The sequence below is a fragment of the Massilia sp. YIM B02763 genome, assembly GCF_030412015.1.
GTDB lineage: Bacteria > Pseudomonadota > Gammaproteobacteria > Burkholderiales > Burkholderiaceae_D > Telluria.
In genome coordinates, this window is record NZ_JASNRD010000022.1 from 1 (window position 1) to 57,174 (window position 57,174).

Annotated in this window: 50 protein-coding genes and 1 tRNA gene (1 of these 51 only partly in view); 15 read left to right on the forward strand and 36 right to left on the reverse strand. The window is 66.8% G+C overall.

Annotated elements, in window-relative coordinates; all coding sequences use genetic code 11:
• Positions 1 to 118: 118 nt before the first annotated feature.
• Positions 119 to 2,107 carry a PhoX family phosphatase gene (locus QPK32_RS21945; protein WP_290414923.1) on the reverse strand — a complete coding sequence of 663 codons (1,989 nt, stop codon included), beginning with the start codon at positions 2,105 to 2,107 and terminating at the stop codon, positions 119 to 121.
• Positions 2,108 to 2,363: 256 nt separating this feature from the next.
• Here QPK32_RS21945 and QPK32_RS21950 point away from each other — a divergent pair, with 256 nt between their 5' ends.
• Positions 2,364 to 2,873 (forward strand): hypothetical protein, encoded by a 510-nt coding sequence (locus QPK32_RS21950; RefSeq protein ID WP_290414924.1) that lies wholly within the window; start codon positions 2,364 to 2,366, stop codon positions 2,871 to 2,873.
• Here QPK32_RS21950 and QPK32_RS21955 read toward each other — a convergent pair.
• The 4 genes from QPK32_RS21955 to QPK32_RS21970 form a co-directional block, all read right to left on the reverse strand.
• Positions 2,870 to 3,796 carry an AEC family transporter gene (locus QPK32_RS21955; protein WP_290414925.1) on the reverse strand — a complete coding sequence of 309 codons (927 nt, stop codon included), beginning with the start codon at positions 3,794 to 3,796 and terminating at the stop codon, positions 2,870 to 2,872. The two genes, QPK32_RS21950 and QPK32_RS21955, sit on opposite strands and share 4 nt — an antisense overlap.
• Positions 3,793 to 4,041 carry a hypothetical protein gene (locus QPK32_RS21960; RefSeq protein ID WP_290414926.1) on the reverse strand — a complete coding sequence of 83 codons (249 nt, stop codon included), beginning with the start codon at positions 4,039 to 4,041 and terminating at the stop codon, positions 3,793 to 3,795. Before QPK32_RS21960 ends, QPK32_RS21955 begins: the two co-directional genes overlap by 4 nt.
• 23 nt (positions 4,042 to 4,064) lie before the next feature.
• A complete protein-coding gene (ychF, locus tag QPK32_RS21965) occupies positions 4,065 to 5,156 on the reverse strand; it encodes a redox-regulated ATPase YchF (protein WP_290414927.1) in 1,092 nt (363 codons plus the stop codon).
• A gap of 118 nt (positions 5,157 to 5,274) precedes the next feature.
• Complete coding sequence (locus QPK32_RS21970; RefSeq protein WP_290414928.1) at positions 5,275 to 6,372, reverse strand: patatin-like phospholipase family protein; 1,098 nt, start codon at positions 6,370 to 6,372, stop codon at positions 5,275 to 5,277.
• A gap of 212 nt (positions 6,373 to 6,584) precedes the next feature.
• Between QPK32_RS21970 and QPK32_RS21975 the strand changes: the two genes are divergently transcribed.
• Positions 6,585 to 8,447: a DUF3857 domain-containing transglutaminase family protein gene (locus QPK32_RS21975; RefSeq protein ID WP_290414929.1), complete on the forward strand. Its 1,863-nt coding sequence runs from the start codon at positions 6,585 to 6,587 to the stop codon at positions 8,445 to 8,447.
• Between the two features lie 36 nt (positions 8,448 to 8,483).
• On the opposite strand, the gene QPK32_RS21980 is transcribed toward QPK32_RS21975, so the two are convergent.
• The gene (locus tag QPK32_RS21980) at positions 8,484 to 8,978 is read right to left on the reverse strand and encodes a GNAT family N-acetyltransferase (protein ID WP_290414930.1); all 495 of its coding nucleotides are present in this window, start codon (positions 8,976 to 8,978) and stop codon (positions 8,484 to 8,486) included.
• Between the two features lie 287 nt (positions 8,979 to 9,265).
• Here QPK32_RS21980 and QPK32_RS21985 point away from each other — a divergent pair, with 287 nt between their 5' ends.
• Both QPK32_RS21985 and QPK32_RS21990 read left to right on the forward strand, forming a co-directional pair.
• A complete protein-coding gene (locus QPK32_RS21985; RefSeq protein ID WP_290414931.1) occupies positions 9,266 to 9,475 on the forward strand; it encodes a cold-shock protein in 210 nt (69 codons plus the stop codon).
• A gap of 251 nt (positions 9,476 to 9,726) precedes the next feature.
• Positions 9,727 to 11,157, forward strand: coding sequence for an HD domain-containing phosphohydrolase (locus QPK32_RS21990; RefSeq protein ID WP_290414932.1), 1,431 nt, complete (start codon positions 9,727 to 9,729; stop codon positions 11,155 to 11,157).
• A gap of 6 nt (positions 11,158 to 11,163) precedes the next feature.
• On the opposite strand, the gene pth is transcribed toward QPK32_RS21990, so the two are convergent.
• From pth to QPK32_RS22025, 7 genes are all read right to left on the reverse strand, one after another.
• Positions 11,164 to 11,748 (reverse strand): aminoacyl-tRNA hydrolase, encoded by a 585-nt coding sequence (pth, locus tag QPK32_RS21995; RefSeq protein WP_290414933.1) that lies wholly within the window; start codon positions 11,746 to 11,748, stop codon positions 11,164 to 11,166.
• 217 nt (positions 11,749 to 11,965) lie between these two features.
• Positions 11,966 to 12,553: a 50S ribosomal protein L25/general stress protein Ctc gene (locus QPK32_RS22000; RefSeq protein ID WP_290414934.1), complete on the reverse strand. Its 588-nt coding sequence runs from the start codon at positions 12,551 to 12,553 to the stop codon at positions 11,966 to 11,968.
• A 244-nt stretch (positions 12,554 to 12,797) separates the two neighbouring features.
• On the reverse strand, positions 12,798 to 13,748 hold the full coding sequence (locus QPK32_RS22005; protein ID WP_290414935.1) for a ribose-phosphate pyrophosphokinase: 951 nt from the start codon (positions 13,746 to 13,748) through the stop codon (positions 12,798 to 12,800).
• A gap of 160 nt (positions 13,749 to 13,908) precedes the next feature.
• Positions 13,909 to 13,985 (reverse strand) — tRNA-Gln (locus QPK32_RS22010).
• Positions 13,986 to 14,059: 74 nt separating this feature from the next.
• The gene (ispE, locus tag QPK32_RS22015) at positions 14,060 to 14,965 is read right to left on the reverse strand and encodes a 4-(cytidine 5'-diphospho)-2-C-methyl-D-erythritol kinase (RefSeq protein ID WP_374046776.1); all 906 of its coding nucleotides are present in this window, start codon (positions 14,963 to 14,965) and stop codon (positions 14,060 to 14,062) included.
• Positions 14,962 to 15,579 carry an outer membrane lipoprotein LolB gene (locus QPK32_RS22020; protein ID WP_290414936.1) on the reverse strand — a complete coding sequence of 206 codons (618 nt, stop codon included), beginning with the start codon at positions 15,577 to 15,579 and terminating at the stop codon, positions 14,962 to 14,964. Before QPK32_RS22020 ends, ispE begins: the two co-directional genes overlap by 4 nt.
• 70 nt (positions 15,580 to 15,649) lie before the next feature.
• Positions 15,650 to 17,440, reverse strand: coding sequence for a tetratricopeptide repeat protein (locus QPK32_RS22025; RefSeq protein ID WP_290414937.1), 1,791 nt, complete (start codon positions 17,438 to 17,440; stop codon positions 15,650 to 15,652).
• A gap of 103 nt (positions 17,441 to 17,543) precedes the next feature.
• Between QPK32_RS22025 and mutM the strand changes: the two genes are divergently transcribed.
• From mutM to QPK32_RS22050, 5 genes are all read left to right on the forward strand, one after another.
• Positions 17,544 to 18,377, forward strand: coding sequence for a bifunctional DNA-formamidopyrimidine glycosylase/DNA-(apurinic or apyrimidinic site) lyase (gene mutM, locus QPK32_RS22030; protein WP_290414938.1), 834 nt, complete (start codon positions 17,544 to 17,546; stop codon positions 18,375 to 18,377).
• A gap of 75 nt (positions 18,378 to 18,452) precedes the next feature.
• Complete coding sequence (locus QPK32_RS22035) at positions 18,453 to 20,420, forward strand: dynamin family protein (RefSeq protein ID WP_290414939.1); 1,968 nt, start codon at positions 18,453 to 18,455, stop codon at positions 20,418 to 20,420.
• 7 nt (positions 20,421 to 20,427) lie between these two features.
• Positions 20,428 to 21,558, forward strand: coding sequence for an A/G-specific adenine glycosylase (mutY, locus tag QPK32_RS22040; RefSeq protein WP_290414940.1), 1,131 nt, complete (start codon positions 20,428 to 20,430; stop codon positions 21,556 to 21,558).
• A complete protein-coding gene (locus QPK32_RS22045; protein ID WP_290414941.1) occupies positions 21,555 to 22,244 on the forward strand; it encodes a YafY family protein in 690 nt (229 codons plus the stop codon). The genes mutY and QPK32_RS22045 overlap by 4 nt, the downstream gene beginning before the upstream one ends.
• 85 nt (positions 22,245 to 22,329) lie before the next feature.
• Positions 22,330 to 22,698: a VOC family protein gene (locus tag QPK32_RS22050; RefSeq protein ID WP_290414942.1), complete on the forward strand. Its 369-nt coding sequence runs from the start codon at positions 22,330 to 22,332 to the stop codon at positions 22,696 to 22,698.
• Between the two features lie 107 nt (positions 22,699 to 22,805).
• Here the strand turns inward: QPK32_RS22050 and QPK32_RS22055 are convergent, their stop codons facing one another.
• The 8 genes from QPK32_RS22055 to QPK32_RS22090 all read right to left on the reverse strand — a co-directional run bounded on the left by QPK32_RS22055 (position 22,806) and on the right by QPK32_RS22090 (position 32,814).
• On the reverse strand, positions 22,806 to 23,945 hold the full coding sequence (locus QPK32_RS22055; RefSeq protein WP_290414943.1) for a deoxyguanosinetriphosphate triphosphohydrolase: 1,140 nt from the start codon (positions 23,943 to 23,945) through the stop codon (positions 22,806 to 22,808).
• Positions 23,942 to 25,567: a bifunctional shikimate kinase/3-dehydroquinate synthase AroKB gene (gene aroKB, locus QPK32_RS22060; protein WP_374046777.1), complete on the reverse strand. Its 1,626-nt coding sequence runs from the start codon at positions 25,565 to 25,567 to the stop codon at positions 23,942 to 23,944. Before aroKB ends, QPK32_RS22055 begins: the two co-directional genes overlap by 4 nt.
• Positions 25,568 to 25,695: 128 nt before the next feature.
• A complete protein-coding gene (locus QPK32_RS22065; RefSeq protein ID WP_290414945.1) occupies positions 25,696 to 27,672 on the reverse strand; it encodes an Ig-like domain-containing protein in 1,977 nt (658 codons plus the stop codon).
• Positions 27,673 to 27,739: 67 nt separating this feature from the next.
• A complete protein-coding gene (gene pilQ / locus QPK32_RS22070; protein WP_290414946.1) occupies positions 27,740 to 29,878 on the reverse strand; it encodes a type IV pilus secretin PilQ in 2,139 nt (712 codons plus the stop codon).
• Positions 29,875 to 30,408 carry a pilus assembly protein PilP gene (locus QPK32_RS22075; RefSeq protein ID WP_290414947.1) on the reverse strand — a complete coding sequence of 178 codons (534 nt, stop codon included), beginning with the start codon at positions 30,406 to 30,408 and terminating at the stop codon, positions 29,875 to 29,877. Before QPK32_RS22075 ends, pilQ begins: the two co-directional genes overlap by 4 nt.
• Positions 30,405 to 31,091, reverse strand: a complete 687-nt coding sequence (locus QPK32_RS22080) for a type 4a pilus biogenesis protein PilO (protein ID WP_290414948.1) — start codon at positions 31,089 to 31,091, stop codon at positions 30,405 to 30,407. The genes QPK32_RS22075 and QPK32_RS22080 overlap by 4 nt, the downstream gene beginning before the upstream one ends.
• A complete protein-coding gene (locus tag QPK32_RS22085) occupies positions 31,088 to 31,738 on the reverse strand; it encodes a PilN domain-containing protein (protein ID WP_290414949.1) in 651 nt (216 codons plus the stop codon). Before QPK32_RS22085 ends, QPK32_RS22080 begins: the two co-directional genes overlap by 4 nt.
• Positions 31,738 to 32,814: a pilus assembly protein PilM gene (locus tag QPK32_RS22090; protein ID WP_290414950.1), complete on the reverse strand. Its 1,077-nt coding sequence runs from the start codon at positions 32,812 to 32,814 to the stop codon at positions 31,738 to 31,740. The genes QPK32_RS22085 and QPK32_RS22090 overlap by 1 nt, the downstream gene beginning before the upstream one ends.
• A gap of 301 nt (positions 32,815 to 33,115) precedes the next feature.
• Here QPK32_RS22090 and QPK32_RS22095 point away from each other — a divergent pair, with 301 nt between their 5' ends.
• The gene (locus QPK32_RS22095) at positions 33,116 to 35,455 is read left to right on the forward strand and encodes a penicillin-binding protein 1A (protein WP_290414951.1); all 2,340 of its coding nucleotides are present in this window, start codon (positions 33,116 to 33,118) and stop codon (positions 35,453 to 35,455) included.
• A 214-nt stretch (positions 35,456 to 35,669) separates the two neighbouring features.
• Here QPK32_RS22095 and cyaY read toward each other — a convergent pair whose 3' ends face one another.
• Entirely contained in the window at positions 35,670 to 35,999 is a 330-nt protein-coding gene (cyaY, locus tag QPK32_RS22100) for an iron donor protein CyaY (RefSeq protein ID WP_290414952.1), read from the reverse strand.
• A 40-nt stretch (positions 36,000 to 36,039) separates the two neighbouring features.
• Between cyaY and QPK32_RS22105 the strand changes: the two genes are divergently transcribed.
• Complete coding sequence (locus QPK32_RS22105; RefSeq protein WP_290414953.1) at positions 36,040 to 36,363, forward strand: lipoprotein; 324 nt, start codon at positions 36,040 to 36,042, stop codon at positions 36,361 to 36,363.
• Positions 36,364 to 36,365: 2 nt separating this feature from the next.
• Positions 36,366 to 37,640, forward strand: a complete 1,275-nt coding sequence (gene lysA, locus QPK32_RS22110) for a diaminopimelate decarboxylase (RefSeq protein WP_290414954.1) — start codon at positions 36,366 to 36,368, stop codon at positions 37,638 to 37,640.
• A 136-nt stretch (positions 37,641 to 37,776) separates the two neighbouring features.
• Here lysA and QPK32_RS22115 read toward each other — a convergent pair whose 3' ends face one another.
• From QPK32_RS22115 to QPK32_RS22140, 6 genes are all read right to left on the reverse strand, one after another.
• Complete coding sequence (locus QPK32_RS22115) at positions 37,777 to 37,962, reverse strand: hypothetical protein (protein ID WP_290414955.1); 186 nt, start codon at positions 37,960 to 37,962, stop codon at positions 37,777 to 37,779.
• 1 nt (position 37,963) lies between these two features.
• A complete protein-coding gene (locus tag QPK32_RS22120) occupies positions 37,964 to 38,599 on the reverse strand; it encodes a sulfite oxidase heme-binding subunit YedZ (protein ID WP_290414956.1) in 636 nt (211 codons plus the stop codon).
• 13 nt (positions 38,600 to 38,612) lie between these two features.
• Entirely contained in the window at positions 38,613 to 39,593 is a 981-nt protein-coding gene (msrP, locus tag QPK32_RS22125; RefSeq protein ID WP_290414957.1) for a protein-methionine-sulfoxide reductase catalytic subunit MsrP, read from the reverse strand.
• Between the two features lie 148 nt (positions 39,594 to 39,741).
• Positions 39,742 to 40,932: a c-type cytochrome biogenesis protein CcsB gene (gene ccsB, locus QPK32_RS22130; protein WP_290414958.1), complete on the reverse strand. Its 1,191-nt coding sequence runs from the start codon at positions 40,930 to 40,932 to the stop codon at positions 39,742 to 39,744.
• Between the two features lie 26 nt (positions 40,933 to 40,958).
• A complete protein-coding gene (locus QPK32_RS22135; protein WP_290414959.1) occupies positions 40,959 to 43,052 on the reverse strand; it encodes a cytochrome c biogenesis protein ResB in 2,094 nt (697 codons plus the stop codon).
• Positions 43,053 to 43,156: 104 nt separating this feature from the next.
• On the reverse strand, positions 43,157 to 43,846 hold the full coding sequence (locus tag QPK32_RS22140; protein WP_374046775.1) for a cytochrome c: 690 nt from the start codon (positions 43,844 to 43,846) through the stop codon (positions 43,157 to 43,159).
• 196 nt (positions 43,847 to 44,042) lie between these two features.
• Between QPK32_RS22140 and yihA the strand changes: the two genes are divergently transcribed.
• Both yihA and hemB read left to right on the forward strand, forming a co-directional pair.
• On the forward strand, positions 44,043 to 44,777 hold the full coding sequence (gene yihA, locus QPK32_RS22145; protein ID WP_290414961.1) for a ribosome biogenesis GTP-binding protein YihA/YsxC: 735 nt from the start codon (positions 44,043 to 44,045) through the stop codon (positions 44,775 to 44,777).
• A gap of 9 nt (positions 44,778 to 44,786) precedes the next feature.
• Positions 44,787 to 45,800, forward strand: coding sequence for a porphobilinogen synthase (gene hemB, locus QPK32_RS22150; RefSeq protein WP_290414962.1), 1,014 nt, complete (start codon positions 44,787 to 44,789; stop codon positions 45,798 to 45,800).
• A 76-nt stretch (positions 45,801 to 45,876) separates the two neighbouring features.
• Here the strand turns inward: hemB and QPK32_RS22155 are convergent, their stop codons facing one another.
• From QPK32_RS22155 to QPK32_RS22190, 8 genes are all read right to left on the reverse strand, one after another.
• Positions 45,877 to 46,359, reverse strand: a complete 483-nt coding sequence (locus tag QPK32_RS22155) for an SCO family protein (protein ID WP_290414963.1) — start codon at positions 46,357 to 46,359, stop codon at positions 45,877 to 45,879.
• Between the two features lie 100 nt (positions 46,360 to 46,459).
• Positions 46,460 to 46,924, reverse strand: coding sequence for a hypothetical protein (locus tag QPK32_RS22160; protein ID WP_290414964.1), 465 nt, complete (start codon positions 46,922 to 46,924; stop codon positions 46,460 to 46,462).
• A gap of 21 nt (positions 46,925 to 46,945) precedes the next feature.
• On the reverse strand, positions 46,946 to 48,730 hold the full coding sequence (locus QPK32_RS22165) for a galactose oxidase-like domain-containing protein (RefSeq protein WP_290414965.1): 1,785 nt from the start codon (positions 48,728 to 48,730) through the stop codon (positions 46,946 to 46,948).
• Positions 48,731 to 49,094: 364 nt separating this feature from the next.
• On the reverse strand, positions 49,095 to 49,937 hold the full coding sequence (locus tag QPK32_RS22170; protein ID WP_290414966.1) for a hypothetical protein: 843 nt from the start codon (positions 49,935 to 49,937) through the stop codon (positions 49,095 to 49,097).
• Positions 49,938 to 50,278: 341 nt separating this feature from the next.
• Positions 50,279 to 53,392, reverse strand: coding sequence for an efflux RND transporter permease subunit (locus QPK32_RS22175; RefSeq protein ID WP_290414967.1), 3,114 nt, complete (start codon positions 53,390 to 53,392; stop codon positions 50,279 to 50,281).
• Positions 53,393 to 53,395: 3 nt separating this feature from the next.
• Complete coding sequence (locus QPK32_RS22180; protein ID WP_290414968.1) at positions 53,396 to 54,583, reverse strand: efflux RND transporter periplasmic adaptor subunit; 1,188 nt, start codon at positions 54,581 to 54,583, stop codon at positions 53,396 to 53,398.
• 140 nt (positions 54,584 to 54,723) lie between these two features.
• Positions 54,724 to 56,091, reverse strand: coding sequence for an ATP-binding protein (locus QPK32_RS22185; RefSeq protein WP_290414969.1), 1,368 nt, complete (start codon positions 56,089 to 56,091; stop codon positions 54,724 to 54,726).
• A complete protein-coding gene (locus QPK32_RS22190) occupies positions 56,088 to 56,816 on the reverse strand; it encodes a response regulator (RefSeq protein WP_290414970.1) in 729 nt (242 codons plus the stop codon). The genes QPK32_RS22185 and QPK32_RS22190 overlap by 4 nt, the downstream gene beginning before the upstream one ends.
• 250 nt (positions 56,817 to 57,066) lie before the next feature.
• On the opposite strand from QPK32_RS22190, the gene QPK32_RS22195 reads away from it, so the two are divergent.
• Positions 57,067 to 57,174, forward strand: partial view of a Spy/CpxP family protein refolding chaperone gene (locus tag QPK32_RS22195; protein WP_290414971.1) — the 5' portion only. It continues 447 nt past the right edge of the window; 108 of the gene's 555 nt are visible here — the first part of the coding sequence; its start codon is at positions 57,067 to 57,069; its stop codon lies beyond the right edge, outside the window.

Here is a 57,174-nt window from a genome sequence, read left to right on the forward strand (position 1 = left end):
AGCTGCTCTTCCTTATTTATCCCGGACAGCAGTGCGCGCAGGCGGGGACCCAATTTTGCATGCGCAAACGATACGCAGGCAAATTGGGTCCCTGCCTGCGCAGGGACGACGGTTTGCTTTAGGCCTTCGCCAGCTTGATCTGCGAGACATCCGCAGTCAGGTAGCCGACGGCCGCGCCGAACTTGTCCTTGTAGTTCGTGCGGATCATCGGATCCAGCGTGTCCTTGACCTTGGCGTGGATGCTGCCCCAGTCGCCCGGGTGCTGGAAGTTGCTCATGATGTAGGTCCAGCCGTTGATGTCGTCGACGGCGTGCAGGCCCGTCGATTCGGCGCCGGCCGGGGTCGACAGCACGCGCGACAGCTTCTTGGTGTCGACGTTGTAAGCCCACAGGAAGTTGTTGACGTGGTTGCCGCTGTCCTCGCCGATGAACAGGGTGCGCATCTTTTCCGAGAACTTCAGGTTATCCGGGCTGGCGATCTTGTCCGGGTTGGCGGTGTTGCCGAGTGCGTCCGCGGCGATGTCCTCGCCGGTGATCAGGGCCTTGACGTCGACCGGCATCCACTCGCTGTTGATGGCATTGCCCGCGGTGTCCTTCTGGCCGCCCTTCATGCTCAGCGCCATCACGGCGCCGGCGGTCAACGCCTTCGGGATCGAGATGCCGTTGCCCGGCACGTTCGTGCTGGCGCCGGCCACCATCGAGCCGTTGCAGTTGGCCAGTGCCGAGTAGGCGACCTTGTCCTTCAGGTTGACGGTGGTGCCTTCCATCTTGGTGAAGCCCATCGAACCGCCGACCAGGGCGGCGTAGCGGTGGGTTTCCAGGAACGCGGCGGCCTTCTCCATGCCCGGCTTGACCTTGATCCACTCGACGCGGCCGTTGGCGGCGACCTTGGTGTAGGTGGCGTCGGCCGGATCGGCGGTCTTGACGTCCATGATGTCGGCTGGCTTGAGCGACGCGGCCAGCGAACGGATCTCGGCGCTGGTGGCCGAGCCGAGCTTGATCCAGGTGAGCGGCGCGGCGGTGGCGGCCGGGTCCAGCGAGAAGCCGGCACCGACCTTGGCCACGTACAGGGTGCCCGAGGACAGGTCTTTTTCCTTGTCCGCGACGAAGACGAAGTAGCCGGCGTTGGTGGCGTCGTCGCCCATCAGCACGGTGCGGTTGTCGCCCATGACCTGCACCAGCTCGTGCGAGATGCGGCCCATGCAGTAGTGCTTCTTGATGCTGCCGGTGCCGTCCGGGTTGACGGTGATTTCCGGCAGGTGGCCGTAGTTGTACGGATTGGCGCGGGTTTCGTCGCCGTACAGGCTCTTGCTATAGCCCTTGAACTGGGCATCGGTCGAAGCCAGGTAGGCGTTCGGCTCGTACTCTTCGCTCGACAGGTGGGTGCCCCACGGCGACAGGCTGGCGCCGCAGGTGATCCACAGGCCGTTCACGCTGGAGGTGTCGACGTTGTGGTACTTCACGAGGCTGAGCTTACCGGTGGTCTTGTCCTGGTCCAGGGTCAGCACGGCGATCGGCGACGGCAGCTTGCCGTACATATCGGTCTTGCCGTCCTGCGCCCAGGTGGTGTACTCGAACTGCACCACGGCGAACACCGGGTTGCCCTTGACGCCGTCGACCTTGGCGTTCGGCACGGTCAGCAGCGAGGTGCCGTCCGGCGAATCCGAGAAGAACTGGCGCTCCTTGCCGGCCACGGTGGTGTCGATGATCGGCTTGTTGTTGATGTCGTAGTAGCCGCCGGCCAGGATGGTGCCGCCCTTGCCGTCCGGGACCATGTCGCCGGTGACGAAGAAGGGCTGGTACGACAGCTTGAAGTCGACCTTGCTCGAATCGCTGAAGTTGACCGTCATGTTCGATGCGACATAGGTCTTGGCCATGTTGGCGGCCTCTGCCAGGCTCGGGGCGTTCATCGCGCCGAACGACACGCTCGCCAGCGTCACGGCCGGCGGCGTCGGGTTGGTGCTGACCGGCGGTGCGACCGGATCGTCATCGCCGCCGCCGCACGCGGTGAGCAGTGCGGCAACGCCGCCGGCGCCGAGCGGCAGCATCGGGGTGGCGCCGAACAGGCGAAGCATACGGCGGCGGGACAGGTCGGTATTCGAAGTCATGCGTCATCTCTCCAGATGGTCGGTGGGGGCCGGGCTCGTTCGGCACGGAATCCGCAGGAGGATAGGGGACGCATATTTCACGTTGATGACAGGAATTTAACGGCTGTGTGACATGCATGCGGCGCGGCGGTATCGTCTGGCGCGCCGCCCGGTGGCACCACCCTGCCTGCGAGAAACACTGCGTGCCATGTCGTCAATCCCGCTGCACACTCCGGCCTCATCAATGCTGAAGCACATCAACGAGGAGCGAAGAACCATGCACGACACCATCAAGGCACCGGACAATGGCTGGCGGACGGTGTGCAATATGCCCATGCTGCTGGCGCTTGTCGTCGTCATCCTGGGCAGCGCTCCGCTGTTCGGCCCATGCGACTGCGGCGACATTAGTCCTGGCGACCTGATGTTCATGGTGCCGTGGACCTACGGCATGCTGGGCCTGGCCCTGTGCTACCTGGAAGACGCGACGCTCAAGAAGCCCCTGGGCATCGTCGGCCTCGCATGGTCCGGCTTCACGCTGCTATGGATGTCGATGTCGGGCACGACGGCGATGGATGGCGCGACGCTCGTGTACCCGTTCGGCCGCGGCGGCAACATGGTGTTGCTGGCAGTGTGCCTCGCGGCCGGGATGGCGCTGGTGGCCTACGATCGGCACCGGAAGGCATTGCCGGGGCGCGTCGTCGTCTCCGTCAGGTGGACGGCGCGGCTGTTGCTGGCGGCGTGGTTGTGCATTCCCGTCGTGATCGTTGGGTTGATCGTGGGGCGCTAGAGCAAGCCCGCCAATCCCAGCAACGACAAGGGCATCGCCACCCCCGCCACCAGCGTCTGCACCGCGATGATCCCCGCCATCAAGGGAGCATCGCCCCCGAGCTGGCGCGCCATGATGTAGGAGGACGACGCCGTCGGCAGCGACTGGAACAGCAGCGCGGCCAGCGCTGCCGGGCCGTGCAGGCCGAAGACGTGGCAGGCGGCCAGCGTCGCCAGCGGCATCAGCGCGAACTTCGCCACCGAGGACAGGCCCACGGGACGCATCCAGCTGCGCACCGCGGAAAAGTCCAGCGCGGCGCCCACGCACAAGAGGCCCAGCGGCAGCGATGCCTGGCCCAGCGCCTTGAACACGGGCTCGACGGGCGCCGGCAAGCCGATCCCCGTCGCGTGCAGCAGGATGCCGGCGACACAGGCGACGACCAGCGGATTGGCGGCCAGCTGGCGCAGCACGGCGGGCAGCGAGGGCCTGCCTTTGCTGCCGTAGCGCGAGAACACCAGCACGCACAGCACATTCACGGTCGGGACGATGGCCGCATTGCCGACCGCCGCCAGCGCCACGCCCTGCGCGCCCCAGATGCCGGCGGCAGCGGACACGCCCACATAGTTATTGAAGCGCACGCCGCCCTGGAACACGGAGGTGAAGGCGGCATCGTCGACGGGCAGCCAGCGCCGCGCGGCGACCAGCAGCGCGGCCACCAGCAGCGTCGAACAGACGAGGGTCGCCGCCATCGCCGCGACAGGCAGCCCGTCCAGGTGCGCCGTCGCCAGGCCGTGCAGGAACAGCGAGGGCAGCAGCACGTAGTAGCCCAGTTTTTCCGCGTGGGGCCAGAACGCGTCGTCGATGAAGCGGGTGCGGCGCAGCCAGCTGCCCAGGGCGATCAGGACAGCGATGGGGATGAGGGCGAGCAGGAGCGTGGTCGTCATGCCGTCACGATAACCGATTCAAGCGTGGTGAAGGCCCCATCGGGCTTGCCCGCATTGACGAGCACGCGCAGACGCGGATGCCGTGCGCGCAGCTCGGCGGCCATGCCATCGTACAGGTTGAGGATCTGCTGGGTGCATTCGACGGCGCGGCACTGATGCATACGGAATAAAGAAGTGATTGGACCCGCATGAAAAAACCCCGGCGCCAAGGGCGGCGCCGGGGTTTCGTTGCCGTTAGAATCCACAGGATTCCGAGCTGCTGCGTTGCTTAGACGTTGAACAGGAAGTTCAGCACATCCCCATCCTTGACGATGTATTCCTTGCCTTCCGCGCGCATCTTGCCCGCTTCCTTCGCGCCGCTCTCGCCCTTGTAGGCGATGTAGTCGTCGAAGGAGATGGTCTGGGCGCGGATGAAGCCGCGTTCGAAGTCGGTGTGGATCACGCCGGCCGCCTGCGGGGCGGTGGCGCCGATCGGCACGGTCCAGGCGCGTACTTCCTTCACGCCGGCGGTGAAGTAGGTCTGCAGGCCCAGGAGCTTGAAGGCGGCGCGGATCAGGCGGTCCAGGCCCGGCTCTTCCATGCCCAGGTCGGCCAGGAATTCGAGCTTGTCGGCGTCGTCCAGGTTGGCGATTTCCGATTCGATGGCGGCCGAGATGGCGACGATCGGGGCGTTCTGCTTGTTGGCGAACTCGGTCAGCTGGTCCAGCAGCGGATTGTCGGTGAAGCCGCTTTCCGAGACGTTGGCGACGAACATCGCCGGTTTTGCGGTAATCAGGTGCAGGCCCTTGATCAGTTCCATCTGGTCGGCGTCCAGGCCCAGGGTGCGGATCGGTTGGCCTTCGTTCAGGTGCGGCAGCATCTTTTCCAGGATCGCGACCAGCTTGATCGCGTCCTTGTCGCCGGCGCGCGCCTTCTTCTGCTCGCGGTGCAGGACTTTCTCGGCGGTGCCCATGTCGGCAAGCGCCAGTTCGGTCTGGATGACTTCGATGTCGTCGATCGGGCTGACCTTGCCGGCCACGTGGATCACGTTCGGGTCTTCGAAGCAGCGCACGACGTTGACGATGGCGTCCGTTTCGCGGATGTGCGACAGGAACTGGTTGCCCAGGCCCTCGCCCTTCGACGCGCCGGCCACCAGGCCCGCGATGTCGACGAACTCGACGATGGCTTTCACGACGCGCTCCGGCTTGACGATCTCGGCCAGCTGGTCGATGCGCGGATCCGGCACCTCGACGACGCCGACGTTCGGCTCGATGGTGCAGAACGGGTAGTTTTCAGCCGGGATGCCGGCCTTGGTCAGGGCGTTGAACAGGGTGGACTTGCCGACGTTGGGCAGGCCGACGATGCCGCATTTGAGACTCATGGGAACGCTTTCGGGGAAGAATGTCGAAACCCCGTATTGTACCCGCGCTCGCCGCCGAAGACTGCAATCCGCCCCGAAATGCGGTGATGTTGCCGGATTATCGCCCCGGCAACGTCGCTTAAAGCGGACGGATCAGGCCGACGTCCGGCTTTTCCACGAAGGCGGCGAACGCATCGCGCAGGCGTTCCCCCTCGTCCATGGCCCGGCGCCAGGCCTGGATGCGGGCGTCGTGGTTCAGGCCGTAGAACTGGAAATCGCTGCGGTCGATGATCTTCCCGCGCGGCAGCTTGCCCAGGAATTCCCGGCTCGGCGCCACCACCAGCACATTGTCCAGCCAGCCGCGGTTCGGCCCGCGCGCGGCGCGGCGCCATGGCATGGCTTTGTCCAGCCACCCCGGCACGATGTGTTCGGAAAAATGCGGATACAGCACGATGGCGCCGGGCTCGCGTTCCGCGATGCGCGCGTACGGCAGCGCCAGGTTGTAGTCGATGATGCCGCCATCCCAGTAGTGGCCGGGCGGGGCGCCGGGAATGTCGCGCACGGGCTGCATCAGCATCGGCAGCGTGCCCGAGGCCAGCAGGCTGGCGGCCAGGTTGTCTTGCGTCAGCGGCGCGAAATGCGTGTCGAAACGGTCGAAGGCGTCGCTGAGCCAGGGTGCGTCGGCGCGGCGGTCGCCGATCACCACGCGGTCCATCAGCAGCGCCAGCTTGTCGCGCGAAAACAGGTTGTGCAGGGCGGCCGCCGCAAAGCCGCGCAGCTCGGCATGGCGGTGGCCGGGCGCCGCCAGCGCGCGCTTGCCGCGCACGGCCAGTACCTGCAGGCGGTAGTGCGGGTGGCCGACGATGTCGTCCTCGTGGCCGCGCACGAATTCCTTCAGCAGGCCCTGCACGACCTCGTCGATCTGCTGCTGGCTCGGCTTGGTGCTCGTGTAGCGCTGGCCGCTGTACAGCTCGCCCAGGCGCGTGAATGCGCGCACGGGATCGCGCTGGCAGGCGGCCGCCATGCGCCAGGCGCCGATCGAGGAGCCGATCAGGATGCGCTCGCGCGGCGCGGTGGGAAACCACGTGCCGAACAGCCACCCGTCGAGCGCGCGGAACAGCAGCCCCTTCGGACCGCCGGCCGCGGCCGGGACGACGGCGATGTCGGCGGCGCGCAAGCCGTGCGCGCGGATGCGTTCGAGGGCGCGCGGGCCCGCGTGGAAAGTCAGATCGCTCATCCGGAAATTATCGCAGGATGCCTCGGCTCCTGCCGCGCCACGGACAAGTGCACATGCCGTACCGCCTGGCGTAACGCGTCGCGGGCCACATCGGGCAGTCCAGCACGCTTGCGTTAGCTCAACGGTAGAAGCTTGCGCTTTCGTAAGATGGCTCGGTTGCCCTCGCATCCGGAGCCCACATGCTTGCTCGACATTGTGCCGTCGCATCATGCTTGTTCCTGTTTCTCGTGCTGGCGCTGGCCTGCGGCTGCGTGCTGGCGCGTGGCAGCGGCAGCGATGCGGGAACTGATCCGGCCGTCGTCGTCGAGCACCATGTGCAGCACTATGCCGTCGAGCCGGGCGGCGCCTACCGCCTGAGGGTCGATCATCTGGAAACCATCGTCGAGGCGCGCGCCATCCAGGCCCATGGACAGTACGCCATCAGTTACAACAACACGCTCGATGCGATCGAATCGCTGGAAGCCTGGACGCTCAAGCCGGACGGCCGCCGCGTGCCCGTGCTGCCAGGCCAGGTCAAGGACCAGCAGGAAGCCGCGTCGAGCGACGCCCCGCTCTTCCAGGACACGCGCGTGAAAGTCGTCGTGTTCCCGGAGGTGGCCGTGGGCGACCGCCTGGCCCTGCGCTACGTATTGCGGCGCGCGACGCCGCTGTTTCCCGGCCACTTCGAAGACCTGGCGCCGGCGCCCGCCTACCTCAACCGCAACTTCCTGCTGATCTACGACATGCCCGCCGCGCTGCCCCTGCATGCGGACGCGGTCGGCTTCGTGCCGGTCGCCGGCAGCGTCCCGCCCCCGCCCGGCATTCGGCGCTACCAGTGGCGCTACCAGGACAGCCAGGTCGGTGGCGACGAAGGTCGCATCGAGGCCGATTCGGTCAGCCCGCTGGACTACGGCAAGCGCCTGGCCGTGTCGACGTTTTCCGGCTACCCGGCCTTCGCGGCGGCCTTTCGCAGCAGTGCCGCCGGCCGGGCTGCGCCCTCGCCCGCCATCGCCGCGCTGGCGCGCCAGCTCACGGCCGGGCTGCCGGACACGCGCGCGCGCGTGCTGGCGCTGTCGGACTGGGTGCGCAGGAATGTCCGCTACGTGGGCGTGTACATCGGGGCGGGGGGCGTGGTGCCGCATCCGGCGTCCGTCGTGCTCGACAACCGCTACGGCGACTGCAAGGACCACGCGGTGCTGCTCGAGGCGCTGCTGGCGTCGCTCGGCATCGACAGCGGCGGGGCCCTCGTCAACAGCGGCAACGCCTATCGATTGCCGGATGCGCCCACGCTGGGCGTGTTCAATCACATGATCACCTACGTGCCCGGCCTGGACCTGTTCCTCGACCCGACGGCGGATACGGCGGCGGCCGGCTATTTGCCGGCCAGCGTGCTGGGCAAGCCCGTGCTGCTGCTCAAGACGGGCGGTTTCGCGATGACGCCCATGCTGCAGCCGCAGCGGATCCGGGCCCTGGCCACCGTCGACATCGGGCGCGACGGGCGCGGCAGTTTCCGCGTCGAACGCAGCGTCTCCGGCGCCCTGGCCGAGCCGCTGCGCAAGGCCGTGCGCGATGCGCGTCCGGCCGAGCGGGAACGGTTTGCCGAGCGCATGCTGCAGGGCATGGGGCGCAAGGCGCGCGGCGTGTTCGATGCGGGCACCGTCGATGGCAACGGCGACGACTACAGCATGGCCGTCACCGGCAGCGGCGACCAGTTCGTCGACCTGCCCGGTCCGGGCGCGCTGGCCACGACCTACCCGGCCTGGAGTGTCGTCGACGATGCCGTCGCGGGCATGGTCCGGGAACGGGAGCGGCACCAGGATTTCGTCTGCCCGGCCGTCGATGCGGAGGACGAGATGCGCTTCCGCCTGCCAAAGGGGGTGCGCATCCTGTCGCTGCCGCCGCCGGTGAACGCCATGAACGGCGGCATCTTCTACCGCGCCAGTTATGCGCGCGCGGGCAATGCGGTGACCGTCAAGCGGCGCCTGACCTTCCGCCACGGCAGCGCCACCTGCACGCCGGCCGACCACCGCGCCATGCAGCCGGTGCTGGAGCGCATCGTGCGCGACTTGCGCAGCCAGATCGTGGTGCAGGGCTAGCGGCCGGGGACTGGCGCCAGGTCCTGGCCGCTGGGCTCAGCGTGTGCCGGCGCGCTCGCGGAGAAGCGCCAGCGCCGCATCGCTCAATTCGAAGCGCAAATCGACCCGGTCGCGCCCCGAGCGGTAGCCGCCGGGCCAGCGCGCGATGTCCTCGAAACCGCAGCGGCGGAAGAAGCCGGCCGTGTGCGGGTGCGTATCGACCGTGACCCAGCGCGGACGCAGCTTGCGCTTGGCCATGTGCAGCAAACGGTAGTCGAGCAGGGCGCGGCCGATGCCCGTGCCGTGGCAATCGGCGCGCACCAGGCCGAACACGAGGGTGGCCAGGTCGTAGAATTCGGACAGTTCGTAGCCACCGAAGCCGACCAGTTCGCCATCGCGCACGACGACGAACAACGGACCGTCCGGCTCGTCGAGGCAGGAGCGCAGCCAGGCTTCTTCCGATGCGGGAAAGTGGTCCGGGACGTTGGTGCGGAAGGCGGCCAGCACGGCCTTGCGGTCGGTGTCGCGGTAGCGGCGGATACGGATCGTCATGGCAGCGATGGGGTTGGCATGATCGCACTATAAACCGCCACCGTTGCGTCGTGCGCTCGCGCCCGGACCGGCTTGCCTGCACAACAAGAAAAATAAAACCACGAATTCCTTAGGCGATTCGGCGGAAGGCCTGTATATTGGTCCTCGCACTACATCAAGTCGCTTTCTTGCTGGTCTCTCTCCCGTCTCGCCTTCACGGCATTCCTGTTTGATTCTCATTGCTGGTATCTCTTGATTGCATGTGCATTCCGGGCACATTCGCCCTCACCCACTTCAAAGGTATTTCAATGGCTATCCAAACCGGCACCGTTAAATGGTTCAACGATTCCAAGGGCTTCGGCTTCATCGCTCCCGATGCGGGCGGCGGCGACTTGTTCGCGCACTTCAAGGACATCCAGTCGGACGGCTTCAAGAGCCTGTCCGAGAACCAGCGCGTGTCGTTCGAACGCGCGCCGAGCCCCAAGGGCGAGAAGGCCAGCAACATCCGCGCGATCTGATCGCCAGGCGCGGGACGGCCTGCACCACGCAGATAGCGTGGGCGCGCCGGACGCGCCAGGCGCCGGACGGTCCGCACCACGCAGATAGCGCGGGCGCACCGGACGGCGCCGCATGAACGACATGCTGCTGCGCACCGCAGCCGCGTGAACATGCGAAAAATCCCGCCACGCGCGGGCTTTTTTTCGTCCGTGCCCCCAGGAACCCAACCGTGCGCCTTGTACAGGTTGACAATGACCATTACATTAGGGCCATGCAATCCGATGAAACCATCACCGTCGAAGATGCCGTGCAGGTGCTCGCCATGGTGGGCGACCTCAGCATGGGCCTGCCGCCCGATCACTCGATCCGCACGGCACGTTTGGCTGCGCGCCTGGCCGAGGAAAACGGCGACGGCGCCCTCGCCTGCACGAGCACGCGCATGGTCGCGCTGCTGCGCTGGTCCGGCAGCACGGCGACGGCCGTCGGGTTCTCGCAATTGCTGGGCGACGACGTCGGCGGGCGCCTCGCGATGGTCACGCGCACCCTGCCGAGCGACAACAACCTGAATTTTTCCAACGTCATGCCGCTGGCGCAGATGCAGTGCGAGGTGGCGGGCGACATCGCCGCCCTGCTCGCCCTGCCCGCCGACGTGGAAGAAAGCCTGCGCCACCTGTTCGGCAGCCACCACCGCGGCGACATGCAGGACGCGCTGTTCTCCCCCGCCATCCCGCGCGCCGTGTTTTATGTGCGCCTGGCCGGCGACCTGGAAGTGCTGGCGCCGTCGCACGGCACGGCCGGTGCCCTGAAGCTGATCGGCGAACGCGCCGGCGTCAAATACCCGGCCTCGCTGGTGCAGCGTATCGCACCCCATGCCCAGGCCTGGCTCGACGCGCTCGAGGAGCCGTCCTGCGCCGCCGACTACGCGGGCCACGACCGGCGCGTGCCCTTGACCATCGTGTCCGACGTCATCGAACTGAAATTGCCCTGGCTGACCGGCTATTCGCGCCGCGTGGCGGCCCTGGCGCGGCGCGGCGCGGCGCTGGCCGGCATGCTGCCGCTGGAGGAGCGGCCGCTGGGACGCGCCGCCCTGCTGCACGGCATCGGCCGCGTGGCCGTGCCCAATATCGTGTGGGAACGCCCGGGCAAGCTCGATACCCGCGACTGGGAGCAAGTACGCAAGGTGCCGTTCTGGACGGCGCGCGCGGGCAACCAGGTGCCGGCGATCCAGGAGGAAGCGACGCTCGGCTCCTTCGCCTACGAACGGCTCGATGGCAGCGGCTATTTCCGCAAGGCGCGCGGCGAAGCGATGGGAATGCAGGAACGCATGCTGGCCGCCGCCGCGGCCTTCACGGCCATGTGCTCGCCGCGTCCTTGGCGTCCGGCGCATGGCGAGGCCGCCGCCGCCACCTTGATGACGGCGCAAGCGGCCGCTGGCCGCTTCGACCGGCGCGCGACGGAAGCCGTGATTGCCGCCGCGCGCGCCACGGCGCCGCCGGTCCCGCGCCGCAGCAGCCAGTTCACGGAACGCGAAATCGAAGTGCTGCGCCACATCAGCCAGGGAGAAACGAGCCGCGAGGCGGCGCGCGCCTTGCGCATCAGCCCGGCCAGCGTGCGCATGCACGTCGACAATATCTTCGACAAGCTGGACTCGACGTCGCGCCCCGCGATGACCTTGAAGGCGCTGGCGCGCGGGCTGCTCTGACCCGATTCAGTCCGTATGCAGCTGCATCGTCGCCGCATTCATCTTGCCCTCGCACACCATCGGGATGATGCGCAGCGCCTTGTCGATGGCTTCCTCGATCAGGGCCTGTTCCTCGCGGCGGGGACGGTGCAGCACGAAGTCGGCGACGGCTTGCTGCAGGTTCAGCGTGCGCGGGTGGCCGATGCCCAGGCGCAGGCGCCAGTAGTCCTGGGTGCCGAGGGCGGACGTGATGTCCTTCAGGCCGTTGTGGCCGCCGGACGAACCGCCGCGCTTGAGCTTGGCCGCACCCGGCGGCAGGTCGAGCTCGTCGTGGACGACGAGGATCTCCTCGGGCGCGATCTTGAAGAAGCGCGCCAGCGCGCCGACCGACTGGCCCGAGCGGTTCATGAAGGTCAACGGCTCCAGCAGCCAGGTGTCGTGGCCGCCGATCGACGTCTTGGCCACCATGCCGTTGAAGCGCGACTCGCGCTGCAGGTGGCAGCCGGACAGCGAACGGGCGAGGTTGTCGACGAGCCAGAAACCGGCGTTGTGGCGGGTTTGTTCGTATTCCGGGCCGGGGTTGCCGAGGCCGACGATCAGGCGGATGTGCATGGGGCGAGCAATCTGTACGTAAAACCAGATTATCGCGGAAACGACGGGATCGCGATATCCCGGCGCCCGCCCTCCTCTTGCTTGCTCGACGCGGGCGGCGGCCACGCTCAAGGGATTGACGCTGGGCTTGATCTAAAGAGGCAACAAAAAACCCGCCGGACTCGCGTCGCGACGGGTTTTCGTGCACTGCCCGGCAAGCCGGGCGGCAATGCAGGAATTACTCTGCAGCGGTTTCGGCAGCAGCCGCGCCCGGCGGCACCGAAGCGGTGGCGACGGTCAGGTTCTGGCCGTGGGTCAGGGCGGTCACGCCTTCCGGCAGTTGCAGGTCGGACACGTGGATCGACGCACCGGCTTCCAGCTTCGACAGGTCGACATTGATGAACTCCGGCAGTTGGCCCGGCAGGCAGGACACTTCCAGTTCGTTCAGGACGTGCGACACGACGGCGCTGCTCAGCTTGACGGCCGGCGAGATCTCGGCGTTGACGAAGTGCAGGGTGACCTTGGTGTGGATCGGCTGCGAAGCGTCGACGCGCTGGAAATCAGCGTGCAGGACCAGTTGCTTGTATGCGTGCATCTGGAAGTCGCGCAGCAGGACTTTTTGTGCCTTGCCGTCGATTTCCAGGTCCAGGATCGAACCGTGGAATGCTTCTTTTTTCAGCGAGTGGTACAGGGCGTTACCGTCCAGGGCGATCAGTTCCGGGGCGGCGGTGCCACCGTAGATGATGCCCGGGGTCTGGCCAGCTTTGCGCAGGCGGCGGCTCGCTCCGGTCCCCTGCAGCGTACGGGCAAATGCGACTACTTTCATGTGATACTCCAAGAGTAATGGGCCCGAATGCCGGCTTGAACCGGCCCGGTAGCCCGGGTTTGGAGGTCCCCGCGACCAGGGACTTCCGTGAAAAGAGCGCTCGCGCGCTCAAGAAATGCCTAAACGTCGTTCTCGGCATTGCCGAAAACGACTCCCCGCGCAGGCGGGGATCCAAGTTCTGCATGCGTTTCGATGACGCTTGCAACATTGGATCCCCGCCTGCGCGGGGACGACGCCTTAATATTTAGTCGACGAACAGCGAGATGACCGAGTCACCCTTCACGATACGCTTGAAGGTTTCGGCCAGCAGCGGTGCCGAGGTCAGCTGGCGGATCTTGCCGCAAGCCTGGCCAGCCGGGCTCAGCGGGATCGTGTCGGTCACGACCAGTTCGTCCAGCGGCGAGCTGGCGATGCGGTCGATGGCCGGGCCGGACAGGACCGGGTGCGTGCAGTACGCGACGACTTTCTTGGCGCCGCGTTCCTTGAGGACTTCGGCGGCCTTGCACAGCGTGCCGGCGGTGTCGACCATGTCGTCCATGATCACGCAGTTGCGGCCTTCGACTTCGCCGATGATGTTCATGACTTCCGACACGTTCGCCTTCGGGCGGCGCTTGTCGATGATCGCCAGGTCGCAGCCGAGACGCTTGGCCAGCGCGCGGGCGCGGACCACGCCGCCGACGTCCGGCGACACGACCAGCAGGTCGTCGTAGTTCTTGCGCTGCAGGTCGCCCAGCAGGATCGGCGATGCGTAGATATTGTCGACCGGGATGTCGAAGAAGCCCTGGATCTGGTCAGCGTGCAGGTCCATGATCAGGACGCGCTCGACACCAGCCTGTTGCAGCATGTTCGCCACCACCTTGGCCGAGATCGCCACGCGGGCGGAACGCGGGCGGCGGTCCTGGCGGGCATAGCCGAAGTACGGAATCGCCGCGGTGATGCGGCCTGCCGATGCGCGCTTGAGAGCGTCGACCATCAGCATGATTTCCATGAGGCTGTCGTTGGTGGGAGCGCAGGTCGATTGCAGAACGAAGACGTCCTTGCCACGAACGTTCTCGTTGATTTCGACCATGACTTCGCCGTCGGAGAACTTCGAGACCACGGCCTTACCGAGAGGAATGCCGAGGCTTTTTGCGACCCCTTCTGCTAGCGCCGGATTGGCATTGCCGGTAAAAACCATCAGGTTTTCGTAAGCCATGGGAGTCCCAGAAGAGTAATGAAAAATCTTGAAAAGGCGCTAATGCAAGAAGACTAACGCGGAACCACAAAAAAAATGGGCCGCTCTCGGCGGCTCCACTTCTGCTGCCTGCTGGAGCGTTTGGCATCAACAGCTCAGGCATTGAAACTCATTGAAACTTTGGCAGGGGAACAAGGATTCGAACCTTGGAATGCCGGAATCAAAATCCGGTGCCTTAACCAACTTGGCGATTCCCCTACACTGAAACTTGTCAGCTTGTCGCTGCCCCCGACTATTATATCGTGTTGCGCATCGACAGGCAAGATTTTATTCTACAACTCGTTGATTTGCAAGAGCGTTTTCATCGGATGTTTCGTCAGCGCCTTGGCTTTCCATGCTTTCCACCGCACCGGCACTTGCTTCAGTACCTGCTCGGCTTCCTGCTCGCTGGAAAACGCGCAAAACACACACGCTCCGGAACCAGTCATCCTGGCCGCTCCGTGCTGCCCCAACCATTCGACCGCCTCTGCTACCGGCGGGAACAGGCGGGCTGCCACGTCCTGCAAATCATTTTTCCCGAAGCCAATCAAACCTTGCGATTCGATCTGCCCCCTGGAAAAGTCCGCTATTGTGATGGGTTTCGAATCTCTTGTCAAATCGTCCGCCGTAAAAATTGCAACGGTGGGCACGGCGACGCCCGGCTCGACCACGACATACCACACGTCCGGCCCCGCCACCGCCTGCAATTCCTCGCCCACGCCCTCGGCGAACGCCGTCTCGCCGAACAGGAAGAACGGGATGTCGGCACCCAGCGGCAAGCCCAGCGCCATCAGTTCCGCCGTGCTCAAGCCGGCCTGCCACAGGTGGTTCGCGGCCATCAACGCCGTGGCCGCATCGGACGAGCCGCCGCCCAGGCCGCCGCCCATGGGAAGGCGCTTGTCGATGGCGACGTCGATGCCGCGCGGCAGGCGGCCGTGGCGCCGTTCGTACTCGGCCTGCAGCGCATGGAGGGCGCGCACGATCAGGTCCTGCTCCTGCGGGACGCCGGGCACGTCGCTCGTGCGCACGATCCGTTCGTCGCCGCGCAGGTCGAAGTGCAGCGTGTCGCCGTGGTCGACGAGTTGAAACACGGATTGCAGCAGGTGGTAGCCGTCCGGACGCCGGCCCGTCACATGCAGGAACAGGTTCAGCTTGGCCGGAGCCGGACAGTCGTGCAGGAAAGATTGCGCCACGTTCACTCCACCGGATCCACGACGATATTGATCGACAGCTCTTCCGCGTTCGCCGTCGCGCTGCGCGAGGCGCGGATAATGCGCGGGAACGCACCGTTCGAGCCCTTCGGCCCGTCCTGCCATTCGGCGAAGCGCAAATTCCAGCCGTCGTTCGTGAACACGGTGTTATTGGCGGGCGAAGCGGCCAGCCGCTTGCCGCTTGCATCCGTCGCGTAGCCCTGCAGCCAGTCGGCCAGGCCGGCCACGGGCAGCGACCACCCCAGCGCCTGGCGCGTGAGGCCGTCGATGTCCTTGTCGGTGCGCGGGGCATGGCCGGACTGGGTCAGCGTGGCCGATTGCGGCGTCACGGTGATCCGGGCGACGGTCTGGCCCAGCTGCGAATTCAGGGCGACGTCGATCTGGCCCGGGCGCTGGGTCCAGGTGAAGTTGCCGTTGATGCCTTGCGGCTGGCCTTCCTTCTGGTACGTCACGGCCAGGCGGCCGGACAGGTCGATCGTGTCGTGGTAGGCGACGGCGGCGGCGTTCGGATTGGACAGGTGGGCGCTGCCGGTGGCGCAGCCGGCCAGGACTGCACTCAGGGCAAGGATGGGAAGGAGGCGGAGTGAACGGTAATTCGGCATCGTCGGATCGGTGTCGGAAACAAAAAACCGGCGGACGAGCCGCCGGTCCGGTTGCTGGATTTACATTATTTCATAAGGACACACGCAAGCGCGCCAGCGTCGTCTTCAGCGCCTCGTTCTTCGCATCCTTGGTCCGGGCCTCGCGCCACAGCTTGCGCGCCTCGTCCTGCTCGCCCTTCTTCCACAGCACTTCGCCCAGGTGGACGGCGATTTCCGGATCGCTGCGCACGGCATAGGCCTTGCGCAACTGGGCTTCGGCCGCATCCAGGTTGCCCATGCGGTATTCCACCCAGCCCATGCTGTCCATGATGAAGGGATCGTTCGGCGCCATGCCGAGGGCCTTCTCGACCAATTGGCGCGCTTCCTTCAGGCGCACGTTGCGGTCGGCCAGCGAATAGCCGAGGGCGTTGTAGGCGTGCTGGTTGTCGGGCGCGTTGGCGATCACCTTGCGCAGCGATTTTTCCATCACGTCCGTCTTGCCCACGCGCTCGGCCGTCAGCGCGAAGTCGTACAGGAAGTCCATATTGTCCGGGAAGCGTTTCGTGCCCTGCTCCATCAGCCGGTAGGCTTCCTGCTCCTTGCCGGCGTCGCGCAGGATCTGCGCCTCGACCAGCAGGATCTGGGCTTGCTGGGCCTTGTCCTCCGTCTGCAGCGTGGCCAGGTGCTTGCGCGCCCCCGGCACGTCGCCGGCCTTGGCGATCAATTGCGCGCGGCGCAGCTCGGCGCCGAACTGGATCTTCTCGTCGCCGCTGTCCAGGCGCGACAGCCAGTCCTGGGCGGCCTGGTAGTCGCCGCGCTCTTCCGCCAGCTGGGACAGGATCAGCACGGCCTTGGACGCGTCGCGCTCCTCTTCCGGCGCGCGTTCCATCACGTCGACGAAGCGTGTCAGGTAGCCTTCCGCGCCCTTGTTGTCGTTCATCTGCATCGACAGCACGCCCAGCGCGTACAGGACGCCGGGATTGTCCGGCTGGGCCTTGTCCAGCGCGATGAATTCGCGGCGCGCGGCCTCGAACTGCTTGCTGTCGACGAGCAGGCGCGCATAGGCCGTACGTACTTCGCGCGAATCCGGGTGGGCGTCGAGGAATTGCTTCAGGATGCCGATGGCCTGGCCGTCGTCCTCGCTGACCTGGGCCAGCGTCAGCACGGCGATCTCGGAATCCGGCTTGATCTGCAGGGCGGCGCGCGCCTCGCGCTGGGCATCGGCCTTGGCGCCGCGCGCCAGCGCCGTCTGCGCGAGCACGACGTGCGCTTCCATCGTGTTGCCGTAGGGCTTGACCAGGCGCTCGATCATCGCGATGCCGGCGTCCTTGTCCTTGGCGCGCATCAGCAGCTGCTGCATCTGGAACATCACGAGGCCGCGCGCGCCGGGCGTCGCCTCGGCCAGGCGCTGCTGCAGGATTTTTTCCGCTTCGCCGAGGTTGTCGGACAGGATGACCAGCCCCAGATAGTACTGGCTGGCCTCTTCGGAGTGCGGCGAGAACTCGCGCCACAGGCGCACGGCGGCGAGCGCGTCCTCGGCCTGCTTGGCCGACAGCGCCATCTCGGCGGCGCGCTTGGCCAGGCGCGGATCGCGGGTCTGCTGGGCCAGGCTCAGCAGGGTCAGGTAGGGGCCTTGCCAATCGCCATTCTTGAACGCCATCTCAGCCTGCATCAGCTGGGTCATCATGGTGCTCGTCATGGCGACGTTCGGGATGTTTTCCTCCGACTTGGCCTCGTCCGGGGCTTCGCCCGCCTGTGCCTTGCGCTGCGCTTCGGCGGCGAGCAGGGGTTGGTCCGAGTCCGGGGCGGGCTGCTGCTTGGGCGCCACAGCACAGGCCGACAGCAGCGCAGAGAGGGTTACAATGGCGAAAGCGTTTTTCAAGGCAAGTCCCAATCAAATCGATGGACCGATTCTACGCCGAACGCCCTTCCCGCGTGCGCCCCTGCAACACGAATTTACATTGCACTTATATTCCTAAATCTTCATGCCTGAATTACCGGAAGTAGAAGTCACACGGCGCGGGGTCGCGCCGCACCTGGAAGACCGCATCGTCGAACAAGTCATCCTGCGCCGCGAAGGCCTGCGCTGGCCCTTCCCGCCCGCACTGCCGGCGCTGCTGGAAGGGCGCCGCATCCTGGGCACGGGCCGGCGCGGCAAATACCTGCTGCTGAACTTCGAGCACGGCACGCTGATCGTCCACCTGGGCATGTCCGGCCACCTGCGCGTGCTGCCCGAAGGGATCGAGCTCAAGAAGCACGACCACTTCGACCTCGTCGTGCGCGGCCCGGAAGGCCGGCGCGTGCTGCGCCTGCACGATCCGCGCCGCTTCGGCGCCGTGCTGTGGCACGGCCACGACGACGGCGACCTGGACGAGCACATCCTGCTGCGCGGCCTCGGCGTCGAACCGCTGGAAGACAAGTTTTCGGGCGAGCTGCTGTGGCGCGCCACGCGCAAGCGCAACGCGCCCATCAAGCAGGTGCTGCTGGCCGGCGACATCGTCGTCGGGGTCGGCAATATCTACGCCTGCGAAAGCCTGTTCCGCGCCGGGATCAATCCGAAGACGCCGGCCGGTCGCATCAGCCGGGCGCGCTACGACAAGCTGGCCGAGGCCATCCGCGAGATCCTGGCCGCCGCGATCGTGCAGGGAGGCAGTACCTTGCGTGACTTTATTGCAGTAAATGGTCAATCCGGATATTTCCAGCAGACATATTTCGTCTATGATCGTGCTGGAGTGCCTTGCCGCCAGTGCAACGCGCCGGTCCGCCAGATCAAGCAGGGCCAGCGTTCCACGTTTTATTGCGCGACCTGCCAGCGGTAAGCTCCAAGAGCGAGAGAGAACGCGCCGACAGTGCGCGCCATGCCTATGACGCGGACAGCGCGCGAAAGCGGGACCATGCAAGACCTACAACGATACGGCGCCTGGCGCGGACACGTCGCCCAGGCCCTGGAACGCTATCGCGCCTGGACGCAGGCCGCGGGCCTGCTCGACGGCGCCACCGGCCAGCGCCTGGCGCGCGCCCTCGCACGGCTGCGCGACGACCGCCTGACGGTGGCCTTCGTCGCCGAATTCTCGCGCGGGAAGTCCGAGCTGATCAACGCCCTGTTCTTCGCCGACTACGGGCGCCGCATCGTGCCGTCCAGCCCGGGCCGCACGACCATGTGCCCGACCGAGCTGGCCTGGGACGCGGCGCTGCCGCCGTCCATCCGCCTGCTGCCCATCGAGACGCGCGCCGGCCGCCGCGCCACCGGCGACTACCGCGACGACGCCGAGGCCTGGACCGTGCTGCCGCTCGCGCTGGACGCGCCCGCGCGCATGACGGAGGCCTTCCGCCAGGTCAGCCTGACGAAACGCGTGCCGGTGGCCGAGGCGGCCGCCTACGGCCTGCATGATCCCGACGATCCGGACCTGGCCGCGACCGTCGGCGCCGACGGCCTGGTCGAGGTCCCGTGCTGGCGCCATGCGCTGATCAACTTTCCCCATCCGCTGCTGGAGCAAGGCCTCGTCATCGTCGACACGCCCGGCCTGAACGCGATCGGCACCGAGCCGGAACTGACGCTGAACCTGATCCCCAATGCGCACGCGGTGCTGTTCGTGCTCGCGGCCGAGACGGGCGTCACGAAGAGCGACATCGAGGTCTGGCGCAGGCACATCGATACGCAAGCAGGTGTGGGCGCGGGCGCGGCGGCCAGCCGCATCGTCGTGCTGAACAAGATCGACGCCCTGTGGGACGAGCTGCGCAGCGCGGAGGACAACGACGCCGCGATCGCGCGCCAGCAGCAGGACGTGGCGCGGCTGCTGGGCGTGCAGGCGGCCCAGGTCCATCCGGTATCGGCGCAGAAGGCGCTGGTCGGCAAGATCGGTGGCGACATGGCCTTGTTCGAGAAGAGCCGCATCGGCCGGCTGGAGGCGGCGCTGTTCGGCCAGCTGGTGCCGGCGCGCCAGGACATCCTGCGGCGCCAGCTGCAGGACGAGCTGTCCGCGCTGGCCGCCTCGCAGGAGACGCTGCTGGGCGCGCGCGGACGCGACCTCGTCGAGCAGATGGAGGAACTGCAAAGCCTGCGCGGCAAGAACCAGGGCATGATCGCCCACATGATGCGCCGCGTGGAGATGGAAAAGCAGGAATTCGACGCCAGCCTGTTCAAGCTGCAGGGCACGCGCGCCGTGGTCACGACGCTGTCCACGCAGCTCTACAGCCTGATCGGCATGGACGTCGTGCAGCGCCAGGCCGACGCCGTGCGCGACGCGATGCGGGCGGCGCGCTTCTCGACCGGCACGCGTGCTCCGGTGCGCGACTTCTTCGCCCAGGCGCGCGCCAGCCTGGACGGGGCGAGCGCCAAGGTCGAGGAGCTCCGCGCCATGATGGATACGATGGCGCGGCGCTTCTCCGCCGAGCACGGCCTGGCGCTGGCCGCGCCGCTGCCGCTGTCGCTGGAACGCTACCGCGTCGAAGTCGATGCCATCGAGGCGATCTACCTGAAGCAGTTCGGCACGGCGACCCTCCTGATGACGAGCCGCGCCACGCTGCTGGACCGCTTCTTCGACACCATCGTCTCGCGCATCCGGCATGCGTTCCGCGAGGCGAACGTCGATGTGGAAGCCTGGCTGCAAGTGCTGATGTCGCCGCTCGAAGCGCGCATCCGCCAGCACCGCGACCAGCTGCGCCAGCGCCAGGTATCGATCCAGCGCGTGCACGACGCCGCCGGCACGCTGGCCCAAAAGATCGCCGCCTTCGACGCGGCGCGGCGCGACGTTGACGCGGCCCGCGCCCATCTGGCCGAGCTGACCGGCGCGCTCCAGCACGCGCTGCATGCCGGCCTGGCCGAGGCGGCGCCCGAACCCCTGCTTGAAACCGAACAATAGCGTAGTAATGAAGCGTACCTCCGACTCCGAAATCCTGTCCGACCCCAGTTTTTCGCGCGCCGTCATCGACTGGCAGCGCGCGCACGGGCGCCACGCCCTGCCCTGGCAGAACACGCGCGACGCCTACCGCATCTGGCTATCCGAGATCATGCTGCAGCAGACCCAGGTCGCCGCCGTGCTGGGCTACTACGCGCGCTTCCTGGAACGCTTCCCGACCGTGTTCGCGCTGGCCGAGGCGCCGCAGGAAGACGTGATGGCGCACTGGGCCGGCCTGGGCTACTACACCCGCGCACGCAACCTGCACGCCTGCGCCAAGCGCATCGTCGCGGAATACGGCGGCGCCTTCCCGGCCGACCCGGCGCTGCTGGCCGACCTGCCCGGCATCGGCCGCTCGACCGCGGCCGCCATTGCCGCCTTTTCCGCCGGCACCCGCGCGGCCATCCTGGACGGCAACGTCAAGCGCGTGTTCGCGCGCGTGTTCGGCATCGACGAATACCCGGGCATCAAGCCCGTCGAGGATGCGCTGTGGCGCCGCGCCGACGCCCTGCTGCCGGCGGACGAGGGCATCGAAGCCTACACGCAGGGCCTGATGGACCTGGGCGCCACGCTGTGCACGCGCTCCAGCCCCGACTGCGGCCGCTGCCCGTTGCAATCGCGCTGCGTGGCCTACGCCACCGGCCGCACGGCGGAACTCCCCGTGCGCAAGCCGAAGAAGGCGACGCCGGAAAAGCGCGCGCGCATGCTGGTCGTGATCGACGGCGGCCAGGTGCTGCTGGAACAGCGTCCCGGCACGGGCATCTGGGGAGGATTGCTGTCGCTGCCCGAGGTCGAGGGCCACGTGGCGCTGGACGACGAATCGGTGCCGGCCGACGTGCTGGGCGTGCCGGAAGCGGCGGCAAGGTTCGGCGCCGTGGAGGAATGCGAGGAACTGCTGCCGCTGCAGCACGTGTTCACGCACTACCGGCTGCACATCCACCCGTACCGGATCGGCCTCGCCGCACGCGCGGCGACGCCGGACGGCTACGCCTGGTGGGACCTGGCCAGGATCGACGAGGCGGCGCTGCCGGCGCCGGTGAAGAAGCTGCTGGGCCAGTTGGGACAGCCCAACCTGTTCGACCGAGCGGCACGGCCCCGATGACACGCTCGCAGCGTTTGCTGGCCCTGCTCCAGGCCATGCGCGGCTACCGCGCGCCCGTCACCGGCGACGCGCTGGCGGACAAGCTCGGGGTCAGCCTGCGCACGCTGTACCGCGACATCGCGACCCTGCGCGAACAGGGTGCGCGCATCGAAGGAGAGCCTGGCCTGGGCTATGTGCTGAAGCCCGGCTTTTTGCTGCCGCCGCTGATGTTCACGCAGGAAGAGATCGAGGCGCTGGTGCTGGGCGGGCGCTGGGTCGCGCAGCATGGCGACGCGCGGCTGGCCGAGGCGGCGCGCGAAGCCGTAGACAAGATCGCCTCGGTGTTGCCGGCGCCGCTGCGCCGCACGCTCGACGATACCGCGCTGCTGGTCGCCAGCGCGCGCGAGGCGGGACCGCCCGGCCCGCACATGGCGCCCATCCGCGCCGCCCTGCGCGACGAATGCAAGCTCGTGCTCGACTACCGCGCGGAAAACGGCGCCGCCTCCCGGCGCACCGTGTGGCCGGTGGCGCTGGGGTTCTTCGAACGGGTACGCATGCTGGTCGCCTGGTGCGAGCTGCGCCAGGAATTCCGCCATTTCCGCCTGGACCGCATCGCCGCGCTCACGGCCACCACGCAGCGCTATCCGCGCCACCGCCGGGCACTGCTGCAGGAATGGCGCGCCATCGAGGGGCTTCCCGAGCGCTAGCGGACCAGGACCATCACGCTGCTGACGGAAACTGACAGTGCCCTTCCCTACACTGGCCGCACTGTCAACCACCGAAGGAGCACGCATGATCACCCCGCACTACACCATTCTCTACGTCGCCGATCCGCAGGCCAGCGCACGCCTGTACGCCCGGCTGCTCGGCGCGGACGCCATCGATGCTGCGCCGACGTTTTCCCTGTTCGCCATCGAGGGCGGCCGCATGCTGGGCCTGTGGCAGAAGGATGCCGTCAAGCCCGCGGCGGATTTCCATGGCAGCGGCAGCGAGATCGCGCTGAACGTGCCCAGGACGGCCGACGTGGATGCCCTGTACGCCACCTGGCGCGAGGCCGGCCTGACGATGCTGCAAGCGCCGCAGCAAGTGGATTTCGGCTACACGTTCACGGCTGCGGATCCGGATGGGCACCGGCTGCGGGTGTTTGCGCGGGTCGAATAAATTTTGCATGCCGTCGTCCCTGCGCAGGCAGGGACCTCATTTCGCGCACCGCTCGACTACCCGAAAAATTAGGCCCCTGCCTGCGCAGGGGCGACGGAAGGTACGGGTTACAGCTCGTCCAGCGAGAAGATGCGCTTGTGCTCGCGGATCGCGTAGCGGTCCGTCATGCCCGCGATGTAGTCGGCGATCTTGCGCGCCTGCTTCATCGTGTCGCCGGACGCCACCTGGTAGTCGAACGGCAGCAGCACCGGATCCGTCATGAAGGCGTCGAACAGCTCGCGCACGATGCGGCTGGCCTTCACGCGCATGCGGTTGACCTTGTAGTGGCGGTACAGGTTGGCGTACAGGAAGCGCTTCAGTGCCGTCGTTTCCGTGCGCATCTGCGGCGAGAAGCGGATCAATGGCTGCGCCGCGCGCACGTCATCGATCGACTGCGGGTTCGCCTCGCGGATCAGCGCGGCCGAGGTCTCGACCAGGTCGGCCGTCATCGCCGTGATCATCAGGCGGATCGTCTCGTACAGCTCGCGCCGGCCCGGCAGGCCCGGGTACTGCGCCACGACCTGGCGGTGCAGGCGCGCGAACAGTGCCACCTCTTCCATCTGCTTCATCGTCAAGAGGCCCGAACGCAGGCCGTCGTCGATGTCGTGGTTGTTGTAGGCGATTTCGTCGGCGATGTTGGTGAGCTGGGCTTCCAGGCTCGGTTGCGTGCGGTCGACGAAGCGCTGGCCCAGCTCGCCCAGCTGGCGCGCATTCGTGAGCGAGCAGTGCTTCAGGATGCCCTCGCGCGTCTCGAAGGTCAGGTTCAGGCCGTCGAAGGCGCCGTAGTGCTCCTCGAGGTGGTCGACCACGCGCAGGCTCTGCAGGTTGTGCTCGAAGCCGCCGTAGTCCTTCATGCAGTCGTTCAGCACGTCCTGGCCCACGTGGCCGAAGGGCGTGTGGCCCAGGTCGTGGGCCAGCGCCGTGGCCTCGACCAGGTCTTCGTTCAGGCGCAGGCTGCGCGCCAGCGTGCGCGCGATCTGGGCGACCTCGATCGAGTGCGTCAGGCGCGTGCGGAACAAATCGCCCTCGTGGTTCAGGAAGACCTGGGTTTTATACTCGAGCCGGCGGAACGCGGTGGAGTGGATGATGCGGTCGCGGTCGCGCTGGAACTCGCTGCGCGAGCCGGCCGGCCCTTCCGGATGGCGACGCCCCAGGCTCTTCGACGAGTGCGCCGCATACGGTGCCAGATGGGCGTCGAAATCGATCATGATGCGCTTTCTCCTACCGTGGCCGCCAGCGTGGCCAGCAAGTGTTCGCGCGGCGCGCCCGTCACGCTGGGGCTGCCCAGCGGCTTGAGCAGGATGAACTTGATCGCCCCGCCCTCGTTCTTCTTGTCGACTTCCATCAGCTCGATCCAGCGCTCGGTGCCCAGGTCCGGCGCCGTCACCGGCAGGCCGGCGGCCTGCGCCAGCTTGCGCACGCGCTCCACGCTGGCGGCGTCGACGAGGCCAAGGCGGTGCGACAGGTCGGCCGCCATCACCATGCCGCAGCCGACCGCCTCGCCGTGCAGCCAGGCGCCGTAGCCCAGGCCGGCCTCGATCGCGTGGCCGAAGGTGTGGCCGAAGTTCAGCACGGCGCGCAGGCCGCCTTCGCGCTCGTCGCGCTTGACGACGTCGGACTTGATCTCGCAGGAACGCGCGATCGCGTACGCCAGGGCCGCGTGGTCGCGCGCCACCAGCTTGCCGATGTTCCGCTCGATCCAGTCGAAGAAGGCGGCATCGAGGATGGCGCCGTGCTTGATGACTTCGGCCAGGCCGGCCGACAGTTCGCGGTCCGGCAGCGTGTCCAGCGTGGCGGTGTCGGCGATGACGGCGCGCGGCTGGTAGAAGGCGCCGATCATGTTCTTGCCGAGCGGGTGGTTGATGCCCGTCTTGCCGCCCACCGAGGAATCGACCTGCGCCAGCAGCGTGGTCGGGATCTGCACGAACGGCACGCCGCGCATATAGCTGCTGGCGGCAAAGCCCGTGAGGTCGCCGATCACGCCGCCGCCCAGCGCGACGAGCGTGGTCTTGCGGTCGCACTTGTTGGCCAGCAGCGCGTCGAACACGAGGTTCAAGCTCTCCCAGTTCTTGTATTCCTCGCCGTCCGGCAGCACGATGGGGACGACCTCGCGGCCGGCCGCGCGCAGCGGCGCCGCGACCTTGTCCAGGTACAGCGGGGCGACGGTCGTGTTGGTGACGATCGCCACCTTGCCCCCGGCGCCGATGTGGCGGGTCAGCAGTCCCGCATCGTCCAGCAGGCCGCGGCCGATGACGATGGGGTAGCTGCGCTCGCCGAGGTCGACGTTAATGGTCGTACATGCTTGTTGCTCGTTCATTCTGTTTCTTGCCTTGCGTGCGCGCGCCGCTTCCAGCGCCGCGATCTGGTCCAGTATCGTTTGTACCATCGATTGTACGTTAGGCCGGCCCGTATCGATGACGAGGTCCGCGATCTCGCGGTACAGCGGCTCGCGCTGCGCCGTCAGGTCTTCCAGCTTCCTGCGCGGGTCGGCCGTCTGCAGCAGCGGGCGGTTGCGGTCGTGGGCGGTGCGCTGCAGGATGCTGTTCACGCTGGCGCGCAGATAGACCACCGTGCCGCGCTCGGCCAGCAGCTTGCGGCTGTCCGGATTGAGCACGGCGCCGCCGCCCGTGGCCAGCACGATGCCGTTCTGCGCCGTCAGGTCGCGGATCACGTCGGCCTCGCGCCGGCGGAAACTCGGCTCGCCCTCGATCTCGAAGATCCACGGGATCGACGCGCCGGTGCGTGCCTCGATCTCGTGGTCCGAGTCGATGAACGTCATGTTCAGCCGCCGCGCCAGCAATCGCCCGATGGTCGTCTTGCCGGCGCCCATCAGGCCGACGAGGAAAATATTGTTGTTCTTGCAGTCAGGCACTATTGATCGCTCAAAATGCGGACGGCCAGGATAACCTGGCCGCCGCGTGTCATTCGGTCGCCCCGCCAGGGGCGTGCTCGTGCATTTTACGGGCAGGTGAACGACAGTTTAAACGGAATATTCGTCACCGAGCCTAACGGCGTGGTCACGGTGACGTTGAACGAGGCTTGGGTCGCGTTCTTGCACTCCGTGGGCTGCGTGCTGGAAATGCTGAACGTGTGGGTCGAACCCTGGTTGCCGCTAATGGAATTGCCGGTCGGATCGTCCACATTGGTGGTGCCGTGCGGCGCGATGTTCGGCACCGTGGCCGGCACGACGGCCGACGCGTTCCCGTTCAGCATGCTCGTGATCTCGACCCGGCTGCCGGCCGGCATCGGGTTCAGGTTCACGTCGTTCAGCTCCAGCTGGAACACCTTGGTCGCGCTCGAGGCGATCGTGCCCAGGTCGTTCGGATTGGTCGCATCGAACGAGACCTTGGTGCCGCTCATGAACGTATTGACGGCCGTGCTGCCGCTGAAGAAGATCGCCGTCTTCTGGTACAGCACGTTGCTGCCGTCGGTCGTGCTGGCGCAGATCGTGGCCAGGCCGGCGCGGGTGGCGTCCGGGCTGGCGGCATTGCACGGCGTCGCCGGCAGGCCCGGGGTGGCGGTGAACGGTTGCTGCGTGCGGAACGGCACCGAGCAGTTGCCGTTGACGGTATTGCAGCCGCCGGTGCTGGACGAGCCGACCGCGCCCATATTGGTCTGGAATACGATCGGGGTGCCGTCAGGGACCAGGTTGCCGAAGGCATCGCCGAGGCTGACGGTGATCGTGGCGGCCGAGCCGTTCAGGATGTTCCAGCCCTCGACGTTGAACTTGTCGGTCGCGAGCGTGAAGGCGCGCTGCACCGGCAGGCCGTTGGTGACGACGATGGAGTCCGACATCGTCGAGATGTCCGGGCCGGTGCCGCTCGCGGTGCCCGGCAGGGTCGCCTGCACGCGGAACGAGGTCGGCGTGGTGCCCGAATTGACGGTGGTGATCACGCTGCCGCTGGCATCGGTCGTATCGCTGGCCTTGTTGATCCTGACGTAGGGCGACGCGGTGGAGAAGTTCACCTGCTTGCCCGCCAGCGGGTTGCCGAAGCTGTCGACGACCTTGAAGGTCAGCACGGCGGTCTCGGTACGGCCGTTGCCGCCCTGGCCCTGGATCACGATCGACTGGTTGGTCGGGGTGGCGCCCACGAACTGCACCGACGCGGCCGACGGCGGCGCGATCGTCACGGCAGTGGTGGCGGCCTGCGCGATGCCGTCGGCCGACACGGTGATGGTGTCGTTGTTGGCGCAACCCTTGTCGCGGTAGACGGTCTGCGCGGTGCCGTTGTTGGTCGCCACGGTGGCGGCCAGCGTGGCCTTGCCGGCGGTGACGCACGCCGAGCTGAAGCTCACGTTGACCTGCTGGCTGGTGTACTTGGCGCCGCCGCTCAGCAGGTCGACCGACAGCACGGTCGAGCCGTAGGCCTGGAGGCTGGACGGCGAGGCGCTCAAGGCGCCGAACGCCAGCGTGGTCGCGCCGACCGAGTAGTTGCCGGTGCCGCTCACGGTGGCGCCGGCCACGCTGGTGGTCGCGGTGACAGTGCCGGCGCCGCCGGCGGCCAGGCTGGCGGCGCGCATGGTGACGCTGGCCACGCCGTTGGCGTCGGTCAGGGCCGTGCCCGCCGTCGGCGAGAAGGTCGCCAGGCTGTTGTCGGTGGCGAAGGTGACGATGGCGTTCGGGACCGGCTTCTTGTTCGCGTCCAGCACGGTGGCCTTGACGGTCAGCGGGGTCGCGCCGCTCAGGGCGTTGGTGCTGGCGCCGCCGGCATTGGAAAAGGCCAGCGTGACGGCCGCGCTGTTGGTGACGGTGCCGCTGCCGCCGTTGCCGGTGGAGCCGCCGCCGGTGGAACCGCTGCCGCTGCCGCCGGTCGTGCCCGGATTGCCGCCGCCGCCGCCACAGGCGGCAAGCAGCAGCGCGATCGCCATCCCACTCGCCAGGGTGGCTGCACGCACGCCGTGGCGTGCCGCGAAATCATGCTCGTAGTTGTTCATCTCTGCTCTTTGTTGATTATTGTTGCTGAAATTTGTACTGCATTCGCGGCCTGCCGGCGGGAGCCGATCAATGCACGCCCGTCACCCTGTCCGCCACGATCTTCGGGGTGATGAACACCAGGAGTTCGGTCTTTCTGGTCGAACGCGAGGTGCTCTTGAAGAGATTGCCCACGACGGGGATGTCGCCCATCAGCGGCACCTTGCTGACGTCGGTGCTCTCGCTTTGCTGGTAGATACCGCCCAGCACCACGGTGCCGCCGTTCTCGACCATGACCTTGGTCTTCACGTGCTGGGTGTTGATGGCGAAGCCGGCCGTCGTGCTCTGGCCCTGGGAATCCTTGGCGACGTCGACGTCCAGCACCACGTTGCCGTCCGGCGTGACCTGCGGCGTGACTTCCAGGCGCAGGTTGGCCTTGCGGAAGGCGATCGAGGTGGCGCCGCTGCTGGTGGCCTGCTGGTAGGGCAGCTCGACGCCCTGCTCGATCACGGCGGGCACGTTGTCCTCGGTGACCACGCGCGGGCTGGAGATGATCTTGCCCTTGCCGTCCGCCTCCAGCGCCGACAGTTCCAGGTTCAGGAAGCGGTTGGCGGCCGACGAGAACAGCGAGAACGCGATGGTCGGCGCGGCCACGCCGTTGATCGGATTGGCCGGCAGGTTCACCATCTGGCTGTTGGCGAAGCCGCTGGTGGCGGGGACCTGGCCCGTGGTCTCGCCCACGCCGGTCAGGTTGCCGCCGATCGCCAGGCGATTGTCGCCGTTGACCTGGTAGCCGGCGTCGCCGCCGCGGATCCCGCGCAGGTCGGAAAAGCCCAGCTTGGCGCCCAGGTTGCGCGAGAAGCCGTCGTTGGCCTCGACCAGGCGCGCCTCCACCAGCACCTGCTTGGTGCGGATGTCGACCTTCTGGATCAGCTTGCGGATGTCCTCGATCTTGGACGCGATGTCGGTCACGAACAGCTGGTTGGTGCGCGGATCGATGATCGCGCTGCCGCGCCGCGACAGCACGCGGTTCTTGCTGTCGGCGCCGGTGCTGGCGCCGCCCGCGTCCAGGCCGAACACGTTGCGGAAGGACTCCGCCTTCTGGTAGTTCAGCTGGAAGATCTCGGAGCGCAGCGGCTCCAGGTCGGTGATCTGGGCCTTCTGCTCGAGCTCCAGCTTTTCCTTGGTCAGCAGTTCTTCCTTGGGTGCGATCCACATCACGTTGCCGTTCTTGCGCATGTCCAGGCCCTTGGCCTGCATGATCACGTCCAGCGCCTGGTCCCACGGCACCTGCTTCAATTGCAGCGTCAGGTTGCCGCTGACGGAGTCGCTGGCGATGATGTTCAGGCCCGAGATGTCGGCCACCGCCTGCAGCGCCGCGCGCACGTCGATGTTCTGGAAGTTGAACGAGACCTTCTCGCCCTTGTAGCCCTGCGGCCCGGTGGCCAGGCGGTTCGGGTCTTCCTTGACCGGCTTGACGTCGATGACCAGCTGGGTGTCGCTCTGGTAGACGCTCTGTTCCCAGTTGCCGTGGGCGTCGATCAGCATGCGCACGTTGCCGCCCTGGGCGGTCGTGGTGATGCGCGACACCGGGGTGCCGAAGTCGGTCACGTCCAGGCGCCGGCGCAGCGCCGGCGGCAGGCCCGTGTTCAGGAAGTCGACCTGGATCTGGTTGCCGGCCTGGCGCACGTCGACGCCGACCTGGCCGTTGGGCAGGTCGACCACGACGCGGCCTTCGCCGTTGCTGCCGCGGCGGAAGTCGAGGTCGCGCAGCAGCTGGACGGCGGCGCGCGTTCCCGCGCCTGCGGCCGGTGCCGCGGTTGCGGGTGCGGCCGCCTGCGCCACGCCGCCGGAACCCTCGACCGTGACCAGCACGGAGCGGCCCTCGATGGCGGTGGCATAGTTCAGCGGACGCTGCAGGTTCAGCACGAGGCGCGTGCGTTCGCCGGCCTGCACCAGGTTCACGCCGCGCACGTCGCCCAGGTTGATGTCCTGGGACGTCTTGCCGGTGGCGTTGGCGGTGGCGCCGAAATCGAGCGCGATGCGCGCCGGATTGGTGATCGAAAAGCCGATCGGCGCGCGCGCGGGCGCTTCCTTCATGGTCACGTTGAGGACGACGTTGCCGCCCTGCTGGTTGGCGCTGATCGATTCGATCGCGTTCTGCGCCCATGCGCCGCCGGCGCCCAGCGCCAGCAGCAGACCGCACACGAGGCGGGTGAATCGGATCATTTACGGCTCTCCTTGGTTTGCAGCTCCAGCCTGGCCATGCGCTCGACCCAGTCGCCGGCGGCGTCCTGCACCACTTCACGGATATCGATGGCATCCTCGCCCACGCGGGCGACGACGCCGAAATTCTGGCCGATGCGCTGGCCGGCCCTGACCTGGTACACCGCGCGGTCGATCTGCAGCAGCGCATAGCCGACGCCGCCCTTCTGCATCGAGCCCACCATCTGCATGGTGTCGAGCGGGAAGCTCTCGAGCAGTTCGCGCGGACGGTTCAGGTCCGGCTGGTTGCGGTCGTGCGCGGCGGTGCGCGCCAGCTCGCCCAGCAGCTTGGACTGGCTGAACGGATCGGGCGCCGTGGCGGCGCCGTAGGCATAGGGGATGAAATCCTTCGGCTCGGCCAGCGGCTTGACGTTCGGGCGGGTATCGCGCTGGACCTGGTCCATCCACTCGCGCACTTCGCGCACGTCGCTGTCGCCGCAGCCGGCCAGCAGGTGGGCGCAAGCCAGCGCCGCCAGGAGACGGTGACGGATCATGCGCCGTCTCCCTTGGCGGCATTCGCGCCCTTCTTGTTCTTCTTCGCCTTGCGCGCCCTGGCCTGGGCTTCCAGCTCGTCCTGGTCGAGGTAGCGGAAGGTCTTGGCGACGGCGTCCAGCGACAGCGTGCCGTCCTTGCCGGTAGCGAGCGCCAGGTTGTTCAGCGTGACGATGCGCGGCATCTTCGCCATGTCGGCCGCGAAGGCGCCGATGTCGTGGTAGCTGCCGCTGACGCGGATGTCGATCGGGAGCTCGGCGTAGTAATCCTTGACGACGACCTGGCCCGGCTTGAACAGCTCGAACTGCAGGCCGCGGCCGACGCCGGCCTGGTTGATGTCCGACAGCAGCGCGGCCATCTCGGCCTTGCTCGGCAACTGCTTCTCGAGGCGTTCCACGTAGCGGTTGACCTGCTGCTGCTGCGCCTGCAGCGCTTCCAGGTTGATCGCCTGCGCCATCTTGACCTTGTAGTCGTCGCGCAGCTTGACCTCCTGCTGGGCCAGGGTTTCCTGTTCCTCGAACTGGCCGCTCCAGTAGAAATACCAGCCCAGCACGAGCACGCCGACCATGGCGCCGGCCGCGCACAGCAGGCGCGGCGCCAGCGGCCACAGGCCGGGGTGGCGCCCTTGCAGGCCCTCGAACTGGGCCGCCAGGTCGGCGCCCAGTTGTTTGACGTCGATGTTCATGTTTGTGCTCCGGCCGTTGCCGCCGGCGTGCCCGGCTTGCCGCCGTTTTTCCTTTCGTCCTTCTTGCCGTCAGCCTTGTCGTCGGCCTCGCGGCTGCGCTTGATCGCCACCGTCAGGTTGAATTCCACGACCTTGCGGCCGGTCTTGCTCTGGGCCAGCGTGGCCGCGCGCACCTCGGTCAGGTCCGGGCGCTCCAGCCAGGGCGAGACGCCCGACAGGTTGCGCAGCAGTTCGGCGACCCGTTCCTGCGACTGGGCCACGCCGTTCAGCTGCACCTTCTGGCCGTCCTGCTTGAAGCTTTTCAGGTAGACGCCGTCCGGCACCTGGCGCACCAGCTCGTCCAGCAGGTAGACGGGCTGGTTGCGGTCGCCCTGCAGGTCCTCGACGGCCTGCTGGCGCGCCTTCAGCGCCTCGATCTCGGACTTCAGGCTGGCGATCGAGGCGATCTTCTTGTCCAGGTCCGCATTGGCGTTCTTGAGCACCAGGTTGCGTTCGTTCTGCACGGCGATGCGGCTGGCGTTGTAGGCGCCCACCAGCAGCACCAGCGCGACGCCGGCCAGCGCACCCAGCGACATCAGGGCCACGAAGGCGGCCTGCTTCTGCTTGCGCCTGGCCTCGCGGTGCGGCAGCAGGTTAATCCGGATCATCAGCCGAACCTCCGCAGCGCCAGCCCGCAGGCGACCAGGTAGCCCGGCGCCTCGTGGCGCAGCTGCTGTTCGCGCACGGCGGGGCCCATCTGCATGCCCTGGAACGGCGCCGCCAGCGCCGTCGGAATGCGGGTACGGCCGGCGATGATGTCGATCAGGCCCGGCAGCATGGCGCAGCCGCCCGCCAGCCAGATCTGGTCGATGCGGGTATAGGGCGTCGACGTGAAGAAAAACTGGATCGCGCGCGTCACTTCGAGCGCGGCGTTTTCCAGGAACGGCGGCAGCAGGTCGGTGCGCCAGTTGTCGGGCAGGTCGCCGGCGCGCTTCCTCGCCTCCGCCTCCTCGAACGACAGGCCGTAGGAGCGCACGATGTCCTGGGTCAGCTGGACGCCGCCGAACGGCTGCTCGCGCTCGTAGATGGTCTCGCCGTTCTGCAGCACCGAGACGTGGGTGGCCTGGGCGCCGATCTGGAACAGCGCATGGACGCGGTCCTTCGGCAGGCCGGCGGGCCCCGCGATGACGCGCTCCAGCGCGGCGCGCGCGGCGTACGATTCGATGTCCATCACGGTCGCGCTCAAGCCGGCGGCCTCGGCGATCGCCACGCGGTCCTCGACTTTTTCGCGGCGCGCCGCGGCCAGCATCACTTCCATGTCGTCCGGCGCATTGGGGGACATGCCGATCACGTCGAAGTCGAGGCTGACCTCATCCAGCGCGAACGGGATATACTGGCTGGCCTCGGATTCGACCTGCACTTCGAGCTGGTCTTCCGCCAGGCCGGCCGGCAGGATGATCTTCTTGGTGATCACGGCGGCCGGCGGCATGCCGAGCGCGACGTGCTTGATGCGGGTGCCGCTCTTCTTCCAGACGCGCAGCACGGCGTCCGACACCGCTTCGATGTTCTCGATATTGCCGTCGACCACGACGCCGCGCGCCAGCGGTTCGGCGGCATAGCGCTCCAGGCGCAACTCACCCTTGCCGGCGTCGGCCAGTTCCACCAGGCGCACGCTGGACGTGCTGATGTCGAGGCCGACCAGTGGCGGACTCGATGGTCCGAACAAGGAACCGAGGCTGATCACGAGCGCACTCCCTTTTGCTCCGTTCTCTTTGGAACGACTTGTTAACGCCCGCGTGGGGATTCATTGATAAAACAGATATTTGGCGCACATATATCAGGCACCGCATCAAATCGTAGCAATACTGATGTCCACAGACAAGAAATTTCTGTATGGGAATATCTAGTGGCGAAGCAGGAATACGACACTGCGAAAAATCAATATTGCTGCGGTTTTCACACCTGTTGTTGCCTTGTCTAGCGGTGATTCAGACCTTTCCCTGACTTATAATGATTCCGATCAATAAAGCGAGCCGTCCATCCGCATGAAAGCATCCCCGAACGGAGCGCCATCCGCTCCGCAAGCTCCCCAATCCTCCAGCCCCAAGCGCCTGCTGCTCAAGATCCTTGCCGGCCTGTTCGGCCTGGCCGTCTGCGGCGTGCTGGTGATCGTGTTCGCGCTGGCGATGGCCTATCCCGGCCTGCCCGCGCTGGACACGCTGACCGACTACCGCCCCAAGATGCCATTGCGGATCTTCACGGCCGATAACGTGCTGATCGGCGAATTCGGCGAGGAGCGCCGCACGCTGGTGCACTTCAAGGACATTCCCGACGTGATGAAGAAAGCCGTCCTCGCGATCGAGGACGACCGCTTCTATGAACACGGCGGCGTCGACTACTGGGGCATCCTGCGCGCCGCGCTGCACAACGCCACCGGCGGCGCGCGCCAGGGCGCCTCGACCATCACCCAGCAGGTCGCGCGCAACTTCTTCCTGTCGAGCGAACAGACCCTCAAGCGCAAGGCCTACGAGGCGCTGCTGGCCTACAAGATCGAGAAGAACCTCAGCAAGGACCAGATCCTCGAGGTCTACATGAACCAGATCTACCTGGGGCAGCGCGCGTTCGGCTTCTCGTCGGCGGCCCAGATCTACTTCGGCAAGGACCTGAAGGACATCACGATCGCCGAAGCGGCGATGCTGGCCGGCCTGCCGAAGGCGCCGTCGGCCTACAATCCTGTCGTCAATCCGAAGCGCGCGCGCCTGCGTCAACAGTACATCCTGCAGCGCATGCACACCCTCGGCTACATCAACGACGCCCAGTACGCCCAGGCCAAGGACGAGGAACTCAAGATCAAGACCGACAGCACCGCCTTCGGCGTGCACGCCGAATACGTGGCCGAAATGGCGCGCCAGCTGGTCTACGAGCAGTTCAAGGAAGACACCTATACGCGCGGCCTGAACGTGTTCACCACCATCACCAAGGCCGACCAGGATGCCGCCTACCTGGCGCTGCGCCGCGGCGTGATGGAGTACGAGCGCCGCCACGTCTACCGCGGCCCGGAAAAATACATCGAGGTGCCCAAAGCGAAATCCGATGCCGACGAAGCCATCGAGGCCGAGCTGGCCGAACACCCGGATTCGGACGACATCGTCGCCGCCATCGTGATGCAGGCCTCGCCCACGCTCGTCACGGCCGTGCTGGCCTCGGGCGAGGAGATCAAGATCACGGGTCCGGGCCTGACGTTCGCGCGCGAGTGGCTCTCGCCCAAGGCCGCCGAGACCCGGCGCCTGCGCCGCGGCGCCGTCATCCGCGTGAGCCAGGACGGCGGCTCCTCCTGGAGCATCACCCAGCTGCCGGACGTGGAATCGGCCTTCGTGGCGGTGGACCCGAATGACGGCAAGATCCGCGCGCTGGTCGGCGGCTTCGACTTCAACCGCAACAAGTTCAACCACGTGACGCAGGCCTGGCGCCAGCCCGGTTCCTCGTTCAAGCCCTTCATCTATTCGGCGGCGCTGGAACGCGGCTTCTCGCCGGCCACCCTGATCAACGACGCGCCGATCTCGTTCGCGGCCGGCACCACGGGCGGCCAGGCCTGGGAGCCGAAGAACTACGACGCCAAGTACGAGGGCCCGATGACGATGCGGCGCGGCCTGACCAAGTCGAAGAACATGATCTCGATCCGGATCCTGAACAAGATCGGCGCCCGCTACGGCCAGGAATACGCGACCCGCTTCGGCTTCGACGCCGAGCGCAACCCGCCCTACCTGACGCTGGCGCTGGGTGCCGGCTCGACCAATCCGCTGCAGATGGCCGGCGCCTATTCCGTGTTCGCCAACGGCGGCTACCGCATCAGCCCCTACATCATCTCGAAGGTGACGGATGCCGACGGCAAGGTGCTGTCGGAAGCGCGCCCGGAACGCGCCGGCGTCGAGGCCAACCGCGTGATCGACGCGCGCAACGCCTGGCTGATGGACAGCATGCTGCGCGACGTGGCCCGCTACGGCACCGCCGCCAAGGCCCAGCAGACCCTGAAGCGCCCCGACATCGGCGGCAAGACCGGCACCACCAACGACTCGATCGACGCCTGGTTCGCCGGCTACCAGCCGAACCTGGTCGGCATCGCCTGGATGGGCTACGACCAGCCGCGCAACCTGGGCAACCGCGAAACGGGCGGCGGCCTGGCGCTGCCGATCTGGGTGGGCTTCATGCAGAAGGCGCTCAAGACCGAACCGGTGGTCGAGCGCGAAGTGCCGCCGGGCCTGGTGCTGTACGGCGACGAGTACTACTATGCGGAGAATCCGCCGGGGACCGGGGTGCAGTCGCTCGACGTCGGCCCCATTCCCGAGCAGAAGACGCGCGACGCGGTGCGCAACGAATTGTTCTGAACGGCAGCCGCGTCTCGGTAGGGTGGACGGCTTGCCGTCCACGCGTTCCAGCGGCGCCCGGGTTGCCACACAGCCGAACGGCGCCGGGTTGCCGCAGGGCCGACCGGCGCCGGGTCGCTACACGGCCGACCGGCGCCGGTTTGCCGCACGGTCGAGCGGATGCCGCCTGGACGCGTGGACGGCGGAGCCGTCCACCCTACCGCTCGGCCGGTTCTCAGCCCAGCTTGATGGGCACGCCCGCCTGCTGCGTCGCGTACGCGGACAGCGACGCGAAGAATTCGCTGTCGTCGCGGGTATTGCGCCATTCATCGCCCACGCGCTTGTAGTGGAAGCCGCCGGCGCGCGCCGCGACCCACATTTCCTGCAGCGGCGCCTGGCTGTTGACGATGATCTTGGAGCCATTGTCGACGAACTCGATCTCCAGCACGTTGCCGTTGCGCTTGCATTCGACGTCGACGACGTCCTGCTCGAACAGCTGGTCGAACGCGCCTTCGATCTGGTCCAGGGTGGACTCGGCGAGGTCCAGGAATTCGGTTTCGGTCATGCTACACTCCAAGGTCTGATATCAAACCGTGATTCTAATCGTGAAGTCCTCATTTGCGCTCCCCGCCGGCCTGGCGCTGCTGCTGACGCTGTCCGCCTGCGGCCAGACCGGTCCGCTCTACATGCCGAACGCGCCCGCCGCCCGCGGCCACCGCGGCGGCCACGGCGCGGTGCCGACGCCCAACCAGGCGGCGCAGGCCACCCAGGCGTCCCAGGCCAAGCAGGCGGCCTCCGCGCCCAATGCCATCGGCACCGACACCACGCCGCCGGCACCGGCCGCCGGCACCGTCGGCCCGTCGGCCGCATCGAACGCCAACGATACCCAAGCCACCCAATCGCCGACCACCCCGGCCACCCAACAGTAAACATGTCGCACTTCGCCCTCAAGAACGGTGTCCTGCACGCCGAAAGCGTTTCCCTGTCCGCCATCGCCGAGCAGTTCGGCACCCCGACCTACGTGTACTCGAAGGCCCAGCTGCTGGAGAACTTCGACGCCTACACCCGGCCGGCCGCCGGCCGCGACGCGCTGGTCTGCTACGCGATGAAGGCCAATTCGAACCTGGCCATCCTCGACATCCTGGCGCGCCGGGGCGCCGGCTTCGACATCGTCTCGGGCGGCGAACTGCTGCGCGTGATCGCCGCCGGCGGCGATCCGGGCAAGGTGATCTTCTCGGGCGTGGGCAAGACCATGGCCGAGATCGGCCTGGCGCTGGAAAAAGGCATCCTGTGCTTCAACGTCGAGTCGATCCCGGAGCTGCACCGCATCAACGAGGTCGCCGCCCGCATGGGCAAGCGCGCGCCCGTGTCGCTGCGCGTGAACCCGAACGTCGACCCCAAGACCCATCCCTACATCGCCACCGGCCTGAAGGCCAGCAAGTTCGGCGTGGCGTTCTCGGACGCGCTCGCGACCTACCGCACGGCCGCCTCGCTGCCGCACCTGGAAGTGGTCGGCATCGACTGCCACATCGGCTCGCAGCTGCTGGACGACGCGCCCCTGCTGGAGGCCCTGGACAAGCTGATCGAGCTGATCGACACCTTGGCGGCGGAAGGCATCCACCTGCACCACCTCGACGTGGGCGGCGGCCTGGGCATCGACTACGGCACGGGCGACAAGCCGCCGGTCCCGGCGAGCGCCTACGTCGAGCGCGTGTTCGCGCGCATCGACGCGTGGCGCGCCGAGAAGCACGGCGGCAAGCCCATCAAGGTGATCTTCGAGCCGGGCCGCTCGATCGTCGGCAATACCGGCGTGCTCCTGATGAGCGTGGAATTCATCAAGCCGGGCGAGGAAAAGAACTTCTGCGTGATCGACGCCGCCATGAACGACATGGCCCGCCCCGCGCTGTACCAGGCCTGGATGGACGTCAAGCCGGTCAAGCCGCGCGCCGGCACGCCCGTCACCTACGACCTGGTCGGCCCCGTGTGCGAATCGGGCGACTGGCTGGCGCGCGACCGCGCCCTGGCGGTCGAGCCGGGCGACGTGCTGGCCATGATGGCGGCCGGCGCCTACGGCTTCACGATGTCCTCGAACTACAATACCCGCGGCCGCGCGGCCGAGGTGCTGGTGGACGGCGACCGGGTGCACCTGGTGCGCCGGCGCGAGGATCCGTCGGAGCTGTTTGCGCTCGAGACGGTCGTTCAATAAGACGTCTGCGATCAACACGTCGTCCCCGCGCAGGCGGGGACCCAATTTTTGCCGGCGCTAACGCAGCGCATGAAAAATTGGGTCCCTGCCTGCGCAGGGACGACGTTGTTTTATGTACGCATGCGTGCGTACTCTGCTAGTCCCTTCCCCGCGACCGATCATCCGGCCACGCCAGCGCCGCGCACGCCGCCGTCTGCTCGCCCCAGCGCGCCTGCAGGTTCAGGCAACGGTCCACCGCCACGCCGTAACGCGTGCGCGAGACCCCGAGCACCATCAGGAGCACCAGGGCCAGCAGGAGGACAATCGCACCGAACCGTTTCATGTCATGAGCGTACCGATCCCGCCGAGGCGGCGCTGCGCGTGCGGTTCCAGCTCCACCAGGCCCGCAGGCCCAGCAGCAGCGCCACGACGGCGCCCCAGACGATGGGTTGTTCGAAGTTGTGCTTGCCCGCCTTGATCCACCAGTAGTGCAGGATCGCCAGCGGCGCGATCAGGTAGATCAGCCGGTGCAGCTGGGTCCAGCGCCGGCCCAGTTTCCGGATCATGGCCTGGGTGCTGGTCGCCGCCAGCGGGACCAGCAGGACGAAGGCGATGAAGCCGACCGTGATGAACGGCCGCTTGAGCACGTCCTTCCACATGGCCGCCACGTCGAAGCCGTGGTCGAACCAGAGGAAGGTCAGGAAGTGCACGAAGGCATAGAAGAACACGTACAGGCCCAGCATGCGGCGCAGGCGCACCAGCCAGTTCCAGCCCGTCAGCCGCCGCAGCGGCGTGACGGCCAGCGTGGCGCACAGCAGGTACAAGGCCCAGTCGCCGGTGCCGAAGGTCAGGAAGGCGACCGGGTCGACCGGCACGCCGTTCGCGAGCAGCCAGGCCATGCGCAGGAAAGGCAGCAGCGCCAGCACGAACACGACGCCCTTGATGGCGGTGAGCTGCTTCGGTGTCGGGTTGAATGCCATGGCGCCGCCCTCGTCAGAAAAACTTCTTGAGGTCCATGCCGGTGTACAGCGACGCGACGTCGTTGTAGCCGTTGAACATCAGGGTCTTGCGCTTGGGCGTGAACAGGCCGCCTTCGCCGATGCGCCGCTCCGTCGCCTGCGACCAGCGTGGGTGGTCGACGTTCGGGTTCACGTTCGAATAAAAGCCGTATTCTTCCGGCGCCAGCAGGTTCCACGAGGTCTTCGGCTGCTCGCGCAGGAAGCGGATGCGCACGATCGACTTGGCCGACTTGAAGCCGTACTTCCAGGGCACGATCACGCGCACCGGCGCGCCGTTCTGGTTGGCCAGCACCTGGCCGTACATGCCTACCGTCAAGAGCGCCAGCGGATGCATGGCCTCGTCCATGCGCAGGCCTTCCGAATACGGCCAGTCGATCACGCGGCCGCGCACGCCCGGCATCTGGGCGCGGTCGGCCAGCGAGATGAACTGGACGTATTTGGCGTTGCCGGTCGGCTCGACCTGCTTGATCAGGTTCGACAGCGAATAACCGATCCAGGGGATCACCATCGACCAGCCCTCGACGCAGCGCAGGCGGTAGATGCGTTCCTCGAGCGGCGCCAGCTTGACCAGGCGGTCGATGTCGAGGGTCACCGGCTTCTTGACCTCGCCGTCGATCTGCACCGTCCACGGCCGCGTGCGCAGCGTGTGGGCGTTCTCGGCCGGGTCGGACTTGTCGGTGCCGAATTCGTAGAAGTTGTTGTAGTGGGTCGCGTCCTGGAACGAGGTGGGGTTCTCGGTCGTCGACAGGGCGGCATTGCGGGCCGCGGCCAGCTTCTGGGCCGGGGCGCCCTGGGCCAGCGCCTCGCGCTGCAGCATTTCCCACAGCGAGGTGCCGGCCACGGCGGTGGCCGCGGCACGAGCCAGGAAGGCGCGGCGGCCTTCGACCACCTCGCGCGGCGTGATTTCGGATGGGAACGGCAGGTCGATGCCGTTCGGGTTTCGCTTGATCAACATGGCAGCTCCGGTTGGACTAGGCGCCTACCGCGGTAGGCGCTCGGACGCATCGTCGTCCGTTGTTTCAACCTTACACTATCCACCGATACTAGGCCGGACACGTGCGCTTTCGTTACACCATGTAATCCGGCCGTCATCTTCGTCCGGCTCAGAGCTTGCCGTAGGAATGCAGGCCCGACAGGAACATGTTCACGCCCAGGAAGGCGAACGTCGTGACCAGCAGGCCCACCAGCGCCCACCAGGCCGCGGCGCGCCCGCGCAGGCCGCTCATCAGGCGCATGTGCAGCCAGGCCGCGTAGTTCAGCCAGACGATCAGCGCCCAGGTTTCCTTCGGGTCCCAGGACCAGTAGCCGCCCCAGGCCTCGGCCGCCCACAGCGCGCCCAGGATGGTGGCGACGGTGAAGAAGGCGAAACCGACGGAGATGGCCTTGTACATCACGTCGTCCAGCACTTCCAGCGACGGCAGGCGGTCGACCAGGTAGCCGTGCGACTTCAGCAGGTAGGCGGAGCCGACCATGGCGGCCAGCGCGAAGGTGCCGTAGCCGATGAAGTTGGCGGGCACGTGGATCTTCATCCACCAGCTCTGCAGCGCCGGCACCAGCGGCTGGATCTCGGCGGCGTCGCGCGCCACCGTGTACCACAGCAGGAAGCCGACGGCGGCCGAGATCACCAGCAGCACGAAGGGGCCCAGCTGGCGGGTGGCGTAGCGCTGCTCGTAGTACAGGTAGAACAGGGCCGTGATCATCGAGAACAGGATGAACACTTCGTACAGGTTCGACACGGGGATGTGGCCGACGTCGGGACCGACCAGGTAGGACTCGTACCAGCGCACCATCATGCCCGTGAAGCCCAGTACCACGGCGGCCCAGCACAGCTTGGAGCCGACGCTGCCGCCGAACGGCGAGCGGGCCGCCAGGCCGATCCAGTAGAACACGGTCGAGAACACGAACAGCGCGCTCATCCACAGGATGGCGGACTGGCTCGACAGCGCGTACTTGAGGAAGAATTTCTGGTTCGCCGCGTCGAGCGAGCCGCCGTACAGCGAGATGCCCCACAGCGACAGCGCCGCGATCAGCGGGATCAGCCAGCGCACCGGCTTCCAGGTCCAGCCGAGCACGGCGAAGGTGGGCGCGGCCAGCAGCAGGATCGCCTCCTCGTAGACGTCCATGTGGGCGCCGTAGCGGTTGAACGCGAACAGCGCGGCGGCCATCAGGACGGCGCCGTAGACCCAGTCGACGACCGTCAGGCGCTTGAAGAAGCCGGGCGGGCGGGTGTAGCGGACCTGGTCGGCCTGCGTTTGCGCTTTTCCTTGCGCTTGCGATACTTGCGAAATATCCATCGTGTTCTCCTTGCGTGGCCGGCAGCTTACGCCGATTGCGGCAGCTTCGTTTTCAACTCGTCGAATTCGCGCTCGAAATCGAGCGTCTTGCGCTGGGTGCTCATGGCCATCAGCGCATGGGCGCCCTGCCCTTCATCCCCGTTCTTCACCCACACCCAGATGCGGCGCTCGCGGATGTAGAACATGGCAAAGATACCCAGTACCAGCAGCAGGCAGCCCAGGTAGACCACCTTCTTGCCCGGCGAGCGCGTGGCCTGCAGCACCGAGGCCTTGACCTCGGTGAAGTCGTCCAGCGCCAGGTAGACCGGGGCGCCGTAGAAGAAGCTGTCCGACAGCGCATTGGTGGCCAGCTGCAGGAAGCGGCCATGGGCTTCGGTCGGCTCGGCGGCCGGCTCGCCCGCTTGCGCGCGCGCGGCCTGCCACAGCTCCCACATGGCGCCGTTGAGCATCTTCATGAAGACATTCGCGGCTTTTTCCTGCTCCCCCTGGGGGATGCGTTCCAGGAAGCGCGACACGGCGACGTAGCCCCCATTGTCGCCGCTGCCGGCAAAGATCGCCAGCGTCTTCGCGCTCGATTCGCGCAATTGGGCGGCCAGCGCGGCATCCTTCTGGCCCGGCGGCAGCGCGCGTTCGGCATAGCGGCGCGCCGCTTCCTCGCGCAGGGCCGGATCGGCCAGCGCCGCGCGCAGGCGCATCCACTCGCCCACGCCGTGCTTGTCGTCGGCGGGAATGCGCAGGAAGCTGAACGGCGCCGACGGGTCGGTGCGCACGCCGGCCAGGTAGACCTGGGCGCCTTCGAGCTCCACCGGCTGCATGTAGTTCAGGAATTCGCGCGCCTGGCCGCTCTTGTCGCGCAGCTTGTACTGCACGCTGGGGCCGACATTCTTGAGGTCCTTGTTGTTGGCGTTCTTGGCCGCCGAACCGGTGTGCTGGGACAGCGTCGCGGACAATTCCTCGTTGAGGGATTTGCCCTTCTTGACCGCGTTGACGTCCTCGCCGGCCTTGACGTTCTCGACGTTGAACGGGCGGAAGCCGCTCCATTCGATCGCGTAGACGTCCTTGCCGTGCTTGTATTCGCTGGCGCCGCCCACCTCGCCCGCCACCGGGAACGAACGGTCGGCGCTGCCCGTCATCGGCCAGCCGGTCAGCTTGAGCTTGCTGCCACCGTCCTCGAAGCTGGACTGGTACAAGGCCACGCCGCGGTAGATCAGCGGCTGGTTGACCTTGATGGTGCCGTCGAAGGTCTTGCCCGTCTCGTGGTCGCGGATCGTGACCTCGCTGGCGAACAGCTTGGGCATGCCGGTCGAATAGAAATCGATGATGAATTTCTTCAGGTGGATCGTGAACGGCAGTTCCTGCACGAACACGCCGTCGTTCTGCACGAGGATGGCGGTGGCGCTGCTCTGCCCTTCCGGGATCATGGTGTTGCCGCGGAACGAGGGATTGCCCACGCCCAGGCGGTTCTTCGCCGGGATGTTTTCCGGGAACGCGCCCGCGAGCGGGGTCTTGCCCATGAACCATTGTTGGAAGCGGATGGTGAGATCGGAATCGAGCAGGCCGCCCAGCAGGATCACGATGATGGCCGTGTGCGCGAAGATGTAGCCGAACTTGTTGCCGGCGCCCTTCTTGGCCGCCACCAGCACGCCGCCGGCCTTGTCGACCAGTTTCACCTTGTAGCCGGCGTTTTCCAGGCGCTGGGCGGTCTGGGAGGCGAGCGGCACGGCGGACAGGGGCGCCGTCCATTCGGTCCGATGGTGGAAGTTGCGCAGCGATTCCTCGCGCACGCTCTCGCGCCAGCTGCGCATGTCGCGCAGCATCTTCGGCGCGTTACGGGCAATGCACAGCGAGGTCGAGACGATCAGGATCGCCAGGCTGAGCAGGAACCACCAGGTCGAGTAGACGGTGTACAGGCCCAGCTTGTCGAAGATCTCGAACCAGAACGGGCCGAACTGGTTGATGTAGTTCGGCGTCGGCTGGTTCTGCTGCATCACCGTGCCGATGATTGCGGCAATCGCGATGATCATCAGGAGGCTGATCGCGAAGCGCATCGACGATACCAGCTCGACCGCCTCGGCGAGGCCGTTGCGGCGTGTTTTCAGTTCAATTCCCGTGGTACTCATCGGCCCCTACCTTCGTTCGCATCAGAAACAACGTGCGGGAGCATACCAACAAAAAGGGCAGCCTGCTTGCGCCGCTGCCCCTTGATTACAATTCTTATGAGAAATTATTTTAATCCGGCGATGTAGTCGGAAACGGCTTTCATTTCCTCGTCCGACATGCGCTTGGCCAGCGTGGCCATTTGCGGGCTGTTGTTGCGGCCGCCACCCTTGAATGCCTGCAATTGGGCCAGGGTATAGTCCTGGTGCTGGCCGGCCAGGCGCGGATACTGGGCCGGAATGCCGTTGCCGGCGGCGCCATGGCAGCTGGCGCAGGCGGCCACGCCGCGGTCCGCGATGCCGCCGCGGTAGATCTTGCGGCCCAGCTCGACGGTATCCTTGTTCCTGGCCGCGCCCCCCTTCGGCTGCTGGGTGGCGAGCCAGGCGGCGATGTTCTGCTTTTCTTCCTCGCTGAGCATCTTGGCGTACATCGTCATCACGGGCTGCTGGCGGTTCGGCGTGGTGAAGTCGACCAGCTGTTTGTGCAGGTAGGATTGCGACTGCCCGGACAGCTTCGGATTGGCCACGATGGTGGAGTTGCCGCCCGCGCCATGGCAGGACACGCAGGCCGGCAGGCCGCGGGCATTGTCGCCGCTATCGTAGAGGGAGCCGCCCTTGGCCGGGTCGACCTTGGGAACAGGATTGGCCGCCGGCGCCGCGTCGGCAGCCAGGGCAAGGGCGCCAGGCAGCGCCAGGATTGCAAGCAGGAGGGATTTGGTCATCGCCGCGCCCGCGGCCGGTAAGAACACACGATTCATTCAACGCACCCCGAAAAAGTCGACGTTCATTCGCAGTATCAGTGCTGCTCCAGTGCCACATGTCCGGCCTTCGAAAAGCGCGCAATCCGATTCCCTCTCCGACGGCAGGTAACTCCCTATTGTACAATAGCTTGCTTTCCGGACTGCTTCTTTTGTTGTCTTTTTCGCTTCACTTCCCTTTCACCGTCCCTCGTCCATGTCCAAACTCTGGCAAGCCCGCTTCTTTACGACCGTCAACCAGCTGCGCGATTTGCCGCGCACGCAGGTGCCGGAAATCGCCTTCGCCGGCCGGTCCAATGCGGGCAAATCGACGGCGATCAACATCCTGACGAACCAGAAGGGCCTCGCTTTCGCCTCGAAGACGCCGGGCCGCACCCAGCACATCAACTTCTTCTCGATCGGCGGCGCCCACGTGGCCATGCACCGCAAGGACCCGACCAAGGTCGAGGAAATCCAGGCGCTGCTGGTCGACCTGCCGGGCTACGGCTATGCGGAAGTGTCGGGCGACGCCAAGCTGCACTGGCAAAAGCTGCTGGGCGACTACGTCCAGCGCCGCGACCAGCTGGCCGCCCTCGTGCTGATCATGGATTCGCGCCGCCCGTTCACCGAACTGGACATCCAGATGCTGGAGTGGTTCGCCCCGACCGGCAAGCCGATCCACTGCATCCTGACCAAGGTGGACAAGCTGAACCGCAACGAATCGACGAATGCGCTGCGCCAAGCGCAGCAGGTGCTGGACAGCTACGTCGACGAGGACGGCAACGGCTTCCCCTTCACGGTCCAGCTGTTCTCGGCCCTGAAGCGCGTGGGCATCGAGGAAGCGGACGCCAAGATCATCGAACTGCTCGGCCTCGATGGAGACGATGCCGCGCAGTCTGACACCCAGGCCGACGGACCGGACGGCGACAGCCCGGCCTCGGCCAACGACTGAGGATTGAACATGCCGATCATCACCCCCAACGCCTATCCCGCCGTGCGCATGCGCCGCATGCGCCGCGACCCGTTCTCGCGCGCCCTGATGCGCGAGAACACCGTCACCGCCTCCGACCTGATCTACCCGGTGTTCGTGCTCGACGGCCAGAACCAGCGCCAGCAAGTGGCATCGATGCCGGGCGTGGAACGCGTCTCCATCGACCTGCTGCTGAAGGTGGCCGAGGAAGCCGTCAGCCTGGGCATTCCCGTGCTGGCCCTGTTCCCCGTCGTCGACGCGTCCCTGAAGACCTACGACGGCGTCGAGGCGACCAATCCGGAAGGTCTGGTGCCGCGCGCCGTGCGCGAACTGAAGCGCCACTTCCCGCAGCTGGGCCTGATGACCGACGTCGCGCTGGACCCGTACACGACGCACGGCCAGGACGGCCTGCCGGACGAGAACGGCTACATCGTCAACGAAAAGACGATCGCCATGCTGACGCGCCAGGCCCTGGCCCAGGCCGAAGCCGGCGTGGACATCGTGGCCCCGTCGGACATGATGGACGGCCGCATCGGCGCGATCCGCCAGGCGCTGGAAGAAAAGGAACTGATCCACACCCGCATCATGGCCTATTCGGCCAAGTACGCCTCGGGCTACTACGGCCCGTTCCGCGAAGCGGTGGGCTCGAGCGCCAACCTGGGCAAGGCCGACAAGAACACCTACCAGATGGACCCGGCCAACAGCGACGAAGCGCTGCGCGAAGTGGCGCTGGACATCGCCGAAGGCGCCGACATGGTCATGGTCAAGCCGGGCATGCCCTACCTGGACGTGGTGCGCCGCGTGAAGGACGAGTTCAAGGTGCCGACCTTCGCCTACCAGGTCAGCGGCGAGTATGCGATGCTGCAGGCCGCCTTCCAGAACGGCTGGCTGGATCCGGACAAGGTCATCATGGAAACCATGATGTCGTTCAAGCGTGCGGGCGCCGACGGCGTGCTGACCTATTTCGCGCTGGACGTGGCACGGCGCCTGAAGGCCGCCGCCTGATCACCGCGTCATAGACACGCGTCGATGCCGTCCAGCACAGCTGGGCGGCATTTTTTTTTGGCGGCCGCGCCGCCGTTCACGTCCTGCCCGCGCCGAGCCGCATGGCAATGTCCATGACCAGCTCCACGGGAGGCAGGTCTTCCGAGCGCCATACGAGGCGCCCGCCCGTGTCGACGAAGAAGACTTGCGACGAATGCGCGGGCACCGCAGGCGCGCCTGCCTGCAAGCTCGTGCGCAGGACATCGATATCGCGTGCCGAAGGCACCGCTGCCTGCCACAGCGTGCCGGCTCCGAAACGTTGCAGCCAGGCGGACAGGCTGCGGGCGTCGTCCATCGGGTCGATGCTCAGCGACAGCAATCGAAGCCGGTTGCCGGATCGCGCGGCCTGCTCCTGGACGCCGGCGAACAGGGCGCCCTGCAGCGGACAGGTCTCGCTGCAGCCGGTGAACATCAGCTGCAGCGCCGTCGTGCGGCCCAGCAGCAGGCGGCGCAGCGGCAGCCGCACGCCGTCGCTGCGCAGCACGCGCAGGTCCAGCGGCAGGCCGACGGGAGGTCTCACGATGCCGATACCGTGCGCCCATGCAGCCGGCGGCAGGCCCGGCGCCAGGCATGCGCCTGCCCATGCCGTTGCCGCGGCGAGGACATGCCGCCTGCCCTGCCTATCGCTTGTCATCGCAACCGGCTCCCTTCGTCGTCAAATACGCCCACAGCGCATCGCATTGCGCCTGCTCGATGTCGAAACGCGGCATGGTCCGCTGCAGGACGACGTCGTTGGGATTGATCCCCGTGCGCAAGGTGCGGCAGAACTTGTCCGGGTCGTAGGCGAACGGCGGTTCGCCGCGCCGCTCGCGAATGCGCAACAAGACCGTGCACCCGAGCGCGGGCGCGGAGCGCGCCTCCAGCAGCGAGGACGACGCGGCATTGCCGTGACAGGCCAGGCAGGTGCCGAGGGCTGGTGGCAAGCCGGCAGTGTGTCCGGCGAGCCGGCCCGTCAGCGGTTCGCGGCCGTCGAACAGGCGCTCGCCGCGGACCGTGGCATCGGACACCGTGGCCGCCCTGGACATCGCCGCGAGCGGGGACACCAGCGCCGCGACCAGGGTGGCGTACACGAGGACGGTACGCATGGTGCGCTCGCCGCGCGTCGCTCAGCGCAGTTGCACGGTCGAGGCGACGCTGGGCACCCCGTTGCCGTCCAGCGCGAACAGCATGTAGTAGCCCGGCGGCGCGATGCCGGCATGTGCCGGTGCCTGCAGCGTGTAGCTGGTGGCGCTGCGGGCGGTGAAGCCGAGTGGCACGCGGCGCTGGTCGTTGTTCAGCGAATGCGTCACGGCGCTCAGCCGCATCAGCACGAAACCGCTGACCGCGCCGTTCGTCGTGACCGCAAGCGTGCCGCCGTACGTGGCCTGGCGCGCGGCCGAGACGATGCGCGGGCGCGTTGCCGCCGTGCCGTTCGCATTCAGCAAGTAAGGCGGTGTCAGGATCTGCGCATCCAGGTGGTTCGTCGTGCAGTTGAAGTCGCACAGCCCACCGCCGCCGATGAGGACGCGGCCGTCCGGAAGCAGCAGGGAAAAGCTGTGGTAATTGCGCGGAATGGTCAGCGCCCGCAAGGGTGTGAAGGCCTCGGTACGCGGATCCCAGAGCTCCGTCATCAGCACCGAGCGGTCGTCGGAAAATATCTTCACATACGTCTGCCCGCCCGAGATGACGACCTGGCCGTTCGGCAGCACGACGCTGTTGTGCATGGCGCGCGCGTACCCCATCGGCTGCAGCTTCTTCACCTGGGCCGTGCCGCTGCCGATATCGATGAGGTAGGCAGCGGCCGTCGCATCGGCTTCTTCATACGCCGGCGCGCCGCCCGTCTTGAGGATCTTGCCGATATCAACCATGACGGCATTGCCGTTCATGCTCGAAATGTCGTCGCCGCGCCGGCCGGCGGAGGTCACCGCGCCATTCCCGTTCGTGTCGATCCAGTGCATCTCGACGCCGGGGCCGGCCTGGAACACACGTCCGCCGGCCTGGGAGAACAGCCACAGGTGATTGTCGCCGCGGTAGACGCCGTCCGGATCGGGCGTGACGAAGGGATCGATGGGGATGCCGGCCATGCGGGTCCAGCCCGCGCCGTCGCGCCAGATCTCGCCATCCTTGCCGCCCGGCGGTCCGCTCCAGGAACCGCCCAGCGTGAGCACGTTGCCGTTGGAGAGCGTGGCATTGCCCTGGTAGCCGCGGGCGACCTGCATCGGGTAGGAGGCGCTCCACGTATCGTTCGCGAAGTCGTAGATACTCGTCTTCTGGCTGCTGGAGCCGCCGTTGACGAGCAGCCGGCCGTCGGCCAGCAAGCTGGTACCGGGGCAGAACATGTCGTGCCCCGTTTCCGCGACCCAGCGCTGGGTCACGGACAGGGTATCGGGATCGAACAGCGCGGTCGCGGTAAACCCGTTGTCGCCGCTGAAGGTGGTCGGGCTGAAGGCAGCCCAGGTGACGACCTTGCCGTTCGGAAGGTTCGCCGCCGCCACGGGGACGATGGGGAAAGGAATCGGATCGCTCAACGCCGATTGCAGCGTCGACGCCGGCGCCTGGTAGTCGCAGGTCTTGTCGAATCCGTAGGCGGGATCGCCGAAGACGGCATTGGTGCAGGCGATCGAGGCGGTCGCGTTCTGGTAGGCGTACAGGCCATTGGCGCCATAGCGCACCTGGCGCGTGCCGCTGAATGCGCAGACCTGGTCTTCCAGCGCGCACTGGACCCAGCCCGTCGCGGGCGGTACGGTCGTCCCGGCGGCGTAGTCGCAGACCTTGTCCACGCCGAACACGGGATCGCCGAACACATCGTTGTTGCAGCCGACGGATCCGGTAGCCGTCCGGTAGGCATACGTGCCGTTCGCCCCATAGCGCACTTGCCGTGAGCCGCTGAAGGTGCATACCTGGTCTTCCACGGCGCAGCGGGTCCAGTTTTCTTGAGCGAATGCCTGCTGCCAATCGCCTGCGACGATGAGAAATAGAGCGAAAACACCGGCCCGCAATAGCCGTCTGAAAAGCAGTATGTTTTTCATATTATTTGCTCCATCCAATCATGAAGACGCCGTGTTTCTTTACCCGATTTGGCTAGCGACACGCATGAAGGTACTCCCGCGGCTTATTCACCCGATTGCGTCTCCTCACTGCGCGCATGTCGCGCGATTAATCCTTGTTAAAGCCGGCGAATAGCGAAAGGCGCTTATTGGAACATCCTGTGAAAGCCATAAAAAAAGCCCGGTCGACATATCGACCGGGCTTTTTTTTCATTTCCTTATCTTCGGATCAACCGCGCGGTGGCCTGTATTCCGGGAACATTTCCTTGTAGAGGAAATTCATCAGTTCCTGCGTATCCTGGGGGCGCGCCGACAAGGTCACCACGCGGTTCAGGCGGTGCGAATCCCATTCGAAGTCGCCGCTCTTTTCCTTGCGGATCAGCTCGATCATCTTCTTGACGATGGCCGTCTCGATGTCCGGCTCGCTGCCACGCTCGACCGTCACGGCGGTCAGCCAGCGGCGCTTGAAGTTCGGGTTCCAGCCGCGGAACTTCAGGTCGGCCTTGGAGAAGGTCTGGTTGGTGACGCTGAACACGCCGCCCGTCTCGTTCGGATCCTGGCCGCCGCGGCCGTTGATGCCGGCGATATTGGCCAGCGCATTGCGGGTGCCGCGCGCGGCCTCGCTTTCCTCGGCCGGCGGCGCGTCCGAGCGGGTGGCGCCGCGCGCCTTCTTGCGCGCCTCGATATACGCCTGCATGTCGACTTCCTGCGGCGGCGACTGGGTCTCCGGCTTCGGCGGCGTCGGGGCCGGGGTTTCCTTGACCGGCTTTTCGTCCGGCAGCGTGATGGTGTCGGGCAGGCGCTGCACCTTCGGCGTGCTGCGCGGCGCCGGCTTCGACGGCGCCGGCTTGGCGGCCTTGGCCGGCTGCTGCTGCGACGGTTTCGGGGTGGGCGTGGGCTTGACCTGCGGCTCGGGCGGCAGCCACACGATGGCGTTCTCGGCGCCGGCCTTGGGCGGTGATGTGTGCTTGTCCTTCGGCTGGTACAGCCAGATCGCGACCAGCAGCACGTGCAGCAGCACGGTGGCGATCAGGCCGGTGCGGTTCGGTCCCTGGCGTCCATACGTGCTCACACTCCGTCCAGGCAGCGGCTGGCCGCAATGTGCGCAGACATCGCTGTCGTCCAGTGGCATGTGGGAATGGTCACGCAAGATATGAGTACCGCTTTTCGAACACAGCTGGGATGGGTTAACGTGCGCAGTCTACCGCGTTTGGTAACTGTACGCACGCATCGTTGGACATTTGCAAACAGCTTACAAGCTCGCCGTTTTAACTGTTGTTACAGTATGTATCCAGAAATCGCCCGATATTCCGTCGATCTGTGGCGATTTTACCCGGTAATCGCGGCTTCATAGCAAAAGGGCGGGCACCCGGCCCGCCCTGCATGGACAAACTGTAATCCGCTTCCCGCGTGTCAGGCGACCTTCACCAGGTCCAGTTCCGGACGGTCGAGCCTGGCCAGTTCCTCGTCCGTCATCGGGCCGCTGCCGCTGTACTTGTCCAGGTACAGGTAGATCACGGGCGTGATGTACAGCGTGATGACCTGCGAGAACACGAGGCCCCCGCATACGGCCAGGCCCAGCGGCTGGCGCAGCTCGGCGCCGGCGCCCAGGCCCAGGGCGATCGGCAGCGCGCCCATCAGCGCGGCCAGCGTCGTCATCATGATCGGGCGGAAGCGCAGGATGCAGGCTTCGCGGATCGCCTGTTCCGGCGTCATGCCGCCGTTGCGCTGGGCGTCCAGCGCGAAGTCGATCATCATGATCGCGTTCTTCTTGACGATGCCGATCAGCATCAGGATGCCGATCATCGCGATGATCGTCAGGTCCATGTTGAACAGGCGCAGCGTCAGCAGCGCGCCCACGGCCGCCGACGGCAGGCCGGCCAGGATCGTGATCGGGTGGATGAAGCTCTCGTACAGCGCGCCCAGCAGCACGTAGATGACGCCCACGGCCGCGACGATCAGCACCAGCTGGCTCGACTGCGAGCTCTGGAACACGGCCGCGTCGCCGCCGTAGTTGGTGATGACGGACGACGGCAGCTTGATCTCGCGCCCCATCTGTTCGATGGCCGCCGTGGCCTGGCCCAGCGAGGCGTCCGGCGCCAGGTTGAACGACAGCGTGATCGCCTGCAGCTGGCCCTGGTGGTTGACGGAGATCGGGCCCACGGTGCGCTTGACGCTCGCCACGCTGGACAGCTGCACCATGCGGCCCGTGCTGCTGCGTACGGACAGGCGCGACAGCGCGTCCTCGAACTCGCGGTCCGGCTTGGCCGTCTCCAGGATCACGTAGTAGCTGGCCGCCGTCGAATAGATCGTCGACACCTGGCGCTCGCCGAACGCCGCGTACAGCGCCGTGCGCACGTCGGACAGCTGCACGCCCATGGCGTTGGCCTTGTCGCGGTCGATGTCGAGCGTGGCCTGCAGGCCGCGCTCCTGCGAATCGCTGGTGACGTCGCGGAACAGCGGATTGGCCTGCATGCGTTCCAGGAACTGGTTGGCATAGCCGTTGATCGGCTCGCCCGACACGCTCTGCAGCGTGTACTGGAAGCGGCTCTTGCTCTGGCGTCCGCCCAGCTGCAGGTTCTGCACCGGCGACATGTAAACGGCGATGCCGGCCACCGCGCGCGTGCTCTTCCTCAGCCGCTCGATCACGGCCGGCATCTTGTCGCGCTCCTCGCGCGGCTTCAGGACGACGAACATGCGGCCGCCGTTGCCGCCGCCCGAGAAGGCGGTGACGTCCTGCACGGCCGGGTCGTCCTGGATCACCTTGGCCACACGCACCTGCAGGTCCATCATGGCCGCCGACGAGATATCCTCCGCCGCTTCCGTCGACACGCGCAGCTGGCCCAAGTCCTCTTCCGGGAAGAAGCCCTTCGGGATGTCGTTGTACAGCACGGCCGTCAGGATGAAGGTGCCGAAGGCGATCGCCAGCACCACCGCGCGGTGCGCCAGCGCCAGGTCCAGCGTCTTCTCGTAGCCGTTCCTCACCTTCGTGAAGCCGGCCTCGAAGTGGCGGCCGATGAAGCTCTTTTCTTCATGATGATCATGGCCGTGGGCCGACAGCAGGCGCGAGGACAGCATCGGCACCAGCGTCAGCGAGACGACGGCCGACACCAGCACGGCCAGGCCGACGATCACGGCGAATTCGTGGAACAGCAGGCCGATCACGCCCGGCATGAAGAAGATCGGGATGAACACGGCGACCAGCGACACGGAGATCGAGATGATGGTGAAGCCCATCTCGCGCGAGCCCTCGAGGGCGGCGCGCATCGGCTTCTTGCCCATCTCGATGTGGCGCACGATGTTTTCCAGCACCACGATGGCATCGTCGACGACGAGGCCGACGGCCAGCGTGATGCCCAGCAGCGAGACGTTGTCCAGGCTGTAGCCCATCCAGTACAGCAGCGACAGCGCGCCCAGCAGCGAGATCGGCATGGTGACGGCCGGGATCATCGTCGCCGACAGGCGGTGCAGGAACAGGAAGATCACCAGCACCACCAGCACCACGGTCAGCGCCAGCGTGAAGTTGACGTCGTGGATCGCCTCGCGGATCGAGATCGAGCGGTCGTTGACGAGGTTGATCTTGATCGAGGCCGGCAGCTGCGACTGGAAGCGCGGCAGCAGGTTCTTCACGTGGTCGACCACGGCCACCGTGTTCGCGTCCGGCTGGCGCTGCACCAGCAGCACGATCGAGCGCTCGCCGTTGTAGGCGCCGAAGGCCTTGACGGACTGGTAGCTGTCCTCGACGTCGGCGACGTCCTTCAGGCGCACCGGCTGGCCTTCGCGGGTGGCGACGATCAGGTCGGCGAAATCGGCGGCGCGCTGCATCTGCGGCGGGCCCTGGATGGTCAGGGTCTGCTGCGGGCCGTCCAGGATGCCCAGCGGCGCGTTCGAGTTGGCGGCGCGCAGCGCGCTGGCCAGTTCGTCCATCGTCAGGTTCCGCGCGTTCATGAGGTCGGTCTTGGCGCGCACGCGCACGGCGAACTTCTTGCCGCCGTTGACCTGGACCTGGGCCACGCCCGGCAGCGTCGAAATCGCCGGCGACACGAGGTTCTCGGCATAGTCGTTCAGCTCGGACAGGTTCATCGACGGCGAGGTCATCGTCATGAACAGCACGGGCGCATCGGCCGGATTCACCTTGCGGTAGGACGGCAGGTCCGTCATTTCCTGCGGCAGCTGGCGCTGGGCCGCGAGCAGCGCGGCCTGCACGTCGACGGCGGCGGCGTTGATGTCGATCGAGGTGTCGAATTCCAGCGTCAGCGAGGTATTGCCCTGGCTGCTGCTGGACGTGATCAGGTTGATGCCGGGGATCGTCGAGAACTGCTTCTCGAGCGGCAGCGCCACCGACGAGGCCATCGTCTCGGGGCTGGCGCCGGCCAGGTTGGCGTTGACGTTGATGACGGGCGTGTTATAGCTGGGCAGCGCCGCCACGGGGATGTGGAAGTAGGCCAGCACGCCGACCAGGATCAGCGTGAGCGACAGCAGCACGACCATCACGGGCCGGCGGATGCACAATTCGGACAGGTTCATGGCTCAGCTTTTGTTGGCGGCGACGGTGGTGGCGCGGTCCTTGCTGCCGCCATGGCCCTTGTCCAGCTCCTCGGCCAGGCGCACCTTGCCGCCCGGGCGCACGTTCTGCTTGCCGTCGGTGATCACCTGCTCGCTGCCGGTGAGGCCGGACACGGCGGCGTCGACGCCGAAGCCGTACAGGCGCTGCACCGGCACCTGGCGGGCGGCATGCTCCTTGTCCAGCACATACACGAAGGTGCCGGTGGCGTTCGTGATGATCGCCGCCTGCGGCACCACCACGGCATTCTTCAGCGTCTGCACGGTGACCCTGGTATTCACGTACTGGCCCGGCCACAGCGTGGTGTCGCGGTTGTCGAATTCGGCCTTCACCTTGATGGTGCCGGCGGTGGGGTCGACCGTGTTGTCGACGAAGCTCAGCACGCCCTTCACGGGCGCCAGGTCGGCGCCGGGCAGCGCCTGCACTTCGACCTTGCCGCGCTTTTGCGCCGCCAGCAGCGCCGGCAGCGCGGACTCGGGCAGCGTGAAGGCGACCGTGATCGGGTCGAGCTGGGTGACGGTGGTCAGCGAGGTGGACGGCTGCACCAGGCTGCCCGGGTAGACGTCGATGCCGCCCACGCGGCCGGACATGGGCGCGTGGATGGCCGTGTAGCTGGTGGCGACGCTGCTGGCGCGCGCGGCGGCGATGTCCGACTGCAGCGTGGCCCTGGCCTGGTCGACCTGGGCGCGCAGCGTGTCGACGGCGCTCTGGGCAATGTATTTTTGCGCAAACAAGTCCTGGCTGCGCTTGTACTGGCGCTCCAGGTCGGCCAGCTGGGCGCGGTCGCGCTCCACCTGGGCCTGGGCCTTGTCGAGGTTGGCGCGGTCGGCGCGGTCGTCGAGCGAGAACAGCAGCTGGCCCTGCTGCACGAACTGGCCTTCCTTGATGTGCACTTGGCGGATCGTGGCCGTCGTCTGCGGATGCAGGTCGACGGTACGGATCGGCGTCACGGTGCCGTTGGCCTGCTGCAGCACGGGCACGTCCTGGCGTTGCGACGGCACCACATTGACGACGGCCGGCGGCTGCTCGCCGTGGCCCTTGCCGGGCTTGGCGACGAGCGCTTCCGGCTGTGCGCCGCTGTGATGGTTGACGTACCAGCCCCCGGCGCCGACGGCGACGACGGCGGCGACCAGTGCGATGTTCTTGTGTTTCATTCCACTCCCTCTGCCCTGTGCTCCGTGCCGGGCTCGTTCTTATGCGATGAGGGCATTGCCGGATGTCGACGTCAATACCCGCCGGCGATTGTCGCACACGGGCATGACGCCAATATGTCGGAATGTTGCTGTAGAGAGATTTACTTGCCTGGGTAGTATTCGGGCAACATCAACGTCACTTCCAGGCCGCCTTCCGGGTGGTTGGCGAGGGCGATGCTGCCGCCATGCTGCTCGGCGATGTTGCGCGCGATCGTCAATCCCAGGCCGGTGCCGCCGGATTCGCGCGAGCGCGAGGTCTCGACGCGGTAGAACGGGTCGAACACGCGCGCCAGCTCGGATTCCGGGATGCCGGGGCCGGCGTCGCGGATGCGGATGCGCGCGGCGCCGTTGATGCGGTCCACCGTCACCTTGGCCGCATGGCCGTACTTGACGGCGTTGTCGATCAGGTTGACGAGGCAGCGGCGCAGGTCGAGCGGACGGCCCAGCAGCGCCATGCCGGCGTGGCCGGACAGGCTGACGCGCTGCTGGGCGTCGGCGGCGTCGGCGCAGACCGAGTCCAGCAGCGAGTCGAGGTCGAGCATCTGCATGGTCTCGGTGGTGTCCATGCTGCGGGCCAGGTCCAGGCCCTCGCGCACCATCTGCTGCATCGCCGACAGGTCGCCGATCAGGCGTTCCTGCAGTTCCGGCTCGTCGACCTTTTCCAGGCGCAGGCGCAAGCGCGTGAGCGGCGTCTGCAGGTCGTGGGTGATGGCGGCCAGCATCTGGGTGCGCTGGAAGATGTACTGGCGGATGCGCGCCTGCATGGCGTTGAAGGCGGCGCTGGCCTGGCGGATCTCGTCGGCGCCGGTCAGGTCCAGCGGCGGGTGGTTGATGTCGTTGCCGAGGTTTTTAGCGGCCTGCGCCAGCTGCTTGAGCGGACGCGTGGTCATGCGCGCCACCAGGTAGGCCAGGAAGGCCACGCTCAGCAGCAGCAGCGCGATGGCGGTCGTGTAGTCGGTGCGTTCAGGACCGGTGACGGAGCGCGGCGGCAGGACCGACAGGCGCAGCTCGTCGCCGTCGCGCAGGCGCACGCTGATGTTCTCGCAGGTGCCGCGCCACGTCATGCTCAGCAGGCCGAACACGACCGGCTGCTCGTAGCCGATGCCGCATTGCTGCGGGCGCTCGACCAGCGAGCGCAGTTCGTAGCGCGGGCCGAGGCGCGATGCCAGCGACCTGGCGAAGGCGCTCTGGGCGGGAGCCGGGGTGCCGGCCGCGCCGCCGAGGTCCTTGAGCAGCAGCCCGGGACGGTTGGCGATGTCGAGGTAGGACGGACGGGCCGATTCGGGAACGATCTCGGTCGCCATGATCAGTTGCTCGGCACGGTCGAGCAGGTGCTGGTCGCGGTATGTTTCGATCACGCGCTGGCGCTCGGCATCGGCGAGCAGCTGCGTGAGCGCGGCGGTGAGCAGGATCCCCAGCAGCAGGGTAGCGAACACGCGGCCCGTCATCGAGCCGAGGAAGGCTCTCACGCGCCCGGCTCCACCGTCACCTGGCCGGCCAGCACGTAGCCGCCGTTGCGCACCGTCTTGATGATCTGCGGCATGCGCGCGTCCTCGCCCAGCTTCTGGCGCAGGCGGCTGATCTGGATGTCGATCGAGCGGTCGAACGGGTCGGCGTCGCGGCCCTGGGTCAGGTTCAGCAGCTGGTCGCGGTTGAGCACGCGGTTCGGGTGTTCGAGGAAGACGCGCAGCAGGCGGAACTCGGCGCCGGACAGCATGATGATCACGCCCTGCGGATTGACCAGGTGGCGCGCGGTCAGGTCCAGCGTCCAGCCGGAGAACTTCATCTGCTGGACGTTCTCGACCTGGGAGTTGGGCGGCATCGCGTGGCTGCGGCGCAGCACGCTGCGGATGCGCGCCAGCAGCTCGCGCGGCTCGAACGGCTTGGGCAGGTAGTCGTCGGCGCCCATCTCGAGGCCCAGGATGCGGTCGAGCGGCTCGTTGCGCGCCGTGAGCATGATCACCGGCAGCGTCGAGTGCGCGCGCAGCTTGCGGCACAGCGTGAGGCCGTCGTCGCCCGGCAGGTTCAGGTCGAGCACGATGAGGTCGGGACGCGATTCGTCGAGGAGCTTCCACATCGCATTGCCGTCCGCGGCGGCCAGCGCGCGATAGCCGTTCGCCTCCAGGTAGTCGGCCAGGAGAGAACGGATATCGCGGTCGTCGTCGACGATCAGAACGGTAGATGGTGTGTCCATGACATCATTATCGCGGCTGGCGCGGGCCCTGAACAGCCTCTTTGTATCGGTGTGTATAAGGATGGCATAGGGAAACAAATTGATACAAAGAGCGCGACAGCGGACACGCCGTGCTTACATTTTCCCTCGAAGATGGACACATGCCGCACACGTTCCGACGCCTTCCGGGCGCACGTTGCGCGCAGACTCACGGCGCCTTGCGGCCACATCACGTGGCCGCCGCCGCGTTCAACCTGACTAGGAAAAAGAGATGACCATCATGCGCAAATCCATCGTTACCGCACTCGCCGCCCTGTCGCTGGGCGCGGCCGCCGTCGGCGCCCAGGCCCAGACCGCCGCTCCGGCAACCCAGGACCAG

Bases quoted from the DNA above. Each gene is read 5' to 3' on its own strand.
- QPK32_RS21945 (WP_290414923.1), bottom strand. From the start codon at position 2,107: ATGACTTCGAATACCGACCTGTCCCGCCGCCGTATGCTTCGCCTGTTC.
- QPK32_RS21950 (WP_290414924.1), top strand. From the start codon at position 2,364: ATGCACGACACCATCAAGGCACCGGACAATGGCTGGCGGACGGTGTGC.
- QPK32_RS21955 (WP_290414925.1), bottom strand. From the start codon at position 3,796: ATGACGACCACGCTCCTGCTCGCCCTCATCCCCATCGCTGTCCTGATC.
- ychF (WP_290414927.1), bottom strand. From the start codon at position 5,156: ATGAGTCTCAAATGCGGCATCGTCGGCCTGCCCAACGTCGGCAAGTCC.
- QPK32_RS21970 (WP_290414928.1), bottom strand. From the start codon at position 6,372: ATGAGCGATCTGACTTTCCACGCGGGCCCGCGCGCCCTCGAACGCATC.
- QPK32_RS21980 (WP_290414930.1), bottom strand. From the start codon at position 8,978: ATGACGATCCGTATCCGCCGCTACCGCGACACCGACCGCAAGGCCGTG.
- QPK32_RS21985 (WP_290414931.1), top strand. From the start codon at position 9,266: ATGGCTATCCAAACCGGCACCGTTAAATGGTTCAACGATTCCAAGGGC.
- QPK32_RS21990 (WP_290414932.1), top strand. From the start codon at position 9,727: ATGCAATCCGATGAAACCATCACCGTCGAAGATGCCGTGCAGGTGCTC.
- pth (WP_290414933.1), bottom strand. From the start codon at position 11,748: ATGCACATCCGCCTGATCGTCGGCCTCGGCAACCCCGGCCCGGAATAC.
- QPK32_RS22000 (WP_290414934.1), bottom strand. From the start codon at position 12,553: ATGAAAGTAGTCGCATTTGCCCGTACGCTGCAGGGGACCGGAGCGAGC.
- QPK32_RS22005 (WP_290414935.1), bottom strand. From the start codon at position 13,748: ATGGCTTACGAAAACCTGATGGTTTTTACCGGCAATGCCAATCCGGCG.
- QPK32_RS22020 (WP_290414936.1), bottom strand. From the start codon at position 15,579: ATGCCGAATTACCGTTCACTCCGCCTCCTTCCCATCCTTGCCCTGAGT.
- mutM (WP_290414938.1), top strand. From the start codon at position 17,544: ATGCCTGAATTACCGGAAGTAGAAGTCACACGGCGCGGGGTCGCGCCG.
- QPK32_RS22035 (WP_290414939.1), top strand. From the start codon at position 18,453: ATGCAAGACCTACAACGATACGGCGCCTGGCGCGGACACGTCGCCCAG.
- mutY (WP_290414940.1), top strand. From the start codon at position 20,428: ATGAAGCGTACCTCCGACTCCGAAATCCTGTCCGACCCCAGTTTTTCG.
- QPK32_RS22045 (WP_290414941.1), top strand. From the start codon at position 21,555: ATGACACGCTCGCAGCGTTTGCTGGCCCTGCTCCAGGCCATGCGCGGC.
- QPK32_RS22050 (WP_290414942.1), top strand. From the start codon at position 22,330: ATGATCACCCCGCACTACACCATTCTCTACGTCGCCGATCCGCAGGCC.
- QPK32_RS22055 (WP_290414943.1), bottom strand. From the start codon at position 23,945: ATGATCGATTTCGACGCCCATCTGGCACCGTATGCGGCGCACTCGTCG.
- aroKB (WP_374046777.1), bottom strand. From the start codon at position 25,567: ATGGGCGCCGGCAAGACGACCATCGGGCGATTGCTGGCGCGGCGGCTG.
- QPK32_RS22065 (WP_290414945.1), bottom strand. From the start codon at position 27,672: ATGAACAACTACGAGCATGATTTCGCGGCACGCCACGGCGTGCGTGCA.
- pilQ (WP_290414946.1), bottom strand. From the start codon at position 29,878: ATGATCCGATTCACCCGCCTCGTGTGCGGTCTGCTGCTGGCGCTGGGC.
- QPK32_RS22075 (WP_290414947.1), bottom strand. From the start codon at position 30,408: ATGATCCGTCACCGTCTCCTGGCGGCGCTGGCTTGCGCCCACCTGCTG.
- QPK32_RS22080 (WP_290414948.1), bottom strand. From the start codon at position 31,091: ATGAACATCGACGTCAAACAACTGGGCGCCGACCTGGCGGCCCAGTTC.
- QPK32_RS22085 (WP_290414949.1), bottom strand. From the start codon at position 31,738: ATGATCCGGATTAACCTGCTGCCGCACCGCGAGGCCAGGCGCAAGCAG.
- QPK32_RS22095 (WP_290414951.1), top strand. From the start codon at position 33,116: ATGAAAGCATCCCCGAACGGAGCGCCATCCGCTCCGCAAGCTCCCCAA.
- cyaY (WP_290414952.1), bottom strand. From the start codon at position 35,999: ATGACCGAAACCGAATTCCTGGACCTCGCCGAGTCCACCCTGGACCAG.
- lysA (WP_290414954.1), top strand. From the start codon at position 36,366: ATGTCGCACTTCGCCCTCAAGAACGGTGTCCTGCACGCCGAAAGCGTT.
- QPK32_RS22115 (WP_290414955.1), bottom strand. From the start codon at position 37,962: ATGAAACGGTTCGGTGCGATTGTCCTCCTGCTGGCCCTGGTGCTCCTG.
- QPK32_RS22120 (WP_290414956.1), bottom strand. From the start codon at position 38,599: ATGGCATTCAACCCGACACCGAAGCAGCTCACCGCCATCAAGGGCGTC.
- msrP (WP_290414957.1), bottom strand. From the start codon at position 39,593: ATGTTGATCAAGCGAAACCCGAACGGCATCGACCTGCCGTTCCCATCC.
- ccsB (WP_290414958.1), bottom strand. From the start codon at position 40,932: ATGGATATTTCGCAAGTATCGCAAGCGCAAGGAAAAGCGCAAACGCAG.
- QPK32_RS22135 (WP_290414959.1), bottom strand. From the start codon at position 43,052: ATGAGTACCACGGGAATTGAACTGAAAACACGCCGCAACGGCCTCGCC.
- QPK32_RS22140 (WP_374046775.1), bottom strand. From the start codon at position 43,846: ATGAATCGTGTGTTCTTACCGGCCGCGGGCGCGGCGATGACCAAATCC.
- yihA (WP_290414961.1), top strand. From the start codon at position 44,043: ATGTCCAAACTCTGGCAAGCCCGCTTCTTTACGACCGTCAACCAGCTG.
- hemB (WP_290414962.1), top strand. From the start codon at position 44,787: ATGCCGATCATCACCCCCAACGCCTATCCCGCCGTGCGCATGCGCCGC.
- QPK32_RS22160 (WP_290414964.1), bottom strand. From the start codon at position 46,924: ATGCGTACCGTCCTCGTGTACGCCACCCTGGTCGCGGCGCTGGTGTCC.
- QPK32_RS22175 (WP_290414967.1), bottom strand. From the start codon at position 53,392: ATGAACCTGTCCGAATTGTGCATCCGCCGGCCCGTGATGGTCGTGCTG.
- QPK32_RS22180 (WP_290414968.1), bottom strand. From the start codon at position 54,583: ATGAAACACAAGAACATCGCACTGGTCGCCGCCGTCGTCGCCGTCGGC.
- QPK32_RS22190 (WP_290414970.1), bottom strand. From the start codon at position 56,816: ATGGACACACCATCTACCGTTCTGATCGTCGACGACGACCGCGATATC.